This is a genomic window from Blastococcus sp. SYSU DS0552 (assembly GCF_054050815.1).
The window spans coordinates 337341-392207 of the sequence record NZ_JBJHAB010000001.1 but is presented as its reverse complement, the minus strand read 5'-3'; the positions used below and the strand labels follow the sequence as shown (position 1 = coordinate 392207).

Annotated in this window: 60 protein-coding genes, 1 tRNA gene and 2 pseudogenes (2 of these 63 running past the window's edge); 37 read left to right on the top strand and 26 right to left on the bottom strand. The window is 74.2% G+C overall.

Annotated elements, in window-relative coordinates; all coding sequences use genetic code 11:
- The 8 genes from ACI8AG_RS01925 to ACI8AG_RS01890 form a co-directional block, all read left to right on the top strand.
- A protein-coding gene (locus ACI8AG_RS01925) for an ABC transporter substrate-binding protein (RefSeq protein ID WP_456590773.1) crosses the window boundary here: on the top strand, nucleotides 1-236 show its final stretch. The gene continues 1075 nt to the left of window position 1, outside the view; 236 of the gene's 1311 nt are visible here — the last part of the coding sequence; its start codon lies beyond the left edge, outside the window; its stop codon occupies nucleotides 234-236.
- Nucleotides 237-303: 67 nt separating this feature from the next.
- On the top strand, nucleotides 304-1182 hold the full coding sequence (locus ACI8AG_RS01920; RefSeq protein ID WP_456590774.1) for a carbohydrate ABC transporter permease: 879 nt from the start codon (nucleotides 304-306) through the stop codon (nucleotides 1180-1182).
- Complete coding sequence (locus tag ACI8AG_RS01915) at nucleotides 1179-2150, top strand: carbohydrate ABC transporter permease (RefSeq protein ID WP_456595691.1); 972 nt, start codon at nucleotides 1179-1181, stop codon at nucleotides 2148-2150. Before ACI8AG_RS01920 ends, ACI8AG_RS01915 begins: the two co-directional genes overlap by 4 nt.
- A gap of 28 nt (nucleotides 2151-2178) precedes the next feature.
- Nucleotides 2179-3255 (top strand): ABC transporter ATP-binding protein, encoded by a 1077-nt coding sequence (locus ACI8AG_RS01910; protein ID WP_456590776.1) that lies wholly within the window; start codon nucleotides 2179-2181, stop codon nucleotides 3253-3255.
- A 131-nt stretch (nucleotides 3256-3386) separates the two neighbouring features.
- On the top strand, nucleotides 3387-3749 hold the full coding sequence (aroH, locus tag ACI8AG_RS01905) for a chorismate mutase (RefSeq protein WP_456595690.1): 363 nt from the start codon (nucleotides 3387-3389) through the stop codon (nucleotides 3747-3749).
- Between the two features lie 40 nt (nucleotides 3750-3789).
- The gene (gene cmk, locus ACI8AG_RS01900) at nucleotides 3790-4512 is read left to right on the top strand and encodes a (d)CMP kinase (RefSeq protein WP_456590778.1); all 723 of its coding nucleotides are present in this window, start codon (nucleotides 3790-3792) and stop codon (nucleotides 4510-4512) included.
- A complete protein-coding gene (gene der, locus ACI8AG_RS01895) occupies nucleotides 4509-5855 on the top strand; it encodes a ribosome biogenesis GTPase Der (RefSeq protein WP_456595689.1) in 1347 nt (448 codons plus the stop codon). The genes cmk and der overlap by 4 nt, the downstream gene beginning before the upstream one ends.
- Before the next feature lie 86 nt (nucleotides 5856-5941).
- Nucleotides 5942-6015, top strand: a tRNA-Pro gene (locus tag ACI8AG_RS01890).
- A 129-nt stretch (nucleotides 6016-6144) separates the two neighbouring features.
- On the opposite strand, the gene ACI8AG_RS01885 is transcribed toward ACI8AG_RS01890, so the two are convergent.
- On the bottom strand, nucleotides 6145-7227 hold the full coding sequence (locus tag ACI8AG_RS01885) for a flavin-containing monooxygenase (RefSeq protein ID WP_456595688.1): 1083 nt from the start codon (nucleotides 7225-7227) through the stop codon (nucleotides 6145-6147).
- Between the two features lie 66 nt (nucleotides 7228-7293).
- Between ACI8AG_RS01885 and ACI8AG_RS01880 the strand changes: the two genes are divergently transcribed.
- Nucleotides 7294-7923, top strand: coding sequence for a TetR/AcrR family transcriptional regulator (locus tag ACI8AG_RS01880; RefSeq protein WP_456595687.1), 630 nt, complete (start codon nucleotides 7294-7296; stop codon nucleotides 7921-7923).
- A gap of 49 nt (nucleotides 7924-7972) precedes the next feature.
- On the opposite strand, the gene ACI8AG_RS01875 is transcribed toward ACI8AG_RS01880, so the two are convergent.
- The 5 genes and pseudogenes from ACI8AG_RS01875 to ACI8AG_RS01855 all read right to left on the bottom strand — a co-directional run bounded on the left by ACI8AG_RS01875 (nucleotide 7973) and on the right by ACI8AG_RS01855 (nucleotide 12028).
- The gene (locus tag ACI8AG_RS01875; protein WP_456595686.1) at nucleotides 7973-8257 is read right to left on the bottom strand and encodes a DUF1905 domain-containing protein; all 285 of its coding nucleotides are present in this window, start codon (nucleotides 8255-8257) and stop codon (nucleotides 7973-7975) included.
- Between the two features lie 40 nt (nucleotides 8258-8297).
- Nucleotides 8298-8675: a VOC family protein gene (locus tag ACI8AG_RS01870; protein WP_456595730.1), complete on the bottom strand. Its 378-nt coding sequence runs from the start codon at nucleotides 8673-8675 to the stop codon at nucleotides 8298-8300.
- Between the two features lie 371 nt (nucleotides 8676-9046).
- Nucleotides 9047-10711, bottom strand: coding sequence for an HAD-IC family P-type ATPase (locus tag ACI8AG_RS01865; protein WP_456595729.1), 1665 nt, complete (start codon nucleotides 10709-10711; stop codon nucleotides 9047-9049).
- Nucleotides 10712-10786: 75 nt separating this feature from the next.
- Nucleotides 10787-11574 (bottom strand): annotated as a pseudogene (locus tag ACI8AG_RS01860) (P-type ATPase); the annotation flags it as partial.
- A gap of 253 nt (nucleotides 11575-11827) precedes the next feature.
- Nucleotides 11828-12028, bottom strand: a complete 201-nt coding sequence (locus ACI8AG_RS01855; protein WP_456590823.1) for a hypothetical protein — start codon at nucleotides 12026-12028, stop codon at nucleotides 11828-11830.
- A 56-nt stretch (nucleotides 12029-12084) separates the two neighbouring features.
- On the opposite strand from ACI8AG_RS01855, the gene ACI8AG_RS01850 reads away from it, so the two are divergent.
- From ACI8AG_RS01850 to gcvP, 12 genes are all read left to right on the top strand, one after another.
- On the top strand, nucleotides 12085-12606 hold the full coding sequence (locus tag ACI8AG_RS01850; RefSeq protein WP_456595685.1) for a DUF2243 domain-containing protein: 522 nt from the start codon (nucleotides 12085-12087) through the stop codon (nucleotides 12604-12606).
- A 148-nt stretch (nucleotides 12607-12754) separates the two neighbouring features.
- Nucleotides 12755-14836, top strand: a complete 2082-nt coding sequence (locus ACI8AG_RS01845; protein WP_456595684.1) for an elongation factor G-like protein EF-G2 — start codon at nucleotides 12755-12757, stop codon at nucleotides 14834-14836.
- 182 nt (nucleotides 14837-15018) lie between these two features.
- Nucleotides 15019-15687: a CDP-alcohol phosphatidyltransferase family protein gene (locus ACI8AG_RS01840; protein WP_456590826.1), complete on the top strand. Its 669-nt coding sequence runs from the start codon at nucleotides 15019-15021 to the stop codon at nucleotides 15685-15687.
- Complete coding sequence (locus tag ACI8AG_RS01835; protein ID WP_456590827.1) at nucleotides 15684-16583, top strand: DUF881 domain-containing protein; 900 nt, start codon at nucleotides 15684-15686, stop codon at nucleotides 16581-16583. The genes ACI8AG_RS01840 and ACI8AG_RS01835 overlap by 4 nt, the downstream gene beginning before the upstream one ends.
- A gap of 4 nt (nucleotides 16584-16587) precedes the next feature.
- Entirely contained in the window at nucleotides 16588-16920 is a 333-nt protein-coding gene (locus tag ACI8AG_RS01830) for a small basic family protein (RefSeq protein WP_041775731.1), read from the top strand.
- Nucleotides 16917-17693 carry a DUF881 domain-containing protein gene (locus ACI8AG_RS01825; protein ID WP_456590828.1) on the top strand — a complete coding sequence of 259 codons (777 nt, stop codon included), beginning with the start codon at nucleotides 16917-16919 and terminating at the stop codon, nucleotides 17691-17693. The genes ACI8AG_RS01830 and ACI8AG_RS01825 overlap by 4 nt, the downstream gene beginning before the upstream one ends.
- 89 nt (nucleotides 17694-17782) lie before the next feature.
- A complete protein-coding gene (gcvH, locus tag ACI8AG_RS01820) occupies nucleotides 17783-18187 on the top strand; it encodes a glycine cleavage system protein GcvH (protein WP_456590829.1) in 405 nt (134 codons plus the stop codon).
- 259 nt (nucleotides 18188-18446) lie between these two features.
- Nucleotides 18447-18962, top strand: coding sequence for an oxoglutarate dehydrogenase inhibitor Odhl (gene odhI, locus ACI8AG_RS01815; protein ID WP_456590830.1), 516 nt, complete (start codon nucleotides 18447-18449; stop codon nucleotides 18960-18962).
- A 76-nt stretch (nucleotides 18963-19038) separates the two neighbouring features.
- Entirely contained in the window at nucleotides 19039-19773 is a 735-nt protein-coding gene (gene ftsR, locus ACI8AG_RS01810) for a transcriptional regulator FtsR (RefSeq protein WP_456590831.1), read from the top strand.
- Between the two features lie 116 nt (nucleotides 19774-19889).
- Complete coding sequence (locus ACI8AG_RS01805; RefSeq protein ID WP_456590832.1) at nucleotides 19890-20381, top strand: bifunctional nuclease family protein; 492 nt, start codon at nucleotides 19890-19892, stop codon at nucleotides 20379-20381.
- 249 nt (nucleotides 20382-20630) lie between these two features.
- A complete protein-coding gene (locus ACI8AG_RS01800; protein ID WP_456590833.1) occupies nucleotides 20631-21206 on the top strand; it encodes a MerR family transcriptional regulator in 576 nt (191 codons plus the stop codon).
- 116 nt (nucleotides 21207-21322) lie between these two features.
- A complete protein-coding gene (gcvP, locus tag ACI8AG_RS01795) occupies nucleotides 21323-24343 on the top strand; it encodes an aminomethyl-transferring glycine dehydrogenase (RefSeq protein ID WP_456590834.1) in 3021 nt (1006 codons plus the stop codon).
- Between the two features lie 67 nt (nucleotides 24344-24410).
- On the opposite strand, the gene ACI8AG_RS01790 is transcribed toward gcvP, so the two are convergent.
- Nucleotides 24411-24614 carry a DUF5999 family protein gene (locus ACI8AG_RS01790; protein ID WP_456590835.1) on the bottom strand — a complete coding sequence of 68 codons (204 nt, stop codon included), beginning with the start codon at nucleotides 24612-24614 and terminating at the stop codon, nucleotides 24411-24413.
- Between the two features lie 203 nt (nucleotides 24615-24817).
- On the bottom strand, nucleotides 24818-25780 hold the full coding sequence (coaA, locus tag ACI8AG_RS01785; RefSeq protein WP_456590836.1) for a type I pantothenate kinase: 963 nt from the start codon (nucleotides 25778-25780) through the stop codon (nucleotides 24818-24820).
- 113 nt (nucleotides 25781-25893) lie between these two features.
- Here coaA and ACI8AG_RS01780 point away from each other — a divergent pair, with 113 nt between their 5' ends.
- On the top strand, nucleotides 25894-26703 hold the full coding sequence (locus ACI8AG_RS01780) for a GNAT family N-acetyltransferase (protein ID WP_456590837.1): 810 nt from the start codon (nucleotides 25894-25896) through the stop codon (nucleotides 26701-26703).
- Nucleotides 26704-26712: 9 nt separating this feature from the next.
- On the opposite strand, the gene ACI8AG_RS01775 is transcribed toward ACI8AG_RS01780, so the two are convergent.
- The gene (locus ACI8AG_RS01775) at nucleotides 26713-27642 is read right to left on the bottom strand and encodes a serine hydrolase (protein ID WP_456595683.1); all 930 of its coding nucleotides are present in this window, start codon (nucleotides 27640-27642) and stop codon (nucleotides 26713-26715) included.
- Between the two features lie 96 nt (nucleotides 27643-27738).
- Entirely contained in the window at nucleotides 27739-28284 is a 546-nt protein-coding gene (locus ACI8AG_RS01770) for a YbhB/YbcL family Raf kinase inhibitor-like protein (protein ID WP_456595682.1), read from the bottom strand.
- 167 nt (nucleotides 28285-28451) lie between these two features.
- Here ACI8AG_RS01770 and ACI8AG_RS01765 point away from each other — a divergent pair, with 167 nt between their 5' ends.
- Entirely contained in the window at nucleotides 28452-29195 is a 744-nt protein-coding gene (locus ACI8AG_RS01765) for a beta-phosphoglucomutase family hydrolase (RefSeq protein ID WP_456595681.1), read from the top strand.
- A complete protein-coding gene (locus tag ACI8AG_RS01760) occupies nucleotides 29192-31552 on the top strand; it encodes a glycoside hydrolase family 65 protein (protein WP_456595680.1) in 2361 nt (786 codons plus the stop codon). Before ACI8AG_RS01765 ends, ACI8AG_RS01760 begins: the two co-directional genes overlap by 4 nt.
- A 161-nt stretch (nucleotides 31553-31713) precedes the next feature.
- Here ACI8AG_RS01760 and ACI8AG_RS01755 read toward each other — a convergent pair whose 3' ends face one another.
- Nucleotides 31714-32418, bottom strand: coding sequence for a M50 family metallopeptidase (locus tag ACI8AG_RS01755; protein WP_456595679.1), 705 nt, complete (start codon nucleotides 32416-32418; stop codon nucleotides 31714-31716).
- A 120-nt stretch (nucleotides 32419-32538) separates the two neighbouring features.
- Here ACI8AG_RS01755 and ACI8AG_RS01750 point away from each other — a divergent pair, with 120 nt between their 5' ends.
- On the top strand, nucleotides 32539-33135 hold the full coding sequence (locus tag ACI8AG_RS01750) for an antibiotic biosynthesis monooxygenase (RefSeq protein ID WP_456590843.1): 597 nt from the start codon (nucleotides 32539-32541) through the stop codon (nucleotides 33133-33135).
- 39 nt (nucleotides 33136-33174) lie between these two features.
- Here the strand turns inward: ACI8AG_RS01750 and ACI8AG_RS01745 are convergent, their stop codons facing one another.
- Complete coding sequence (locus tag ACI8AG_RS01745; protein WP_456595678.1) at nucleotides 33175-33369, bottom strand: hypothetical protein; 195 nt, start codon at nucleotides 33367-33369, stop codon at nucleotides 33175-33177.
- 168 nt (nucleotides 33370-33537) lie between these two features.
- Between ACI8AG_RS01745 and ACI8AG_RS01740 the strand changes: the two genes are divergently transcribed.
- A complete protein-coding gene (locus ACI8AG_RS01740) occupies nucleotides 33538-33966 on the top strand; it encodes an iron chaperone (RefSeq protein ID WP_456595677.1) in 429 nt (142 codons plus the stop codon).
- Between the two features lie 19 nt (nucleotides 33967-33985).
- Here ACI8AG_RS01740 and ACI8AG_RS01735 read toward each other — a convergent pair whose 3' ends face one another.
- Nucleotides 33986-34663, bottom strand: a complete 678-nt coding sequence (locus tag ACI8AG_RS01735) for a response regulator transcription factor (RefSeq protein ID WP_456595676.1) — start codon at nucleotides 34661-34663, stop codon at nucleotides 33986-33988.
- Nucleotides 34664-34668: 5 nt separating this feature from the next.
- Nucleotides 34669-35961: a sensor histidine kinase gene (locus tag ACI8AG_RS01730; protein ID WP_456595675.1), complete on the bottom strand. Its 1293-nt coding sequence runs from the start codon at nucleotides 35959-35961 to the stop codon at nucleotides 34669-34671.
- Nucleotides 35962-36099: 138 nt separating this feature from the next.
- Between ACI8AG_RS01730 and ACI8AG_RS01725 the strand changes: the two genes are divergently transcribed.
- Together ACI8AG_RS01725 and ACI8AG_RS01720 are read left to right on the top strand one after the other, a co-directional pair.
- Nucleotides 36100-37029, top strand: coding sequence for an ABC transporter ATP-binding protein (locus ACI8AG_RS01725; protein ID WP_456595674.1), 930 nt, complete (start codon nucleotides 36100-36102; stop codon nucleotides 37027-37029).
- Nucleotides 37026-37793 (top strand): hypothetical protein, encoded by a 768-nt coding sequence (locus ACI8AG_RS01720; protein ID WP_456595673.1) that lies wholly within the window; start codon nucleotides 37026-37028, stop codon nucleotides 37791-37793. Before ACI8AG_RS01725 ends, ACI8AG_RS01720 begins: the two co-directional genes overlap by 4 nt.
- A gap of 66 nt (nucleotides 37794-37859) precedes the next feature.
- On the opposite strand, the pseudogene ACI8AG_RS01715 reads toward ACI8AG_RS01720, so the two are convergent.
- Nucleotides 37860-38192 (bottom strand): annotated as a pseudogene (locus tag ACI8AG_RS01715) (VOC family protein); the annotation flags it as partial.
- 67 nt (nucleotides 38193-38259) lie between these two features.
- Nucleotides 38260-38850 carry a hypothetical protein gene (locus tag ACI8AG_RS01710; protein WP_456595672.1) on the bottom strand — a complete coding sequence of 197 codons (591 nt, stop codon included), beginning with the start codon at nucleotides 38848-38850 and terminating at the stop codon, nucleotides 38260-38262.
- Nucleotides 38851-38900: 50 nt separating this feature from the next.
- On the opposite strand from ACI8AG_RS01710, the gene ACI8AG_RS01705 reads away from it, so the two are divergent.
- Nucleotides 38901-39989, top strand: a complete 1089-nt coding sequence (locus ACI8AG_RS01705) for a DNA glycosylase AlkZ-like family protein (protein WP_456595671.1) — start codon at nucleotides 38901-38903, stop codon at nucleotides 39987-39989.
- Nucleotides 39990-39991: 2 nt separating this feature from the next.
- Here the strand turns inward: ACI8AG_RS01705 and ACI8AG_RS01700 are convergent, their stop codons facing one another.
- The 3 genes from ACI8AG_RS01700 to ACI8AG_RS01690 form a co-directional block, all read right to left on the bottom strand.
- On the bottom strand, nucleotides 39992-40669 hold the full coding sequence (locus ACI8AG_RS01700) for an alpha/beta fold hydrolase (RefSeq protein ID WP_456595670.1): 678 nt from the start codon (nucleotides 40667-40669) through the stop codon (nucleotides 39992-39994).
- A 102-nt stretch (nucleotides 40670-40771) separates the two neighbouring features.
- The gene (locus tag ACI8AG_RS01695) at nucleotides 40772-41074 is read right to left on the bottom strand and encodes a transcriptional regulator (RefSeq protein WP_456595669.1); all 303 of its coding nucleotides are present in this window, start codon (nucleotides 41072-41074) and stop codon (nucleotides 40772-40774) included.
- Entirely contained in the window at nucleotides 41064-41507 is a 444-nt protein-coding gene (locus ACI8AG_RS01690) for a hypothetical protein (protein WP_456595668.1), read from the bottom strand. The genes ACI8AG_RS01695 and ACI8AG_RS01690 overlap by 11 nt, the downstream gene beginning before the upstream one ends.
- Here ACI8AG_RS01690 and ACI8AG_RS01685 point away from each other — a divergent pair, their 5' ends adjacent.
- Nucleotides 41508-41930, top strand: coding sequence for a type II toxin-antitoxin system Phd/YefM family antitoxin (locus ACI8AG_RS01685; RefSeq protein WP_456595667.1), 423 nt, complete (start codon nucleotides 41508-41510; stop codon nucleotides 41928-41930). It begins immediately after the preceding gene.
- Nucleotides 41931-42023: 93 nt separating this feature from the next.
- Here the strand turns inward: ACI8AG_RS01685 and ACI8AG_RS01680 are convergent, their stop codons facing one another.
- Nucleotides 42024-42935 carry a hypothetical protein gene (locus ACI8AG_RS01680; RefSeq protein WP_456595666.1) on the bottom strand — a complete coding sequence of 304 codons (912 nt, stop codon included), beginning with the start codon at nucleotides 42933-42935 and terminating at the stop codon, nucleotides 42024-42026.
- 596 nt (nucleotides 42936-43531) lie between these two features.
- On the opposite strand from ACI8AG_RS01680, the gene ACI8AG_RS01675 reads away from it, so the two are divergent.
- A complete protein-coding gene (locus ACI8AG_RS01675) occupies nucleotides 43532-43759 on the top strand; it encodes a hypothetical protein (protein ID WP_456587816.1) in 228 nt (75 codons plus the stop codon).
- Nucleotides 43760-43767: 8 nt separating this feature from the next.
- Here ACI8AG_RS01675 and ACI8AG_RS01670 read toward each other — a convergent pair whose 3' ends face one another.
- Nucleotides 43768-44175 carry a hypothetical protein gene (locus ACI8AG_RS01670; protein WP_456587817.1) on the bottom strand — a complete coding sequence of 136 codons (408 nt, stop codon included), beginning with the start codon at nucleotides 44173-44175 and terminating at the stop codon, nucleotides 43768-43770.
- A gap of 161 nt (nucleotides 44176-44336) precedes the next feature.
- Between ACI8AG_RS01670 and ACI8AG_RS01665 the strand changes: the two genes are divergently transcribed.
- The 5 genes from ACI8AG_RS01665 to ACI8AG_RS01645 all read left to right on the top strand — a co-directional run bounded on the left by ACI8AG_RS01665 (nucleotide 44337) and on the right by ACI8AG_RS01645 (nucleotide 48679).
- Nucleotides 44337-45116 (top strand): glycerophosphodiester phosphodiesterase, encoded by a 780-nt coding sequence (locus ACI8AG_RS01665; RefSeq protein WP_456595665.1) that lies wholly within the window; start codon nucleotides 44337-44339, stop codon nucleotides 45114-45116.
- Nucleotides 45098-45994: a lysophospholipid acyltransferase family protein gene (locus ACI8AG_RS01660; protein WP_456595664.1), complete on the top strand. Its 897-nt coding sequence runs from the start codon at nucleotides 45098-45100 to the stop codon at nucleotides 45992-45994. Before ACI8AG_RS01665 ends, ACI8AG_RS01660 begins: the two co-directional genes overlap by 19 nt.
- Before the next feature lie 52 nt (nucleotides 45995-46046).
- A complete protein-coding gene (locus ACI8AG_RS01655) occupies nucleotides 46047-47402 on the top strand; it encodes an MFS transporter (protein ID WP_456587820.1) in 1356 nt (451 codons plus the stop codon).
- A complete protein-coding gene (locus ACI8AG_RS01650; protein WP_456595663.1) occupies nucleotides 47399-48142 on the top strand; it encodes a thymidine kinase in 744 nt (247 codons plus the stop codon). Before ACI8AG_RS01655 ends, ACI8AG_RS01650 begins: the two co-directional genes overlap by 4 nt.
- Before the next feature lie 192 nt (nucleotides 48143-48334).
- Entirely contained in the window at nucleotides 48335-48679 is a 345-nt protein-coding gene (locus ACI8AG_RS01645; protein ID WP_456587822.1) for an RNA polymerase-binding protein RbpA, read from the top strand.
- Nucleotides 48680-48769: 90 nt separating this feature from the next.
- Here the strand turns inward: ACI8AG_RS01645 and ACI8AG_RS01640 are convergent, their stop codons facing one another.
- From ACI8AG_RS01640 to ACI8AG_RS01625, 4 genes are all read right to left on the bottom strand, one after another.
- On the bottom strand, nucleotides 48770-49276 hold the full coding sequence (locus ACI8AG_RS01640; RefSeq protein ID WP_456587823.1) for an FxsA family protein: 507 nt from the start codon (nucleotides 49274-49276) through the stop codon (nucleotides 48770-48772).
- Complete coding sequence (locus tag ACI8AG_RS01635) at nucleotides 49269-50066, bottom strand: polyprenol monophosphomannose synthase (protein ID WP_456587824.1); 798 nt, start codon at nucleotides 50064-50066, stop codon at nucleotides 49269-49271. The genes ACI8AG_RS01640 and ACI8AG_RS01635 overlap by 8 nt, the downstream gene beginning before the upstream one ends.
- Nucleotides 50063-51712, bottom strand: a complete 1650-nt coding sequence (lnt, locus tag ACI8AG_RS01630) for an apolipoprotein N-acyltransferase (RefSeq protein WP_456595662.1) — start codon at nucleotides 51710-51712, stop codon at nucleotides 50063-50065. Before lnt ends, ACI8AG_RS01635 begins: the two co-directional genes overlap by 4 nt.
- Before the next feature lie 519 nt (nucleotides 51713-52231).
- Nucleotides 52232-53746, bottom strand: a complete 1515-nt coding sequence (locus ACI8AG_RS01625; protein WP_456595661.1) for an amidohydrolase — start codon at nucleotides 53744-53746, stop codon at nucleotides 52232-52234.
- Nucleotides 53747-53877: 131 nt separating this feature from the next.
- On the opposite strand from ACI8AG_RS01625, the gene ACI8AG_RS01620 reads away from it, so the two are divergent.
- Nucleotides 53878-54405 (top strand): GNAT family N-acetyltransferase, encoded by a 528-nt coding sequence (locus ACI8AG_RS01620; RefSeq protein WP_456595660.1) that lies wholly within the window; start codon nucleotides 53878-53880, stop codon nucleotides 54403-54405.
- Between the two features lie 9 nt (nucleotides 54406-54414).
- On the opposite strand, the gene ACI8AG_RS01615 is transcribed toward ACI8AG_RS01620, so the two are convergent.
- On the bottom strand, nucleotides 54415-54867 hold the 3' portion of the coding sequence (locus ACI8AG_RS01615) for a lysophospholipid acyltransferase family protein (RefSeq protein ID WP_456587828.1). The gene runs 408 nt beyond the window's last position; the window shows 453 of its 861 coding nt (coding positions 409-861); its start codon lies beyond the right edge, outside the window — the gene reads right to left on this strand; it ends in the stop codon at nucleotides 54415-54417.

Here is a 54867-nt window from a genome sequence, read left to right as displayed (position 1 = left end):
TCGAGGCCGGTGACGTGCCGCCGGTGCAGGGCATCCGCGACCAGCTGGCGGAGACCGAGAACGGCGACTACGCGACGTTCATCTACGACGCGACGGCCGAGGCGGACAACTTCCAGCTGTCCTGGGACCAGGACCTGCCGGCCGACGAGGCCACCGAGATGCTGACCCAGCTGGAGCAGTTCTTCCTCGGCAACCAGACGCCGCAGGGCTTCGTCGACGCGATGTCGGGCGTCTGACCCGGCCTCGGCCCGGCACCGCACCATGCACGACACGGCACAGCGCACCAGGACAGGGGCACCACGGATGGCGATCACCCGGCAGGACCGGCCCTCGGGCTGGTACCTCGCACCGGCGGTCACGTTCTTCGGGGCGTTCGCCGTGCTGCCCATGGTCCTGGTCGTCTACCTCAGCTTCACCTCCTGGAACGGCTTCGGGTTCCCCGAGCTCTCCGGGACGCAGAACTGGACGCGCCTGGTCGAGGACGGCCGGGCGTGGGCCTCGCTGCGGCTGACGCTGCTGTTCATGGTGCTGACCTGGGTCGTCCAGACCCCGATCGCGATGCTGATCGGGGTCTGGGCGGCCGGGCGCCAGCGCAACCGGGCCGTCCTGAGCTCGATCTTCTTCCTGCCGCTGCTGCTGTCCACGGCGGCGATCGCCCTGCTGTGGGCCGCGGTCCTGGACCCGAACTTCGGCGTCACCCAGGGGCTGCCGCTGCTGGACCGGTTCAACTTCCTGGGCGACACCGACCTCGTCGTCTACACCGTGGTCTGGGTGATCAGCTGGCAGTACATCCCGTTCCACACGCTGCTGTACCAAGCCGCCGCCCGCCAGGTGCCGCAGAGCCTCTACGAGGCCGCCACCCTCGACGGCGCGGGTCGCTACCGGCAGTTCTTCACCATCACCCTGCCGCTGCTGAAGTACACGGTCGTCACCTCGACGGTGCTCATGCTCGTCGGCTCGGTGACCACGTTCGACACCATCCTGATCCTCACCGGCGGCGGGCCCGGGACGGCGACGCGCATCCTGCCGCTGCACATGTACATCACCGGGTTCAGCGGGTTCGAGTTCGGCTACGCCAGCGCCATCGCGGTGCTGCTGCTGGTCCTGGGCGCGGGCCTGTCGCTCGCCGTCACCACGGCGACCGGCTTCCGCAAGATGCAGAGCCAGCAGGAGGGCATGTGAGCGACCGGGCGCCGCTGGGCGGCGACGACATGACGGGCGGCCGCTCGGGTGCGGTGGGCGTGCGGACGGCGGAGGCGCCGCCCTCGCCGATCGCACCGGTGCCGGAGGTGCCCGAGCGCCAGCGGCGGCGGATCCGGAACCGGCGGCGGGCCCACGGCCGCCCCAACGTCCTCGCCGGGCTGCTCGCGACCGTCTGGCTGGCGCTCGTCGCCGTCCCGCTCTACTTCCTGGTCGCCGCCAGCTTCCGGACCCGGTCGGACTACCTGTCGGACAACCCGCTGGCCCTGCCACCGGCCCCGACGCTGGAGAACTACCAGACCGTCCTCTCCGGAGACTTCCCGACGTACCTGCTGAACACGGTGATCGTCACGGTGGCCACCATCGCCATCGTCGTCGGGCTGACGCTCCCGGCCGGCTACGCCGTGGCCCGCAACGCCGGGCGCGTGGTGCAGCGGGGCTTCTCGCTCATGCTCGTCGGGCTGGCGATCCCCGCGCAGGCCGCGATCATCCCCGTGTACCTGATGATCACCCAGCTGCGCCTGTACGACACCCTGCTCGCGGTCATCCTGCCGACGGCGGCCTTCGCGATGCCGGTGGCCCTGCTGGTGATGACCAACAGCCTGCGCGACATCCCCAAGGAGCTGTACGAGGCGCAGACCCTCGACGGCGCCGGGCCGTTCCAGGCGCTGCGCCACCTCGTCCTCCCGCTGGCCAAGCCGGCGATCACCACGGTGGCCGTGTTCACCTCGCTCACCGCGTGGAACGGCTTCCTCTTCCCCCTCGTCCTCACCCAGTCGGTGGGCACGCGGGTGCTGACCCTGGGCCTGTGGGACTACCAGGGCCAGTTCGGCACCAACGTCCCCGCTCTCCTGGCAGCGGTGACGCTGTCGGTCGTCCCCATCTTCGTCCTGTACCTGGTCGGCCGCCGCTACCTGCTGAGCGGCCTGACCGCCGGCGCGGGCAAGTAGCCCGGCCGCCGCTCGCGAGAGGAAACCCATGGCCTCGGTCACCTACGAGCACACCAGCTGCGTCTACGGCGGCGCCGAACGACCCGCGGTGGACGGCCTGGAGCTGCAGATCGAGGACGGCGAGTTCCTGGTCCTGGTCGGCCCGTCGGGCTGCGGCAAGTCGACGTCGCTGCGGATGCTCGCCGGTCTCGAGGACGTCACCGACGGCCGGATCCTCATCGGCGACCGCGACGTCACCGACGTGCCGCCCAAGGACCGCGACATCGCGATGGTGTTCCAGAACTACGCGCTGTACCCGCACATGACGGTCGCGGACAACATGGGCTTCGCGCTCAAGATGGCGGGCCAGGGGAAGGCCGAGATCGCCGAACGGGTGCGGGAGGCGGCGAAGCTGCTGGACCTGGAGCCGTACCTCGACCGCCGGCCCAAGGCGCTGTCGGGCGGGCAGCGGCAGCGGGTGGCGATGGGGCGGGCGATCGTCCGGCAGCCGCAGGTGTTCCTCATGGACGAGCCGCTGTCCAATCTCGACGCGAAGCTGCGCGTGCAGACCCGCACCCAGATCGCCGCTCTGCAGCGGCGGCTGGGCATCACCACCGTCTACGTCACCCACGACCAGACCGAGGCGATGACGATGGGCGACCGGGTGGCGGTGCTCAAGGACGGGCTGCTCATGCAGGTGGGCCGGCCGCGCGACCTCTACGACCGGCCGGCCAACGTCTTCGTGGCCGGGTTCATCGGCTCGCCCGCGATGAACCTGTTCACGCTGCCGGTGGTCGACGGTGGTGTGTCCTTCGGCGACGAGGTGCACCCGGTGGGCCGGGAGGTGCTCGGCGGGACGTCGGACGCGGTGGTGACCCTGGGGGTCCGGCCGGAGGACCTGGAGGTGGCCCGGTCCGGGCTCGCGGTCGAGGTCGACGTCGTCGAGGAGCTCGGCGCCGACGCCTACGTCTACGGCCGGACGACCGCCGGGGACGAGGAGCAGCTGCTCTGCGCCCGCGTCGACGGGCGCACCCCGCCGCGGAAGGGCGAGCTGCTGCACGTGCGCCCCCGCCCCGGCCACGTGCACCTGTTCGACAGGAGCACCGGCGCCCGGCTGGGCGGCTGAGACCCCCGGCCCGGCGGCCCGGACGCGGGTCGTCGGGCCGGGCCCGCCGCGCGCGGGGGAGAAGGGGTGGCGGGCGCTCCCTAGACTCGTGGGGTCCCCGGGAGGCGGGGGAACGCGAGTGAGGAGAGTGCATGGCCGTCCGAGCCATCCGGGGCGCGACCCAGGTCGAGGCCGACGACCGGGAGCAGGTGCTCGAGGCGACCCGCGAGCTGGTGGCCGCCGTCCTCGACCGCAACGAGCTCGAGCACGACGACGTGATCAGCATCCTGTTCACCGCCACCCCCGACCTCGTCTCGGAGTTCCCGGCGCTGGCTGCCCGCGAGCTCGGCATGGGGGGCGTGCCGCTCATGTGCGCCACCGAGATCGCCGTGCCCCACGCCCTGCCACGCGTGCTCCGTCTCATGGCGCACGTCGAGACGCCGAAGCCGCGGGCGGAGATCCAGCACGTCTACCTGCGCGGCGCCGTGGCGCTGCGGCGGGACATCGCGCAGTGACCGGGCCCGGCGACCGCGACCCCATGCACGAGCAGGCCCCATGACCGAGCAGGAGCACATGACCACCCCCCAGACCCCCTTCCGCGGGTCGGTGACCCTCGACGGCCCGTCGGGGACCGGCAAGTCCAGCGTCGCCCGTGGCGTCGCCGCCCGGCTGGGCGCTGCCTACCTCGACACCGGCGCCATGTACCGCGCGGCCACCGTCGCCGTGCTCGACGCCGGGATCGATCCCGACGACGCCGAGGCCGTGGCCCGCACCGTCGCCGAGGCGCGGATCGTCGTCGGCACCGAGGCCGGGACGGAGCGGGTCGAGGTCGGCGGTGCCGACGTCGCCGCGCGCATCCGCGGCGCCGAGGTGACCCGGACGGTGTCGGCGGTCTCCGCCGTGCCCGCCGTCCGCCGGCAGCTGGTCGACCAGCAGCGGGCCCTGGTGGCCGGGGCCGACGCCGTGGTGGTCGAGGGCCGCGACATCGGCACCGTCGTCCTGCCCGACGCCACGCTGAAGATCTACCTGACGGCCGCACCCGAGGTGCGCGCGCAGCGGCGCGCGGGGCAGCTGGGCGTCACCGACCCGGCGGAGATCGCGGCGCTCGCCGCCGACCTGCGCCGCCGCGACGAGTACGACAGCAGCCGGGCCGACAGCCCGCTGCGCCCGGCGGCCGACGCCGTCGTCGTCGACAGCAGCGAGCTCTCCCAGGCCCAGGTCGTCGACCGCATCGTGGCGCTGGCCGAGTCCGCTGTCGCCGTGGGGCAGCGGTCGTGACCGAGCAGCAGGGCGCGCCGCTCCCGGTGGTGGCCATCGTCGGCCGGCCCAACGTGGGCAAGTCGACGCTGGTCAACCGGGTCCTCGGCCGGCGCGCCGCCGTTGTGCAGGACACCCCGGGCGTGACCCGGGACCGCATCGCCTACGAGGCGCTGTGGAACGGCAAGCGGTTCACCGTGGTGGACACCGGAGGCTGGGACCCGAAGGCCGCCGGCCTGGGGGCCTCGATCACCCGGCAGGCCGAGTACGCCATGAGGACCGCCGACGTCATCGTCCTCGTGGTCGACAGCCAGGTGGGCGCCACCGAGACCGACCTGGCGGCCGCCCGTGTGCTCCGGCGCAGCGACCGCCCGGTGATCCTGGTGGCGAACAAGGTCGACGACGAGCGCAGCGAGGCCAACGCCGCCGAGCTGTGGAGCCTGGGCGTGGGGGAGCCGCAGGCGGTCAGCGCGCTGCACGGCCGGGCCAGCGGCGACCTGCTCGACCTGATCCTCGACGCGCTGCCCGAGGCGCCGCGCGAGCAGGAGGAGGAGGGCGGACCGCGCCGCGTGGCGCTGGTCGGCCGGCCCAACGTCGGCAAGTCCAGCCTGATCAACCGGCTGGCCAAGGAGGAGCGCTCGGTCGTCGACTCCGTCGCCGGGACCACGGTCGACCCGGTCGACTCGATCGTCACGCTCGGTGGCGAGGAGTGGCGGTTCGTCGACACCGCGGGGCTGCGCCGGAAGGTCAACACCGCCAGCGGCATGGAGTACTACGCCAGCCTCCGCACCGAGGCGGCGATCCAGGCGGCCGAGGTCGCCGTCGTGCTGCTCGCCGCCGACGAGGTGATCAGCGAGCAGGACCAGCGGGTGATCAGCCAGGTCGTCGAGGCCGGCCGGGCGCTGGTCATCGCGATCAACAAGTGGGACACCCTCGACGAGGACCGGCACTACCAGCTGGAGCGCGAGATCGAGCGCGAGCTCGCCCGGGTCAAGTGGGCCACGCGGGTCAACATCTCCGCCGCCACCGGCCGCGGCGTCAGCAAGCTCGCCGACCACCTGCGGGCCGCCCTGGCCTCCTGGGAGACCCGGGTGCCCACGGCCGAGCTCAACACCTTCGTGCGGGCGCTGGTGCAGGAGACCCCGCCGCCGGCGCGCGGCGGCAAGGCGCCCAAGATCAAGTACGTCACGCAGGCCGACATCCGGCCCCCGCGGTTCGTCGTCTTCTCCACGGGCTTCCTGGAGGCCGGCTACCGCCGGTTCCTGGAGCGGAAGCTGCGTGAGCAGTTCGGCTTCCACGGCACGCCCATCGAGATCTCGGTGAAGGTCCGCGAGGGCCGGGACAAGGACGGCAAGCGCGGCTGACCACCGTCACGGGCCTCGGTGGCCGTGCGGTAACCTTCTCGGGCGGTTGTTCGCGGCCCGGGAAGTCGCGGGAGGCGGGCGGCACGCGGGCTGTAGCGCAGCTTGGTAGCGCACTTGACTGGGGGTCAAGGGGTCGCAGGTTCAAATCCTGTCAGCCCGACAGTGTGACGTCGCAGGTCAGAGGCGGGCCGACCACGAGGTCGGCCCGCCTCCGCCGTGCTCCGGGTCGACCAGTACAGCAACGAGCTGCGTACCGCCTCCGGCGAAGCTCTCACCGTCCGACGATCGATCAGCGGGGCAGAGCGCGCTGGTCGGGCCTGTCTCGTGCGAGCAGATGGTCGGCGACGTGGCGGGCATCGGCACCGACACCCCCGAGTAGGTGGGAGGTGATCGAGCGCTGGTAGGGCAGCCCGACCGCGTACAGGCCGGGGCAGTCGTCGACGACCCCGCCGCGGTGACGCAGCCGGCCGTCCGAGTGGAGGACGTCGAGGTGCAGCCATCTGTAGTCGGGGCGCAAGCCGGTGGCCCAGACGACAGCGGTGACGGCGAGGGTGCGACCGTTGGCGAGCAGTGGCATCCCGTCACAGGTGCCGGTGACCCGAGGGTGTCGCTGCACGCCCGCGGTCGCCAGCTGCTCGGGGCGGACGCGGCCGAGGGGATCGCCGTGCCCACCCAGTCCGCGTCGGGCGAGGACGGCGCCGAGGCGGCCGAGACGCTGCAGCACCTGGAAGGTCCACGGCCCCAGGTGCGGGATGTGCCCGACGTCGCGTCCGGCCAGATGTACGGTGCGCTGCTCCGTGGGGTCGGTCGCCACATCAAGGGCAATCTCGGCCCCGGAATTGCCCGCTCCCACCACCAGGACCGCACCGGCCGGCAGCTGAGCGGGACGGCGGTAGTGCGCCGCGTGGACCTGGACCAACCCCGGGTCCAGGTGAGCGGCGAAGGTCGGGACGAACGGTCTGTGGTGTGCGCCGGTAGCGATGACGACGTCGCCGGCCCGCCAGCGCCCACGGTCGGTGGAGACCACGAACTCCGCACCTGCGCGATGCACGGCCTGCACTCGGGTGCCCAGCCGCACCGGTAGCTCGAAGTGCTCGGCGTAGCGGGCCAGGTAGTCAGCCACGGCATCCTTGGTCGGATGGTCCGAGCGCCGGCCGGGAAAGGGCAGGCCCGGCAGCGAGTCGAAGCCGACCGGGGTGAACAGGCGCAGCGAGTCCCACCGCTCCCGCCAACTGTCGCCCACGGCGTCGGCGGCGTCGAGGAGGACGACGTCGTGGCCACGGCGGGTCAGGTGGTAACCGACGGCCAGGCCGGCCTGGCCCGCGCCGACGACCACGGTCTGGACGACACGGTCGTCCGCCGTCGCAGCCATGCCCGCTCCCCCCGGTCAACCAGTTGTCGACGCCAGGGTATACATGCCTACGTCTACAGTGGTGGGGTGAACGCCGTGGCCAGCACGCCTCCGGGGCGCAGACTTCCGCGCGCCGAGCGGCGAGAGCAGATCCTCGCGGCGGCCACGAGCGCGTTCGGTGCCGCCGGTTTCGAGGACACCACCCTGGACGGCGTGGCCGCCGCGGCAGGAATCAGCCGGGCCATCCTCTACCGGCACTTCGAGTCCAAGGCCCACCTCTACCGGGCGGTGCTGGAACGCGCGCGGGCACGGCTGCATGCGGCCGTGGGCGACCCGCCCTACACCGAGCGGATCATCGACGACCTGCTCACCGCCGCGGCCGGCGATCCCGACGGGTTCCGGCTGCTGTTCCACCACGCGGCGCGGGAGCCGGCCTTCCGCGCCGAGGTCGACGTGTTCACCGCCGAGATGACCGCCACGGCACACGACCACCTCGCCCCCTCCATCCCCGATCCGGGGTGGGCCCGGTGGGCTGCACGGCTGGCCCCGACGGTCACGATCGCCGCCGTGTTGACCTGGCTGGACGCCGGCCAACCGGAGCCGGCCGGGGCCGCCGCTCGACTGCGCCAGGCGGTCCAGGGCATCAGCTCCGCCGCGGGTGCCCCTGGCCGATCGGGCGACGAGCTCCGCGGGCGGGTGGGGTCTGCACCACCATGACCACGATGATCGCCACCCGCAGGCTCGACACGCCTGAGGCATCGCTCGCCTACGACAGTCGCTCGGTCAGGTGGACCTCGACGTCGTCTCCGTCGTCCTTGCCGATGGCCGTGCGGATCGGCGCAGCCACGGGGAGCTTGTGGGTGCCGTCTCCCAGGGCCATGAAGGCTCCGGTGAACGGGTGCCCGTCGATGGTGCCGGCAACCTTCACCAGGCCACGGGTCCCGAAGATCCGTGCTGACTCCGGCAGCTGGACACAGGTCCAGGTGTCTGACGGTCGGACCTTGCCCAGCCGGGCCGTGAACGTGATGTCCAGGAAGCGGGGATCTGCCATGTGAGTACTCCTTCGCGCTGCTGTGCGGGGGCTGTCGGGCCTATCGGAGCTGGCTCTGGTCGGAGTCCTCCAGGTAGACCAGCCCGTTGCCGTCGGGGTCGGTGAAGGAGAACATCGCCGGAACCCCTTCCATCCGCACCAGCTCCTCGTTGTGCAGGGTCGCGCCGGCCTCGCGGACCCTGTCGTGGGCCCGTTGAGCATCGGAGGTGCCCAATCGGATCGCGACCGGGATCGTGCTGTCGGGGGGGAGGAGCACCAGGGCGACACTCGAGCCCGGCGGGGCGACCTCGATCATCCGCGCGCCCGGCCACACCTCCACGTCGGTGCGGAGTTCGCAGCCCAGCACTTCGGTGTAGAACCTCAGCGCGGCGTCCTGGTCAGCCACCGGAACGGAGACACTCAACACTTTCGTCGTCATCGTCATACCGCCTCAGACGGCGCCTCGACCGGAAACTCATCCCCCGGGCGGTCGTCCCGCAGGAAAGACCTCTGACGGGGAACGGTGCAGGGCAGGCAGTGCGCCGTGCGGCGGCCGTCCGGTATCTGCCGTCGGTGGCCGTTCTCGTCGGGGGGCGGACCGGGACGCCTCCCGCCGGATGGCCGTGCTCGTGGCGGTGACCGCAGCGGCGTCCGGCACGGCCCGGTGCGCGGTGGTCATGGGGAGCACCCAGGGCCTCGGTGATTCGGTCGATGCGCGCCGGCCGCCGGGCCCGAGGTGAGGTGCTGACCGCATCCCCGGCACCCTCCGCCCGCACCCCGATCCGGGCGGCCGCCCCGGGCGCCGTCGGATCAGAGCGCAGCCGCGCCGGGGCGTGTCAGCCCCAGGGCGCGCTCGAGCACCCGGAACCGGTAGGCCGCACTCAGCACGAGGAACCACAGCACCAGGGCCGGCAGCACGGTGAAGAACACCGGGTCGGCGGCGCCCGTGAGGCCGAAGTAGACGCTGACCGCGGGGACGAACAGACCGCCGGTGAACACCGCGGCGAGCCCGGCGACGAGGATCGCCGGGCGCTTGTCGCCGTCCGGCCGCGTCCAGGCGGCGAACCACCGGTTCGGTGGCTTGAGGAAGAGGATGAGCAGGAACGCGGCGAACGAGACGAAGGTGGAGAGCGCGGTCTGGGCCCCGATCGTGGCCGCCGCCTCGGCGAACCCCACGTCGTCGGAGGAGAGCCCGGTGTAGCGCTCGAACGCGGCGAGCACCTCCGCGGGTGTGCCGGTGCGGCCGAGCCCCTCGAACAGGAAGGTGTAGTGGTAGGCGTAGAGCGCGACGCCGCCGGCGGCCGTCACCACCGCTGCCGGGACGACGAACCGCCCGAGGTTCGGGAGCAGGTCCGGGTCCGGCGCCGTCGGTCGCGCCCATGCGGTGAGGAAGAGCGTCGGGACGCCGACGGTGAGCAGGGTCAGCCCGACGTTCGCCGGTGAGTAGGGGAACCCCAGGCCGAGCATCGTCACAGCGAGGATCACCAGGCCCTGCGTGGCGACCCGGGACAGGAAGACCTGCATCGAGGTCCCGATGCCGTCGATGATCCGCCGCCCCTCGTGCTGGGCGGGCAGCAGCGCCCCCAGGGAGTCCTCGGTCAGCACGATGTCGGCGACGTCCCGGGCGACGGCGCTGCCGCTCCCCATCGCCACGCCCACGTGCGCCCGCTTGAGAGCCCGGGCGTCGTTCACCCCGTCGCCGATCATGGCGACGTAGCGTCCCTGCCGGCGCAGTGCGTCGACCAGCCGCTCCTTCTGCTCGGGCGCGATGCGGCCGAACACCGTCGCCCGGACGGCCAGCTGGTCCAGCTCCGCGTCCGTCATCCCGTCGAGCTCGGCACCGGTCACCGGCACCCCGGCGTCCAGCCCGGCCTGCCGCGCCAGGGCCGCGACCGTCCGCGCGTCGTCGCCCGACACCACCTTGAGGTCGATCCCGCCGCCGGCGAACCGGGCGATCATCTCCGGGACGTCCGGGCGCAGCTCGTCGGCGAGGGACACGAGGGCGACCGGCTCGAGGGCGGGCAGGCGGGGGCGCCCCGCGTCGTCCCGGAGCGGCGCGTGCGCGGCGGCGCGGGCGACGACCAGGACCCGGAGCCCCTGGTCGGTCCGCGCGCCGACCGCCTCGGTGAGCGGCGGCCCGGAGAGGTGGGGGGCCAGGCGGTCCGGCGCGCCGAGGACGTGCACGCCGTCGTCGGCGCGCACGGCGCTCCACCGCAGCGACGACGAGAAGGGGATCTCCTCGTGTACCGTCCACGCCCGGCCGGGCAGGGAGTCGGCGAGCGCGGTGGTGGTCAGGTTGGGCGCCGCCGTGCTGCGTGCCAGGGAGCCGACCAGCTCGCCGGCCGCCGCGGTGTCGAGGATGCCGACCGGGTGCACCTCCGCGAGGGCCAGCCGGCCGGTCGTCAGGGTGCCGGTCTTGTCGGTGCAGACGACGTCGACGTGGCTGACCGACTCGACGGCGTTGGTCTGCTGCACGAGAGCGCCCCGCCCGCTGCTCCGGGCCGCGCCGACGGTGTAGGCGACGGCCACGAGGAAGAACAGCCCGTAGGGGACCAGGCCGGAGAGCACCGCGGTGGTCTGCACCACCCGGACCAGGGAGAGGCCTTCCAGCGCGGCCTGGAACAGGATGGTGGCGCTCATCAGGGCGACCAGCAGCATCACCAGCCGGACCACGAACTCGATGCGCAGCTGCAGGGGTGTCCGGTCGGTGGTGGACCGGCGGGCGTCGGCGGTCAGCCGGCCGGCGTAGCTGGCGGCGCCCACGTCACGCGCGAGCTGGTACCCCTCGCCGCGACGCAGAAGCTGCCCGACAGCAGGTCGTCCCCGGGCCCCTTCTGCAGCGGCTCGGACTCCCCGGTCAGCAGGGACTCGTCGACGTCCACCCGGCCACCGTCGAGGACCGGCCCGTCGACGACGAGCTGGTCGCCGGGGCGGACGTGGACGACGTCGCCGCGGACGACCTCCTCCGGCGGCGCCACGACGTGCGTGCCGTCGCGCACGACCGTCACCAGACTGCGGTGCAGCAGCTGGAGCCGGTCGAGCTTCCGCCTGGCCCGGATCTCCTGCACGGCGCTGATCGTCGCGTTGACCAGGCCGAGACCGACGCTGGTGAAGGCGTCGCTGTACCGGCCGAGGGCGAGCAGTGCCGCGCCGATGACGAACAGGATCACGTTGAAGAACGAGAAGACGTTCGTGCGGAGGATCTGCGCGTAGCCGCGGGACGACGCGCGGACGCTGACGTTGCCCTCGCCGCGCCGTCGCCGGGCCTCGGCCTCCCGCTGGCTCAGTCCCACCGCCGCGTTCCCGCCCACCGCGGAACCCGACTCCTGCACGTCCATCCGGTTTCCTCCGACCCGGGCCCGACCGGGTGAGCGGGGCCATCCCCGGAGTCTGCCGGGCGCGGCCGGCGGCCGCCCGCGCACACGCGGACCACCCAGCAGACGCACAGGCGGCGCCGCCCCGGCCGGCCGCGGGGTCCGGCGCCGCCGACGCGGCAGGCGTGCCGCACCGCGGGGCGACCGTTATGCCCAACAGAACCACGATCTGGACAGACGCCGACGAACCGCGCGGCAACGCCGGGGAGGAGCGGCGTCAGGTCCCCGTGATGCGGCGGCACTCGGGGCAGGGGTCGGCCGAGCCCAGGCCCCGGGGTCCGTCCCACTTCCCCTGGATGACGCCGACCGATGCGCCGCAGACCGCGGCCCAGGGCGCCGGCAGGTCGGCGGTGCTGCGGAGGACGGCGTGCGCCCGCCCGGTGTGCTGGTCGCGGCCGGCGGCGTGGTCGCTGCTCATGCCGACCAGCATGCGTCCCGCGCGTGCGCCCGTGGCCACGGGGTAGCGCAGCGGCCATGGCCACCGCACGCGACACCACCGGCCGGCGCTCCCGGCGGATGCCCGACCGGGCGACCGGGCTGCTGTACGGGCTGGGCTTCGGCGGCTTCGTCGACGGGATCGTGCTGCACCAGATCCTGCAGTGGCACCACATGGTGAGCGCCGTGGACGAGCCGACGACGCTCGCCGCCCTGGAGGTGAACACGCTGGCCGACGGCCTCTTCCACGCCGCGACCTGGGTGCTCGCCTTCGCCGGCACGATCACCGCCCTCGTCGCCTGGCGGCGCGACCGGCTGGCGCCGAGCTGGAGCTTCCACTTCGGCCTCGTGCTCGTCGGGTGGGGGATCTTCAACCTCGTCGAGGGGCTGATCAACCACCAGCTCCTCGGCATCCACCACGTCCGCGACGACCTCGGTGGCCCGTTGGGCTGGGACCTGGCGTTCCTGGCGTCGGGAGTGCTGCTGATCGGGGGCGGGTGGCTGCTGCACCGTCGCGGTGTGCGCCGCCTCGCCGCGCGCGCCGGCGTCCGGGAGACCTGAGGGGGCCGGCCCCCGGCCGGGGGTCTTGTCCGCCACCCACCTCCCAGGGCAGGCTGTGACGCACGACACACCAGCACCAGGAGGCACCGTGGCAGCCCGCGCAGCACATCCCGTTCCCGCACGCGGCTCCGACGGCTGAGGTCGGTCCATGGGCAAGGACATCCCCCCGGCTCCCGCTCCCCGCCCGCCCGCGCTGGTGCGCAACGTGGCCCTCGTCGGCCGGGCCGGCGCCGGCAAGACGACGCTGGCGGAGGCGCTGCTCGCGGCCACCGGGGCCGTCCCGCGCGCCGGGCGGGTGGAGGAGGGGACCACCTGCCTGGACACCGAGGAGGTGGAGATCCGCCAGCAGCGGTCGGTCTCCCTGGGCGTGGCCGCCGTCGAGCACGACGGCCACCGGATCACCCTCCTCGACACCCCGGGTTCCCCCGACTTCGTCGGCGAGCTGCGAGCGGGGCTGCGGGCGGCCGACTCGGCGCTCTTCGTGGTCTCGGCCGTGAGCGGGGTGGACGCCGGCACCGTCCAGCTGTGGGAGGAGTGCGCCGCGGTGGGCCTGCCACGCGCCGTGGTGCTCACCCAGATCGACCGGCCGCGTGCCGACGTCGCCGAGGCCGTGCGTCTCTGCCAGCTCATGCTGGGGGAGGGGGTGTACCCGGTGCACCTGGTCGACCGCGGGCCGGACGGCGCCGCGCGCGGCCTGGTCTCGCTCCTGGAGCCGCATCTCGACGCCGCCCGCACCGGCGACCAGGACGCCGACCGCCTCCGCGCCGAGCTGATCGAGGGGATCATCGGGGAGAGCGAGGACGAGACCCTCATGGAGCGCTACCTCGCCGGCGACGAGCTCGCCGTCCCCGACCTGCTGGCCGACCTGGAGACGGCCGTCGCCCGCGGGCACTTCCACCCCGTCCTCTGCGCCGCCCCGCTCACCGGGGTCGGCATCGACGAACTGCTCGAGCTCGTCGTGGCCGCCCTCCCCTCGCCGACCGAGCACGGGTGCCCGCCGGTCACCCGGCCCGACGGGTCACCCGCGCCGCCGCTGCAGTGCGACCCCGACGGCCCGCTCGTCGCCGAGGTGGTCCGCACGACCACCGACCCCTACGTCGGCCGGATCTCGCTGGTCCGCGTCTTCTCCGGCACCCTGCGACCGGACGTCGCCGTGCACGTCTCCGGCCACGGGCTCGCGGAGCGGGGGCATCCCGACCACGACGCCGACGAGCGGATCGGCGTCCTCTCCGCACCGCTGGGCTCCGCGTTGCGGCCGGTCGCGGCGTGCCCCGCCGGCGACGTCTGCGCGGTCGGCCGGCTGGCGACGGCCGAGACCGGCGACACGCTGAGCTCGCCGGAGGAACCCCGGCTGGTCCCCCCGTGGGAACTGCCGGTGCCGCAGCTGCCGGTGGCGGTGGAGGCTGCCTCCCGCGGTGACGAGGACCGGCTGGCCACGGCCCTGGCCCGGCTCGTCGCGGAGGACCCCACCGTCCGGCTGGAGCGGCGTCCCGACACCGGGCAGCTCCTGCTCTGGTGCGTGGGGGACGCGCACGCCGAGGTGCTGCTGGAGCGGCTGCGCAGCCGCCACGGCGTCGCCGTCACCCCGGTCCCGGTGCGGGTCCCCCTGGTGGAGACGCTCCGCGGCCCGGCGCGGGTGACCGGCCGGCACGTCAAGCAGTCCGGCGGGCACGGCCAGTACGCCGTCGTCGTCGTCGAGGGGGAGCCGGGGGAGCCGGGCTCCGGGATCGTCTTCGAGCAGCGCATCGTCGGTGGCACCGTGCCCGTCCAGTTCCACGCCAGCGTCGAGAAGGGCATCCGCGCGCAGGCCGCGCGCGGGGTGACCGGTGACCGGCCGCTCGTCGACGTCCGGGTGACCCTCGTCGACGGCAAGGCCCACTCGGTGGACTCCTCCGACGCCGCCTTCCAGGCCGCCGGCGCCCTGGCCCTGCGGGAGCTGGCGAACGCGGCCGGCACCCGGATCCTGGAGCCCTGGTGCGAGATCCGCGTCCGGGTTCCGGCCGAGTTCGTGGGCGCGGTGATGAGCGACCTGTCGTCCCGCCGGGCGCGGGTGACGGGTACCGAGGCCGACCCGGGCCGGGACCGGGCCACCGTGCACGCCGAGGTGCCGGAGGCCGAGCTGCTGGGCTACCCCGGCGTGCTGCGATCGGTCACGCACGGCACCGGCGCCTTCGACCGCCGCCCGCTCGGCTACGAGCCGGCTCCCGCGGCGGTCGCCGTGCCGGCCTGAGCCACGCCGTCCCGGCGAGTGGGCGGGCCCGCCGTGGCCCGTCCGGAGGCCCGCCGCGAGCCTGCGAGCGACGAGGGGGCCGGTGGCTCCCGGCAGGGACCCGCCGCGAGCAGGCGAGTGGTGGGGGGGCAAGGGGTCCTTCTACTAGCCTCGGGCACGGTCGTGCTGGCACTGGAGGGAACGTGACGTCGTCGAACGGGCCGTCGGCTGCCGTACCCGTACCCCCGTCCCGGACGACGCCGGCCGCGCTGCCCGACCGCCAGGCCCTTCCGGACCGCATCTGGACGCTCCCGAACGCGCTGTCGGTGCTGCGGCTGCTCGGCGTGCCGTTGTTCCTGTGGCTCCTGCTGGGCCCGGAGGAGGACGGCTGGGCCCTCGTGGTCCTCATGGTCTCCGGTTTCACCGACTGGCTCGACGGCAAGCTCGCCCGCTGGCTGGACCAGGGCAGCCGCCTGGGTGCCCTGCTGGACCCGGCCGCGGACCGGCTCTACATCGTCTCCACCCTGGTCGCGCTGGCGCTGCGCGAGGTCGTGCCCGTGTGGCTGGTGGCGCTGCTGCTGGGCCGGGAGCTCGTCCTCGGCCTCATGCTGCTGCTCCTGCGGGCGCACGGTTACCCGCCGCTGCAGGTGCACTACCTGGGCAAGGCGGCCACGCTCCTGCTGCTCTACGCCTTCCCGGTGCTGCTGCTCGCCGACGGGAACGGTCCGCTGGCCACCGTCGCCGCGCCGTTCGCCTGGGCGCTCACCATCTGGGGCACGGCGCTCTACCTGCTGGCCGGCATCTTCTACGTCGTCCAGGTCGTGGGATTGCTCGCCGCGGACCGGGCGGCGGCCTCCCGGAACTCGCCGTGACCGGCACGCGCCCGGCCGGTGGCGTCCGCTCGCTGGGGGCCTCCCTGCTCGACGACGTCCTCGCCGAGACCCTCGACCCTGCCTACGCCGACGCGGCCGCGCGCAAGGCCGGGGGAGAGGCACCCCGGCGAGGCCGGGGGCGGGTCCTGGTCGCGCTCACGATGGCCGCCGCGGGCCTGCTGGCCGCGGTCACCTACGACCAGGCCGCCGCCAAGGCGCAGGGACGGCAGGAGATCCGCGAGGCGCTGGTCAGCGACATCCAGGACGAGTCGGCCCTCAGCGACGACCTGACCGCGCGGCTCGAGGAGCTGCGCGCCGAGGTCAGCCGGACCAGCGACGAGCTGCTCGCCGCCACGGCGGTGGGGCAGCGCGCGCTGGACGCCCTCGCGCGGGCCGAGCAGGGCACCGCCGCCGTCGCCGTCGCCGGGCCGGGGCTGCTCGTCACGCTGGCCAACGCCGAGGCCGAGGCCGACGACGACCCGCTCGCCGGGAGCGCCGCGGATGCCCGGAACGTGCAGGTGGCCGACGGCGACCTGCAGCTCGTGGTGAACGCGCTCTGGGCCGCCGGCGCCGAGGCGATCAGCATCAACGGCCAGCGCCTCGGCCCCACCAGCGCCATCCGGTTCGCCGGCGAGGCGGTGCTCGTCGACTTCCGCCCGGTCACCAACCCCTACCGGGTCAGCGCCATCGGCGACCCCGACGCGCTGGCCAACGCCTTCCTCGCCAACCCCGAGGTGCGTGCGCTGGCCTCGTTCTCCGCGTCCGCGGGGTTGCGGTTCGAGTTCGCCAAGGAGGACGAGCTGTCCCTGCCGGCCGCCAACCCGCCGGAGCTGCGCTTCGCCGAGCCCGTCACCCCCCGCCGGGTCCCCGGCACCGAGCCCAGCCCCGGAGGCTGACGACGTGATCCCGATCCTCGGTCTCGCCGCAGGCGTCCTCCTCGGCCTCCTCTTCGACCCGACCGTCCCGCTGTGGCTGCAGCCCTACCTGCCGATCGCCGTCGTGGCCGCCCTCGACGCCGTGTTCGGCGGCTTCCGGGCCCGGCTCGACGGCATCTTCGACGCCAAGGTGTTCGTGATCTCGTTCGTCTCCAACGTGGTGGTGGCCGCGCTCATCGTCTTCCTGGGCGACCAGCTGGGGGTGGGCGCGCAGCTGTCCACGGCGGTCGTCGTGGTGCTCGGCATCCGCATCTTCGGCAATGCGGCCGCCATCCGGCGGCACGTCTTCCGCGCGTGACGGCGGACCGGCCACCCGCCCCACCGGGAGCTGCCGCGGGACCGGACGGGCCCGACGCCGCCGGCGCGCCTCCCGACCCGGCCGCGCGGCGGCGCCCCGATCGCCTGGCGGCGGCGCTCATCGGCGTGCTGACCCTCCTGCTCGGGTTCGCGCTCGCGGTCCAGGTGCGCAACGCCGACGAGGCGCAGATGCTGGCCGGCGCGCGCGAGGAGGACCTCGTGCGCATCCTCGACGAGCTCAACAGCCGGGAGGAGCGGTTGCGGGCCCAGCTGACGGAGCAGCGGGCGGCGCTGCGCGAGCTCAACGGCTCGGGCAGCCAGACCGGGGCCGCGTTGCAGGAGGCCCGCCGCCGCGCCGAGGCCCTCGGCATCCTGGGCGGCACGCTGCCGGCGCAGGGGCCCGGCATCGCCCTCTCCGTCAGCGACCCCGCTGGGGCCGTCCGGGTGTCCGACCTCCTCGACGTGATCCAGGAACTGCGCGGGGCCGGCGCGGAGACGATGCAGGTCGACGACGTCCGCATCGGGCTGTCCAGCGCCGTCACCGGGACGACCGGCGACCTCCGTGTCGACGGGACGTCGTTGCGCTCGCCGTACGAGTTCGTGGTCCTGGGGGATCCCCAGAGCATGGCGACGGCCATGAACATCCCCGGCGGGGTGGTGCAGCGGATCGAGCGGCGTGGCGGCTGGGTGGAGATCGCCCAGTCGCCCGAGCTCGTCGTGGACGCGTTGCGGCCGTTGGACCGCCCTCAATACGCTTCGCCCGAGACCGACTAAGGACCTCGGTGCCCCCACCTCTCGCTCCGCTCGACGTGGGCCCCTGCACCGAGGCCGTTCCATCACCTCACCGGGAGACGATCGCCCGCATGGCCACGCCTGACGACCGCCGCTACACCGACCAGCACGAGTGGGCGCTGGTGCAGGGGACCGACGGCACGTCCACCGTCGTCCGGGTCGGCATCACCGACCACGCCCAGGACGCCCTGGGGGACATCGTCTTCGTGCAGCTGCCCGAGGTGGGGGCCGAGGTGGCCCCCGGCGCCCCGATCGGCGAGGTGGAGTCCACCAAGTCGGTCTCCGACGTCTACGCGCCGGTGGCGGGCGTCGTGGCGGCGGTCAACGACCGCCTCACCGATGCCCCGGAGACCATCAACGCGGACCCGTACGGCGCGGGCTGGCTGGTCGACATCGCCGTGCCGGGGGAGGGCGGCGACCCGATCGGGCAGCTGCTCGACGCCGACGCCTACCAGGCCGTGGTCGACGGCTCGTGACCGGCCCGCCGGGAGGCTGACTCCCGGCATCGATCACTATGATCGCGTGGGGCTGGGAACAGCGGGGCACCTGCGGTGAACCCGCCCCCCGGCCCTGCACCTCCGGTTGACCCTCGGGCCGACCGGCTGGTTCCATGACCCACGGTCCGCCGCCCCCGCGGCGGCCGACCCACGGCGGGCCGCCCGGCCCACCGTCCGCCGGCCGCCCGCGGCCAGTTCCAGGTCCGCGGCGGGCCCCTCGCACCGGAGGAGACGCAACGTGCACTGCACTCGATGTGGCCACGAGAACCCCGAGGGCAGTCGCTTCTGCGCGCAGTGCGGTGCGGCGCTGGCCCCCGAGCGCGTCGGCGAGGCCACCAGCGTGATCCCGAAGGTCGGCGGTGAGGAGTCCGGCGAGCAGCCCGAGGTCACCGAGGCTGCGGACGCGCACGCGGGCGCCGTGGAGTCGCTGCCGGCCGGTTCGGCCCTGCTGGTGGTCAAGCGCGGCCCCAACGCCGGGAGCCGGTTCCTGCTCGACCAGGACGTCACCACGGCCGGTCGGCACCCCGACAGCGACATCTTCCTCGACGACGTCACCGTCAGCCGCCGGCACGTCGAGTTCCACCGCGAGGGCGGGGGCTTCTCGGTGCACGACGTCGGCAGCCTCAACGGCACCTACGTCAACCGCGAGCCCGTCGACGTCGCCACCCTGGCCGGTGGCGACGAGGTGCAGATCGGCAAGTTCCGCCTGGTGTACCTGACCGGCCCGCGCACGGGCGAGCCGGCCGCTCGCTAGTGCGCCGACCGGCGATCTTCCGCATGTGGGGACCGCGGACCGGGACACCGACAGGGCGTCCCGGGGAGAGAGGGGCGTGACCGCCGTGCCCGAGCGCGAACGTGCGCTCGGGGACGCCGGCGACCAGCACGCGCCGCGCCTGACCATCGGCGAGGTGCTGGCAGTGCTGCGCGACGACTTCCCCGACGTGACGATCAGCAAGATCCGCTACCTGGAGTCCGAGGACCTGGTCCACCCGCAGCGCACGCCGTCGGGGTACCGCAAGTTCTCCCGGGCGGACGTGAGCCGGCTGCGGTACGTGCTCACCGCGCAGCGCGACCACTACCTGCCGCTGCGGGTGATCAAGGACCACCTGGACGCGCTGGACCGCGGTGAGCCGCTGCCCGGCACCGGTGGCGCGTCGGCGCCGCTGCCCCCCGCCTCCACCGAGGAGGGGGCCGCGGCCCCGTTGACCGCCGAGCAGTTCGCCCGGGCCGCGGGGCTGGAGCCCGAGCAGCTCGCCGACTGCGTGCAGTTCGGGTTGCTCAGCACCGACGCCGACGGCCGGCACCCTGCCGCGGACCTCCCCATCGCCCGGGCGGCGGCGGGGCTGGCCCGGCACGGCATCGAGCCGCGGCACCTGCGGGTCTACCGCAGCGCCGTGGAGCGCGAGGCCGGCCTCGTCGAGCAGCTCGTCGCCCCCGTCCTGCGGGCGCGGTCGGAGGAGGCCCGGACACGGGCCACCGAGAAGCTGCAGGAGCTGGCCGCGCTCTCCGCGCAGTTGCACACGGCCCTGCTCGAGACGCGGCTGCGCGACCTCCTGCGCCCCTGAGGGCGGCGTACCGTGGACACCGTCGCCGTCCGCGCCCGACCGATGTCCCGGCAGTCGCCGGCCGCCTGTCCGATCCGCCCGCCCGACCGCGGGCCGCAGCCGAGGGAGCAGCCACCGTGCAGGAGCTTCGAGTCGTCGGTGTCCGCGTCGAACTGCCCGGCAACCAGCCGATCCTGCTGCTGAAGGAGACGCAGGGCGAGCGCTACCTGCCGATCTGGATCGGCGCCGTCGAGGCGGCGGCGATCGCGTTCGAGCAGCAGGGCGTGCGTCCCGCCCGGCCCATGACGCACGACCTGCTCCGGGAGGTGGTGCGCACCCTCGGCGCGGAGCTGGAGGCGGTCAACATCACCGAGATGCGCGACGGCATCTACATCGCCGAGCTGGTCTTCGGTGACGACCGGGTGGTCAGCGCCCGCCCCTCGGACGCCGTGGCGCTCGCCGTCCGCACCGGGGCGCCGATCTTCGGGGCCGAGGACCTGCTGGACGAGGTGGGCATCGAGATCCCCGACGAGCAGGAGGACGAGGTCGAGAAGTTCCGCGAGTTCCTCGACCAGATCTCGCCGGAGGACTTCGGTGCCGGCTCGGGCTCCGGCGGCGGGTCGGCCTAGCCGGTCGACGCCGGCCCGGAGCGCATGCGCCCGGGCGGGCGTCAGGTGGGCCTCCAGGTCCTATCGGCAGGCCCGTGCCCGACCATCACCCGAAATGGTGCTGGTGTGACGACACGCCGCCCCGCTCAGTTGACCGGCCTCCGGGCCCGGCTTACCGTCAGCGAACAACAACGGTGTGACACCTGAGGTCCGGGGGTGTGAAGCCGTCGACCTGCCGCTCCGGTGGCGGGACAGAGGAGGACGCTGGACGTGAGCGACCAGGGCAACGGCTCGCAGGGTCAGCTGTTCAGCGACGCCGCCGTCGGGGCGCCGCAGTACGACCAGGTCGACACCGACCTGGTCGGTTACCGCGGTCCGACCGCCTGCGCCGCTGCCGGCATCACCTACCGCCAGCTGGACTACTGGGCGCGTACCGGCCTGGTGTCCCCGTCGGTCCGCAGCGCCACCGGGTCGGGTACCCAGCGGCTGTACTCCTTCCGCGACATCCTGGTGCTCAAGGTCGTCAAGCGGCTGCTGGACACCGGCGTCTCGCTGCAGAACATCCGCAAGGCCGTCGACCACCTGCGCCAGCGCGGGGTGAAGGAGCTGGCGAACGTCACGCTCTTCTCCGACGGGGCGACGGTGTACGAGTGCACCTCCGCGGAGGAGGTCGTCGACCTGCTGGCCGGCGGTCAGGGCGTCTTCGGGATCGCGGTCTCCGGCGCGCTGCGGGAGCTCTCCGGTGAGCTGGCGGAGCTGCCGGCCGAGCGGATCGACGGTGGCCAGGTCGTCCCGTCCGACGACGAGCTCTCCATGCGCCGCCGGCGCCGCGCCGCGACGGCGTAGTTCAACGCGACGAGCCCCGTCCGCGGTCGTGGGCGGGGCTCTCTGCTGCCCGGGTCGCCCGCTCGGGTCCGGCGCGCACCCGATCGCGGGGACGGCCCGCTGGTACCGTCCGAGCAGTGACCGACCGCGCCGCCGCGTCCACCGGGAAGACCTCCGCACCGTTCGCCGGGCCGCTGCCCTCGCTGAACGCCCTCGACCCCGCCGGCTCCTTCACCGGCCGCCACATCGGGCCACGCCCCGGCGACACCGCGGCGATGCTCGAGGTCGTCGGGCACCCGTCGCTGGAGTCGCTGGTCGACGCCTGCATCCCCGAGGGCGTGCGCGACCGGGCGCCGCTCGACCTGCCGCCCGCGGAGAGTGAGGCCGCCGTCCTCGGGCTGCTGCGCGAGCGCGCCGCGGCCAACGAGGTCTTCACCTCGATGATCGGCCTCGGTTACTCCGGCACCGTCACCCCGCCGGTGATCCAGCGGACGGTGCTGGAGAACCCGGCCTGGTACACCGCCTACACGCCGTACCAGCCCGAGATCAGCCAGGGGCGGCTCGAGGCCCTGATCAACTTCCAGACCACCGTCGCCGACCTGACCGGCCTGCCGGTCGCCGGTGCCTCGATGCTGGACGAGGCGACGGCCGCCGCCGAGGCGATGACGCTGGTGCGGCGCGCCGGCCGCGCCACGGCGGACGCGGTCTTCGTCGTCGACGCCGACACGCTGCCGCAGACCCTCGGCGTGCTGCAGACCCGCGCCGAGCCGCTCGGCATCCGCCTGCACGTCGCCGACCTGTCGGACGGCTGGCCCACGGACCTCCCCGAGGCGGGGGCGTTCGGCGTGCTGCTGTCCTACCCGGGTGCCAGCGGCGCGGTCCGCGACCACCGGGCGCTCGCCGCGGCCGCGCACGAGGCGGGGGCCTCGGTCGTCGTCGCCGCGGACCTGCTCGCGCTCACGCTGCTGGAGGCGCCGGGGGAGTGGGGCGCCGACGTCGCCTGCGGCACGACCCAGCGCTTCGGCGTCCCCATGGGCTTCGGCGGGCCGCACGCCGGCTACCTCTCCGTACGCGAAGGCCTGGCGCGGCAGCTGCCCGGCCGACTGGTGGGCGTCTCCGTGGACGCCGACGGCGACGTCGCCTACCGCCTGGCCCTGCAGACCCGCGAGCAGCACATCCGCCGGGAGAAGGCCACCAGCAACATCTGCACCGCCCAGGTGCTGCTGGCCGTGATGGCCGGCGCGTACGCCGTCTACCACGGCCCCGAGGGCCTGACGGCGATCGCGGCGCGGGTGCACCGCAGTGCGACCGCGCTGGCCGGCTGGCTGACCGCCGGCGGCCTGCGGCTGGTGCACGAGCGCTTCTTCGACACCGTCTGCGTCTCCGTGCCCGGACGGGCGGCGGAGGTGGTCGCCGCCGCCGCGCAGCGCCGGATCAACCTGCGCCAGGTCGACGCCGACACCGTCGCCGTCGCCTGTGACGAGACGACGACGCCGGCGGTCCTCCGGGACGTCGCCGCGGCGTTCGGCGTGGCCGCGGACGACGCGGCCCTGGCCGACGACGGGGCCGATGCGCTGCCGCCGGAGCTGCGTCGCCGGACGCCCTTCCTCACCCACCCGGTCTTCGCCGCGCACCGCTCGGAGACCGCGATGCTGCGCTACCTGCGCTCGCTGAGCGACAAGGACCTGGCGCTGGACCGCACGATGATCCCGCTGGGCTCGTGCACGATGAAGCTCAACGCGGCCACCGAGATGGCCGCGATCACCTGGCCGGAGTTCGCGAACCTGCACCCGTTCGCGCCCGCCGACCAGGCCCGCGGCTACGCCCGGCTGATCGAGGAGCTGTGCGCCGGCCTGGCCGAGGTCACCGGCTACGCCGCGGTGAGCGTGCAGCCCAACGCCGGGTCGCAGGGGGAGTTCGCCGGGCTGCTGGCCATCCGCGGCTACCACCGCAGCCGGGGCGAGGAGCTGCGCGACGTCTGCCTGATCCCCAGCTCGGCGCACGGCACGAACGCCGCGAGCGCGGTGATGGCGGGCATGCGGGTGGTCGTGGTGGCCTGCGACGAGGCGGGCAACGTCGACCTCGCCGACCTGCGCGCCAAGGTCGACCAGCACGCCGACAGGCTGGCCGCGATCATGATCACCTACCCGTCGACCCACGGCGTCTTCGAGACCGACATCCAGGAGATCTGCGCCGCCGTGCACGACGCCGGCGGGCAGGTCTACGTCGACGGGGCCAACCTCAACGCCATGGTGGGGCTCGCGCGGCCCGGCCGGTTCGGCTCCGACGTCAGCCACCTGAACCTGCACAAGACCTTCTGCATCCCGCACGGCGGCGGCGGCCCCGGCGTCGGCCCGGTCGCCGTGCGCGAGCACCTGGTGCCGTTCCTGCCTGGGCATCCGGTCGTGGACACCGGCACCTCCGGTCCGGTCGTCTCCGCCGCCCCCTGGGGCTCGGCGGACATCCTGCCGATCTCCTGGGCCTACATGCGGTTGATGGGACCCGACGGCCTGACCCGGGCCACCCAGCACGCGATCCTCGCGGCCAACTACGTGGCCACCCGGCTGCGCGAGCACTACCCGGTGCTCTACACCGGGACGAACGGGCTCGTGGCCCACGAGTGCATCCTCGACATCCGCCCGCTGACGAAGGCCTCCGGCGTCACCAACGACGACATCGCCAAGCGGCTCATCGACTTCGGCTTCCACGCCCCGACGATGAGCTTCCCGGTCGCCGGGACGCTCATGGTGGAGCCGACCGAGAGCGAGGACAAGGCCGAGCTGGACCGGTTCGTCGACGCGATGGTGCACATCCGCGGGGAGATCGAGAAGGTGGCCACCGGCGAGTACGACCGGGAGGACAACCCGCTGCGCAACGCCCCGCACACCTTGTCGATGGTGGCGGGGGAGTGGGGCCGGCCCTACCCGCGCAGCGAGGCGGTGTTCCCCGTGCCGGCGCTGCGGGGTCGCGGCTACCTCAGCCCCGTGCGCCGCATCGACCAGGCCTACGGTGACCGGAACCTGGTCTGCTCCTGCCCGCCGCCGGAGGCGTTCGCCGAGCCGGAGCCGCAGGAGGTGCCCGGCGCAGTGCCCGACCGGGCCCAGGGGGCGCCCGACGACCTGGGAACCACCGCCGACGTCGTGGGCGCCGCCCGCTGAGGCCCCGAGCCCCCCGCCGGATCGGCGGGGGGCTCGGGCGACGCGCGGGGCGCGAGGCGGGCGGCGGCTACGCGCCGACGGGCTCCGGCGCCAGCCAGACGTGGTGGTCGGGAACGGCCTGGCCGTCGGGCAGCAGCTCACCGTCGTCGTCGAACAGGACGACGCCGTTGCAGAGCAGCCGCCACCCCTGCTCGGGGCGGCTGCGCACCACGGCGGCGAGGTCGCGGGCCTCGCTGGCGGGCTCGGGGCACGGGGTGCGGTGGGTGCACATGGGAGCTCACATCCGTTTCGCCGGGGAACACCGGCAGTCACTGGCTGTACTTGTCCGATCACCGGACATCAACAGTGTCGGCACGTCGGTGCCCCCAGGTCACGTGAGGCGGGTCACAGTCTCACTCGTCGGGGTCGTCAGGTCCTGCCCTGGCGGTTGCCGGGCTCGGGTGGGTGCGCCGGTGCCGGCGGCGTGTCGCGAGGTCAGAGCTTGCGCAGCAGGACCCTGCGGACCGAGTGGTCGGCGGACTTCTGCAGCACCAGGCGGGCGCGGGACCGGGTGGGTGCGATGTTGTCCCGCAGGTTCGGCCCGTTCACCGCCGACCAGATGCCCAGCGCCGTCTCCCGCGCCTGGTCGTCGGTCAGCGCCGCGAAGCGGTGGAAGTAGGCCGTGGCGTCCTGGAACGCCGTCCGGCGCAACGCCAGGAACCGCTCGACGTACCAGCGCTGGATGTCGGCCTCGGCGGCGTCGACGTAGACGGAGAAGTCGAAGAAGTCCGAGAGGAAGATGTCGGGCGCGGAACCGTCCGTGCGGCGTCCGGCCTGCAGCACGTTGAGCCCCTCGAGCACGAGGATGTCCGGTCGGTCGACCGCCTGCACCCGTCCGGGCACGATGTCGTAGGACTGGTGGTCGTACACCGGCGCGAACACCTCCTCGCGGCCGGACTTCACGTCGGCCAGGAAACGCAGCAGTGCCCGGCGGTCGTAGCTCTCCGGGAACCCCTTCCGGCCGAGCAGGCCGCGCTCCTCCAGGACGGCGTTGGGGAGGAGGAATCCGTCGGTCGTCACCAGGTCGACCCGGGGGGCGCCCGGCGTGGCCGCGAGCAGCGTCTGCAGCAGCCGGGCCGTGGTGCTCTTGCCGACGGCGACGCTGCCGGCGACGGCGATGACGAACGGCACCTTGGCGGTGGTGTCGCCCAGGAACTCGCTCTGCGCGGCCCACAGCCGACGGCTGGCCGTCACGTGCAGGCTCAGCAGCCGGGCCAGCGGCAGGTAGACGGTGGCCACCTCGTCCAGGTCGATGCGGTCACCCAGCGAGGCCAGGTCCTCCAGCTCCGCCGCGTCCAACGGCAGGCTCGTGCCCGCCGCGAGCGCTCGCCACGAGTCGCGGTCGAACGCCGCATAGGGCGAGATGGAGCCTCGAGTGCCAGCCGTCACGCGCCCCATCGTGCCGTCCACCCCGGCGGCGGCGTGCGCGCGGGGTCACCCGGGCGGGTGGCCGGCAGCGGCCGGCGGGTGGGCGGGGGCCCGCCGGGCCGGGGCGGGTCTAGTGTTCTGGCGTGCCGACCCGTCCGGGAACGCTCGAGTGCATCGAGCGCTACTTCGCCGCCGCGCCCCAGCCGGACGCGCGGATCGAGGCCGCCGGGGCGCTGGACGTCCCGCTCGCCGATCCCGCCTGGCCCTATCCGGCCCGCCCGCGCCGCGGCGGCGACGAGGTGACCGCCGAGGACGTGCGCGCCGCGATCGCGCTGCAGCAGGCCGCGGGGGTGCCGGCGGCGCTGGAGTGGATCCTGGAGTGCTCGCCAGAGGTGGGGGTCGCCGTCCGAGCCGTCGGGATGACCGTCGAGGAGCTTCCGCTGCTCGTGGCCGCCGACCCCGTCGACGTCGTCCTCCCGGCCGGGGTCCGGCTCTTCCTGGTCGGCGCCGACGACCCGGAGCTGCCGCACTACCAGCACGTCGCCGCGCTGGCGTTCGCCCACCCCGGCGGCGCCGCCGACGTGCACGAGGTCCCACTGGAGTCGTCGGCGGAGGCGCAGCGGCGGACCGCCGTCCTGCGCGAGCGGATCGCCGACGGCCGGACGGTGATGATGGTCGCCATCGAGCACGGCCAGCCGGTCGCGGTCGGCTCCCACCAGCCCGTCGACGTCGACGGCACCGAGGTCAGCGAGATCGTCGGGGTCGCGACGCTGCCGCGGCTGCGCGGCCGCGGGCTGGGCGCCGGCGTCGCCTCGGCGCTGGCCGCGCACGCCCGGGAGACCGCCGACCTGGTCTTCCTGGCTGCCGGTGACGACGACGTGGCGCGGGTGTACGAGCGCATCGGGTTCGCCCGCGTCGCGACCACGGCCGTGGCCGAGCTCCCGCAGGACTGAGCCCGGAGGTCAGGAGTCCCGGGCCGAGGGCAGCTCGGCCGCCGCGGCGTCCAGGGCGGCGCGGGCCTCGTCGTAGCCCACCGACGCCGAGACCTCGCTGAGCAGGACCACCACCCTGCGCCCGATCACCCCGACCGAGTGCAGGTGGCGGTTGCCGTCGACGCAGCACATCCAGCCCTGCTTGACCGCGGGGCGCCCGGGAACGGCCCCAAAGACGCCGAACTCCTGGTCGAAGCCGTCGGCCGCCGTGGGTGTCGCCAGCCGCATCCACGCCAACAGCGCCGACGCGTCCGCGGGGTGTGCGAGCGCGGGCAGCAGCGACAGGAACCGGGCCAGGTCCCGGGCGCTGGTCAGCGTCCGGCCCCACTGCCCGGCCTCGGCCGGCGGACGGGTGCTCGAGAGCCCGTACCGCTCGGCGACGTCGACCACCATCCGTGGCCCGCCGTACCGCACCCACAGCTGCGAGGCGGCGGGATCGTCGGACCGCCGGATCATGGCCTGCAGCAGGGCGAAGTCCTCGCGGTCCAGCGCGAGGCGACCCGCCCGTGCGCGGTGCAGGATGTCCGCGGCCATGAAGAGCTTCACCATCGACGCCCCGGGGATCGGGCGCTGCGCCGCCTCCCCGTTGTCCGCGCGGTAGGCGGCCATCCGCGCCGCGGCCGCCTCGGCCGACCGGGGGGAGTGGTCGCCCGGTAGCTCCGGTTGCCGGGCCACCGCCACGGCGAGCGTCCCGGCCACCTCGTAGGCGTCCACCACGGCGGAGACGACCTCCTCCGGTGACGGACCCCGAGCCCCGGCGGGGGCCGGGGCGAGCACGGCGGCCACGAGCACGGCGACCAGCAGCGCCGGGAGCGAGGTGACCAGCCGCCCGGCGCGGTGCCGGTGGGGCTCGCGCGCCGGGCCGGTCGCGCCCGGGGGGCCGCAGGACGTCGTCGCCATGCCCGCGCGGTACCCACCGTGCGCGGATCGGTTCAACGTTGGATCACATCTGGTCGGTGGGTCGTCGCAGCGCGGAGGTGCCCGGCTGCGGACCGGTCAGTCCTGCTCGTAGGTGACGACCAGGGTGGCCCGCGCCAGCGTGTGGAAGAAGAGGTTGAACCCGAGTACCGCCGGCGTGGTGCTCGCGTCGACGTCGAGCCGGTCGGTGTCGACGGCGTGCACCACCACGAAGTAGCGGTGCGGCCCGTGCCCGGCCGGGGGAGCCGCACCCACGTAGCCGGCGAAGCCGCCGTCGTTGCGCAGCTGCACCGCGCCGTCGGGGAGCTGCGGGGCGTCCTTGTCACCGGCGCCCGAGGGCAGCTCGGTCACCGACGCCGGGATGTTCGCCACCGCCCAGTGCCAGAAGCCGCTGGCCGTCGGGGCGTCGGGGTCGAAGACCGTGACGGCGAAGCTGCGGGTGCCGTCGGGAAAGCCCGACCACGACAGCTGCGGGGAGCGGTCCTCGCCGCCGGCACCCATGACTCCGCTGACGTGGGGCATCGGCATCGTCTGCCCGTCGGACACGTCGCTGCTGGTCACGGTGAAGCCCGGTACCCGCGGCAGGAAGTCGTAGGGGTTGGGCGGGGTGGGCCGGTCGGCCATGGTGGTCCTCTCCCTCGGTAGCGGTACGACGGCTGGCGGGTCCGCCGGAGCGTCCCCCGTCGGACCCTAGGCAGCGACGCCTCACGGCGCCCGTCGGACCGGTCCCGGCACGCAGCCGTCGCCGTCCCGACACGTGCGCGTCCCCGGTCGCCGGTAGCGTCGCCGGCGTGTTCACCTCCCGATCGGTCGGCCTCCCGAACGGCGTCCGGGCCTGCCTGTTCGACCTCGACGGGGTCCTCACCCGGACCGCGACGGTGCACATGGCGGCCTGGAAGCGGACCTTCGACGACTTCCTGCGGTCGCGCGACCCCGCGGCCCCGGAGTTCACGCAGGACGAGTACAACCGGTACGTCGACGGAAAGCCCCGGGCCGACGGGGTCCGCGACTTCCTCGCCAGCCGCGGCATCGTGCTGCCGGAGGGCGAGCGGGGAGACCCCCTGGACGCGGCGACCGTGCAGGGGGTGGCCGGGCGCAAGAACGAGCTGGTCCTGGCGGAGCTGGCCGAGCACGGTGTCGAGGTCTACGAGGGATCGGTGCGGTACCTGCGCGCGGTGAAGGAGGCGGGCCTGGCCACCGCGGTGGTCACCGCCTCGGCCAACGGCGAGCAGGTGGTGGCCGCCGGCGGGTTCGCCGACCTGATCGACGCCCGCATCGACGGCGTCGTCGCTCGGGAGCGGGGGCTGGCGGGCAAGCCCGCCCCGGACACCTTCCTCGCCGGCGCCCACGCCCTGGGCGTGCCGCCGCAGGAGGCCGTCGTCTTCGAGGACGCCCTGGCGGGGGTGGCCGCCGGCCGGGCGGGCGGGTTCGCCTACGTCGTCGGTGTCGACCGGGTCGGGCACGCCGACGGTCTCCGGGACGCCGGCGCCGACGTGGTCGTGGCCGACCTCGTCGAGCTGCTGGAGAAGCCGTGACCGAGGGGCGGGCGGTCTTCCCGGTCGAACCCTGGGCGCTCACCGAGGTCGGGCTGGACCGCGACAGCCTGGGCGTGCACGAGTCGGTGTTCGCCCTGGCGAACGGTCACCTCGGGATGCGCGGTTCGCTGGAGGAGGGGGAGCCGGTCGTCGTCCCGGGCACCTACCTCAACGGCTTCTTCGAGGAGCGGCCGCTGCCCTACGCCGAGGCCGGCTACGGCTTCCCGGAGATGGGGCAGACCGTGGTTAACGTGACCGACGGCAAGCTGATCCGGCTCCTGGTGAGGGACTCGCCACTGGACCTGACCTACGGCGAGGTCATCGACCACCGACGCACCCTCGACCTGCGCGCCGGGGTGCTCCGGCGGTCGACCGAGTGGCGTTCGCCCAGCGGCCGGACCGTGCGCGTCACCAGCACCCGCCTGGTCTCCCTGGCCCGGCGCTCGATCGCCGCGATCGAGTACCAGGTGGAGGTCACCGACGACCTCGGGGACCTCTACGTCGCCCTGCAGTCCGACCTGCTGGCCAACGATGACGGCGCCCCCGACGGCGACGGCGATCCGCGCGCCGCCGCCGCCCTCGCCCACCCGCTGGAATGCGAGCTCGCCGCCGGTCGCGGCCGCCGCGCCGTGCTCGTGCACCGCACCCGCCGCAGCCGGCTGCGCATGGCCGCCGGCATGGACCACGTCATCGAGGTCCCCGACAGCTGCACCGAGGACATCGAGGCCGCCGGGGACCTCGCCCGCTACACCCTGGCCGCCCGCATCCCGCCCAGCGGGTCGCTGAAGCTGGTCAAGTTCCTCGCCTACGGCTGGTCGTCGCGCCGCTCCAGCGCAGCGCTGCGCGACCAGGTGGAGGCCGCGCTCGCGACGGCGAAGCTGGCCGGCTTCGAGCGCCTGCTGCGGGAACAGCGCGAACTGCTGGCCCAGCACTGGGACGAGGCCGATGTCGAGATCGAGGGGGACGACGAGCTGCAGCAGGCCGTGCGGGTGGGCATGTTCCACGTCCTGCAGGCCGGGCTGCGCGGCGAGCGGCAGGCCATCCCGGCCAAGGGGCTGACCGGTCCGGGCTACGACGGGCACACGTTCTGGGACACCGAGACCTACGTCCTGCCGGTGCTCACCTACACCGCGCCGCACGCGGCCCGGGACGCGCTCATCTGGCGGCACACCACGCTGGGCCTCGCCCGGGAGCGGGCCCGGGTGCTCGGTCTGCGCGGTGCCGCGTTCCCGTGGCGGACGATCAGGGGCGAGGAGACGTCGGGCTACTGGCCGGCCGGCACCGCCGCCTTCCACATCAACGCCGACATCGCCGACGCCGTCGTCCGCTACTACGACGCCACCCTCGACGACGCCTTCGACCGGGACTACGGCACGGAGCTGCTCGTCGAGACCGCCCGGCTCTGGGCGTCGCTGGGGCACTTCGACCCCGAGCACGGTTTCCGGATCGACGGGGTGACCGGGCCCGACGAGTACACCGCCGTCGTGGACAACAACGTCTACACGAACCTCATGGCGCAGCGGAACCTGCGTGAGGCCGCCGCCGCGGTGCGCCGTCAGTCGGCGGTGGCCGGCCGGCTCTCGGTGACGGAGGACGAGGTGGCGGAGTGGCTGCGGGCGGCGTCGTTGATGGCGGTGCCCTACGACACCCAGCGCGGCGTCCACATGCAGTCCGACGGGTTCACCCACCACGAGGAGTGGAACTTCGAGGCGACGCCGCGGGAGCACTACCCGCTGCTGCTGCACTACCCCTACTTCGAGCTGTACCGGAAGCAGGTGGTCAAGCAGGCCGACCTGGTGATGGCCCTGCACCTGCGGGGGGACGCGTTCACCCTCGAGGAGAAGATCGCCGACTTCGCCTACTACGAAGCGCGCACCACCCGCGACTCGTCGTTGTCGGCCACCCAGCAGGCCGTCGTCGCCGCCGAGACCGGCCACCTCGACCTCGCCCACCAGTACTGGGCCGAGGCGGCGCTCACCGACATCCAGAACCTGCACCACAACTCCGGCCACGGGCTGCACATCGCCTCGCTGGCCGGAGGGTGGACCGTCGCCGTCGCCGGGTTCGGCGGACTGCGTGATCACGGCGGTCAGCTGTCCTTCGCGCCACGGCTGCCGGAGCGGATCAGCCGGCTGCGGTTCCGCGTGGTCTACCGCGGACGCAAGCTCACCGTCACGGTGGAACGCGAGCGGGCCACCTACCGGCTGGTCGACGGGGACCCGCTGGACATCAGGCACCACGGGCGGCAGGTCCGCGTCGACCACGACGACGTCGTGCTCGAGGTTCCGCCCGCCCCTGCGGTCGCCCCGGTGCACCAGCCGCCGGGCTGCGAGCCACGCCGCCGCGCCCGCGGCTGAGCCCCTCCCGCCGGCCGCGGGTCGGTGCTCGCGAGCTCTGTCACCGCAGCCGCAGCCGAGTGCGGTCCGGGGCGCCCCCCAGGGCCCCGGGTGGCGTCGCGCTCGGCGCGACGGCGACGCACTTCCGTTATCCCCAACAACAGATCAACTGTCGCCGTGGTTCAGACGAGCAACCACCTCGCGCCTAGAACGAGCGCTCCAACATCGACGAGCAGGAAGACGCCCACCCAGACGATCGCGGGGAACGGGGTCAGCCGGGCCAGCTGGTCGGCGTCGGAGTCCCGTGCACCTCGACGGCGCCGGGCGCGCTGGAGTTCGAGCACGGCGCGGGGCGCGGCTAGCAGGAGGAACCACGTGGCGACCGCCGCGAACCCCGCCTGACCCGCCGGCGGCAGCCACCAGGTCGCGCCGAAGACCACCGCACCGGTGGCGAGCACGGACCACAGCCCGAACCAGTTGCGGATCTGCACCAGCAGGAGCGCGAGCAGCACGAGGAGCGCCCAGAGCAGTCCGATGGCGTGCCCGGCGGAGAGCAGCGCCGCGGCGCCGAGCCCGAACAGCGCCGGCCCGGTGTAGCCGGCCGCGCAGGTGAGCACCATGCCCAGGCCCGTCGGCCGACCCGCGGAGACGGTCAGGCCCGAGGTGTCCGAGTGCAGCCGGATGCCGGCCAGCCGCCGCCCGGCCGCGAGCGCCACGAGCCCGTGGGCCCCCTCGTGGGCGATCGTCACCACGTTGCGGGCGGGCCGCCACAGCGCGGGGGAGAGGACGAGCAGCGCAGCGATCGCGGCCGTGGCGAGCAGCACCGTCGTCGATTGGTCCGGCACCGTCGCCGTCACACGGCTCCAGAAGCGGGCGAGGACCTCCACGGACGGCAGTCAACCCCACCGACCTGGCCGTGACGGGGGAGTGGCCGGGGTGTCGGCCGAGGCCGGGCTCACACCGCTGCGGGGCTCCCGCCGGCCCGCGTCGCGAGCGATGCTGGTGGCATGACGACGACCAGCACCGTCACGCGGGACGACCTCCCGGTCACGGTGTCCTTCACGCGGCGCGCCGACCCGGCGCACGCGCGCGAGATGACGGCGTGGATCCGTGCCGGTCTCAGCATGGCGGAGGGCTTCTCCGGCTTCCTCGGTGGCGGCTGGGTCCGCTCCCGGCGGGACGCCGACGAGTGGCACATGCTCGTGAGGTTCGCCGACCAGGCCACGTTGGCCGCCTGGGAGGCTTCCTCGGAACGCCAGTGGTGGTTGCGGTCCGCGCAGGGGCTGGCCGAGGTCACCCGCACCGAACGGCGCACCGGCATCGAGGGCTGGTTCGACTCACCGGTCGCGGAGGAGGTGCGCCCTGCACCCGCGCCGGCTGCTCCACCGCGGTGGAAGCAGGCGGTGACCATCTGGCTGGTCTTCTTCCCGGTGAACCTGCTGGCCACCGTGACGCTGGGAGCGGCGCTGGCGGAGGTCCACGTGGTGCTGCGCGTGCTCGCCGTGACCCTCGCGCTGACGCCGGTCATGACCTACCTGCTGCTGCCCTGGATCACCGCCCGGCTGCAGTGGTGGCTGCAGGGCCGTCGCTGGCGGGAGCGCTAGGAGCCGGCACCGCATGCGCCGGCGCCGGGACCGCCGAGGTCAATTGCCCGGCTTGACCGCCTTGCCGCGTTCCTGCTCCGCCTCGTCGGCCTCGTAGGCGCCGGGGATCGCCTGCGCTCCGCCCCCGTCACCCGTCCCGGGCGTGAGCGGCCGCCGGGTCAGGTCGTGCGGGCCGGAGGAAGGCGTGCCACCCGGCTCGCGCCTCTCGTCGGTGTCGGGTCGTCCCTCGGTCACGGCATCCTCCAGGGGTCGGGTGCACGGTCCACGGACGCCTACCCCGGTGGGGCCCCGGAGAACCCGGCCCCTGACCGTCAGGAATCGAGAAGCCCGGGCCGCGGTGTCGTCACCAGCGTCATCGGGGCGGGCAGGTCGCCCGCCCCGATGATGGGGAGGGAGCCGGCCATGGCCTGGCTGTCCACGGAGGAGCGCGAGGCGATCAAGGAGCGCGCGGCAGAGATGGAGACCGCCGGACGGCGCGGTCGCGGTGCAGGGAAGGCGGCCGCCGATGCGCAGGACGTGCTGGACAAGATCGCCGAGATGCCGGCGCCCGACCGCGCGCCCGCCGAGCGGGTGCACGCCGTCGTCACCGCGGCCGCGCCGGAGCTGGCGCCCGAGCTCTGGTACGGCATGCCCGCGTACGCCCGGGGCGGGAAGGTGGTGGGCTTCTTCCGCAGCGGGCAGATGGACCGCACCCGGTACTCGGTGTTCGGCTTCAACGACACCGCGACGCTCGACGACGGCGGCATGTGGGCGACCTCCTGGGCGCTGACGGAGCTGGACGAGGCCGCCGAGGCGGAGATCACCGCGCTCGTCGAGCGGGCAGTGGGCTGATCGTCGCCGGTGACGGCGCTCAGAGCATCCCGGCGTCATGCACCACGAGCGCGACCTGGACCCGGTTGGCCACCTCCAGCTTGGTCAGCAGCCGGGAGACGTGCGCCTTGACCGTCGCCACGCTCATGTAGAGCTCCGCAGCGATGTCGGCGTTGGAGAGCCCTCGCCCGACCGCGAGGGCGACCTCGTGCTCGCGCTCGCTCAGCGCGGTCAGCAGCGCACGGGCGCGCTCGCCGGCCACGTCGGGGGGCGCCACCGCCGCGGCGACGTGCGCCATCAGCTGCCGCGTGACGGTGGGGGAGAGCATCGGCTCACCGTCGGCGACCCGGCGGACGGCGTCGACGATCGCCGCCGGGGGTGTGTCCTTGAGCAGGAAGCCGCTGGCCCCGGCCCGCAGCGCACGCAGCACGTGGTCGTCGGCGTCGAAGGTGGTCAGCACGATCACCTGCGGCCGGTCGGTGCGCAGCTGCAATTGCTCCGTGGCGGCCAGCCCGTCGACGCGTGGCATCCGGATGTCCATGAGCACCACGTCGGGCGCCCCCGACGTCACCGCTGCCGGCACCTCGTCGCCGTCGGCCGCCTCACCGACCAGCGTCAGGCCCGGTGCGCCGCCGAGGACCATCGCCAGCGCGGCGCGCACCAGCGGGTCGTCGTCGACGACCAGGACCCGGGCGTCGGCCCCCGCGGCTCCGGCCACCCCCGTCACGCGGACCCGGCCGGCGGGGCCCAGGGCAGCCAGGCGCGCAGGCGGAACTGCCCGTCGGCGCTCCAGCCGTGCTCGAGCGTGCCCCCGGCCAGGCTGACCCGCTCGAGCAGGCCCACCAGGCCGGTCCCGCTGCCCGGCAGCGGTGCGGGCGCGTCGCCGCCGATCGACGGCGGGTTGCGCACCTCGACGGCGAGCCCTGAGCCCTCGGCTCCCTCGACCAGCACGTCGGCGATGGTGCCGGGCGAGTGCTTGCGGACGTTGGTCAGCGCCTCCTGCACGACGCGGTAGGCCGCGCGCCCCGCCGACGACGGAACGCGCGCCGGGTCCGGGAGGCGGTAGCGGGCCCGCACCCGCAGACCCGCCTGCCGACACTCCTCGAGCAGGGCCGGCAGGTCCCCCAGCGTCGGCTGAGGCCGCTCCACGGCGCCCGGTTCGGCCGACTCGCGCAGCACCCCGATCACCTCCCGCAGGTCCTCCAGGGCCTGGCGGGCGCTGGCCCGGACGACCCCGGCCGCCGCGGCGACGTCAGCCGGTGGCGCATCGGGCCGGAACTCCAGAGCGCCGGCGTGCATGCTCAGCAGCGAGAGCCGGTGGGCCAGGACGTCGTGCATCTCGCGGGCGATGCGGGTGCGCTCCAGCTGCTGCGCCTGCTCGACGCGCAGCCGCTGCTCGGTCTCGGCGCGGACGGCACGGTCGCGCAGCGACACCACGAGCTGGCGCCGCGCCCGCACGAACATGCCCCAGGCCACCACCGCGGCGGTGGCCACGACGACGAGACCGGCGAGCACCAGCGGGGAGAGGTCGGGATCCGGGCGGAGCCGTACGTAGACGGCGAGCGACGCGAGGTTCACCGCCGCGACCCCGAGCACGCTCGGCCAGGCACGGTGCACGGCCACCGTGAACAAGGAGATGAGGATCGCGACCCCGGCCATGTCGGAGAACGTCCCGAGGAGCGCCAGCACCAGTGCGACCGCCACGGGCCACCGGCGACGGCCCCAGAGGAGGGCGCAGCCGAGCGATCCGGCTACCAGGTCGGCGAGCAGCAGCCGGTCCGGCGGTGGTGACGGGCGGCTCAGGGCCTCGCCGACGAAGACCAACCCCAGGCCCACCGACAGCACGAAGAGCGAGAGGTCGACGACCCAGTCCCGCAGCGAGCGGCGCACCCGGCCACGCGGACGCTCCGGACCCGCGTCGGGGGAGAGGGAGTCGGCGAGCAGCCGAGCCGGGACGAACGACGGGTGGTCCACGCCCGCGGGTCCGCTCCGTGCCTGCCCGATCGCCGTGCTCACCGGGTCAGGCTACGGGCGGGGAGCGCCTCGTGGCACCGACGAAGGTCGGTGCCACCCCCGCCGAGGGGCGACGGAAGTCGGCCGGTTCCCGACCCGTGGCCGATGTGGCCGCAGGGCCCGGCGCGCGAGGGTGAGCGCGTGATCGAGATCGAGAACCTGACCCGGAGGTACGGCACGCAGCTGGCCGTCTCCGACGTGTCCTTCAGCTGCCCGCCCGGAACCGTGACCGGCTTCCTCGGGCCGAACGGGGCCGGCAAGAGCACCACGCTGCGGGCGCTGTGCGGGTTGGCCGAGCCGACCGCCGGTTCGGCCACGATCGCCGGCCGTCGCTACCGCGACCTGCCCAACGCCGGACGGCAGGTCGGTGTGCTGCTCGACGCCGGGGCACAGCACTCCGGGCGGACGGGCCACGAGGTGCTCACCCTCTCGGCCATGGTCCTCGGCGTCCCACGCACCCGGGTCGCCGAGGTGCTGGAGCTGGTGGGGCTGGCGGGCCCGGCGGCAGGCAAGCGGGTGAGCAAGTACTCCCTCGGCATGCGGCAGCGTCTGGGGATAGCCGCAGCCCTGCTGGGTGACCCGCGGGTGCTCGTGCTCGACGAGCCGGCCAACGGGCTGGACCCGGAGGGCATCTTCTGGATGCGCGGCCTGCTGCGCGGGTTCGCCGACCGCGGCGGCACGGTGCTGCTGTCCTCGCACCTGCTGCGCGAGGTGGAGGCCGTCGCCGACCGGTTGGTCGTCATCGCCGGCGGCCGGCTCGTCGCTGCGGGCGCGAAGGAGCAGCTGCTGGCCGGCGCGGGCACCGTCGTCCGGGCCCGTGAGCGCGAGGCGCTGCAGCGAGCGCTGACCACGGCCGGGGTCCGGGTCGAGACGGATGATGACGGCGCCCTGCTGGCCGGCGCCGACGCGGAGGCAGTGGGGATCGCGGCAGCCCGGGCCGGCATTCCCCTCCTGGAGCTGCGGGCCGCCTCGGGCGCGGGGTTGGAGGAGCTCTTCCGCTCGCTCACCCACACGGGCGACGGCGGAGCCGCCGTCCCGACCGATGCTCCGGTGCAGGAGGCCGGCTCGTGACCGCGACCCTCCCCGTCGTCGAGGTGCCGCCCCCCTCGCTGCCCACGCTCGTCGCCGTCGAGCTGCGCAAGGCCCGCGACACCCGCGCCGGCGCGTGGCTGCTCCTGGTCGTGGCGCTGCTCGCCCTCGTCGTCCCCGGCCTCATCCTGTTCTTCGGGAAGGCACCGGAGAAGACGTTCGCCGAGTACCTGGGTGCCGCCCAGCTGCCGGTGGCGCTGCTGCTGCCGGTGGTCGGCATCCTGCTGGTCACCAGTGAGTGGTCGCAGCGCACGGCCCTGACCACCTTCGCCCTCGTGCCGCAGCGCTCCCGCGTGATCGTCGCCAAGCTCGGGGCGGCGGTGCTCCTGGGCGTGCTCGGCGTCCTGGCCAGCGCGGCGGCCGCGGCCCTCGCGGCAGCCCTCACCCCGGTCCTGACCGACGACCCGACCTCGTGGTCGGTCGACGTCGACCAGGTCGTCCAGGTGCTGCTCGTGCAGGTGCTCAACGTCCTCGTCGGCGTCGCCTTCGGCCTGCTGCTGCTGAGCTCGCCGCTGGCGATCGTCCTGTACTTCGCCCTCCCGACCGCGTTCACCGTGCTGGTGAGCACTGTCGCGGCGCTGGACTGGGTGCGCGACTGGCTGGACCTGACGACCACCACCGGCCCGATGTACCTCGGCGAGCTCGACGGTCAGGGGTGGTTGCAGGTCGGCACGTCGACGGCGCTGTGGTTGCTCGCGCCCCTGGTGGCCGGCTGGGTCCGAGTGCAGCGCAGCGAGATCGCCTGACGCGGCGGGCGCTCCACCGGCCGGTGGATCGCCCGCCTCAAGTTGTTGCGTCAGGTTGACGGCGTTGTCGTCCAGGTCGGTGACGTGCGCGACGCGCTGCCCCCACGGCATGTCGTTCGACCCGTGCGGCGCCGCGCCGCCGAGCTCCGCGACCCGGGGGAGGACGCCGTCGACGTCGGGGACCTCGATGCTCAGCAGCACCCGCCCGGGGGTGCCGGCCGCGACGCCGGAGTCGGCGGTGAGGCCCAGCTCCGAGCTCCCCACCCGCAGACCCAGGTAGGACAGCGGTCCCTCCTCCGGGGAACGGTCGATCTCCTCCGCGTCGAGGAGACCGACGTAGAAGGACCGCAGCCGTTCGAGGTCGGGCGTGACGACGATCGGGCGGACGGTGGGGGACATGCGGGCTCCCGGGTGCGTGGTCGGCGGTGGTGCTGGGTGGACCACCGCCGGCGCGAGAACTGAGCGATCAGCCCTCCCGGATGAGCAGCCAGCGGGCGAACGCCGCGTCCGCGTGCAGCTCCGTCCGCCAACGCACCGACAGCCGGAAGGCTCCCGGCGGCACGACCAGCAGGGGGCTCGCGTCGGTGGCGGCGCCTGCGGCCAGCTCGCCGGAGTCCGGCGTCGGGCCGGGGGACTCGGGCAGCAGGAAGGCGCCGTCCTCGCCCGTGCCGTCCAGCGCCGCGCTGATGAAGGCGAGCCGGCCGCTCGGGACGGACACCACGTCGCCGACCTGGTCGTCGGCCTCGGGGAAGGCCAGCGCGGCGTCCAGGGCCTCCCGGTAGTCGCCCGCGGTCGCCTGGACGACGGCGATGCTGCCGTCGTCGGCGCGGAACACCTCCAGCCAGCCCTCGTCGCCGACCTCGGGGTCTGTCAGCACCAGCGCCGCGGTGCTCCCACCCAGCCGGATGCCGGTGAGCTGGTAGTCCAGCTGTGGCACCAGCGCCTCGTACCCCTGCTCGCTGAGGCCGCGCCAGTACGGCAGCAGGTCGCTGTCGAGGGCGAGGAAGGGTTCGCCGTCGGTCCAGCAGCGGCCGACGTGGGTCCAGGTGCGCGGCATGGTCCGATCATCGTCCCCGTCCGCGGGCGGCCGCCGCTACGGTTCGGCAGATGTCGGCGCACAGGCTGGACCGGGACGAGGCGCGCGCGATCGCCGTGCGCGCCCAGCTGCTGGACGGCCACCGACCCGAGAGCCTGCTGGCGACGGTCCGGCACCTGACGCTGCTCCAGGTCGACCCCACAGCGGCGATCGCTCCCAGCGCCGACCTGGTCGCCTGGAGCCGGCTCGGGAGCAGCTACCTCCCGGCCCAGCTGACCCGGGCCCTCGAGGACCGCAGCCTCGTGGAGCACAACGCACTGGTCCGGCCGATGGAGGACATCGCGCTGCTGCTGGCGGGCATGGCCCGCTGGCCGAGCAGGGAGGCGCCGCGTGCGTGGCTCCAGGCCAACGAGTCGTTCCGGCGCGACGTCGTCGGGCGACTGCGCTCGTCCGGGCCGCTGCTCTCCCGGGACATCCCCGACACGAGCTCGGTGCCGTGGGCGTCCACGGGCTGGACCCACGACCGCAACGTCACCCAGATGCTCGAGTTCCTGATGATGCGCGGCGAGGTCGCGATCGCGGGGCGGCGCGGCCGGCAGCGCCTGTGGGACGTCGCCGAGCGGGTCTACCCGGCCGGTCTCACCGCTGTGCCGCTGGAGGAGGCCCGCCGCATCCGCGACGAGCGGCGGCTGCGCGCCCTGGGCCTCGCCCGGGAGAAGGGGGCGTCGGTACCGGGCGAGCCGGTCGACGTCCGCGACGCAGGGGAGTCCGCGACCATCGAGGGGGTGCCCGGGAGGTGGCGGGTCGACCCCGCCGCGGTCGGGCAGCCGTTCGCGGGGCGGACCGCGCTGCTGTCACCGTTCGACCGCCTGGTGCACGACCGTCGGCGCGTGCTGGAGCTCTTCGGCTTCGAGTACCAGCTGGAGATGTACAAGCCGCGGGCCAAGCGCCGGTGGGGCTACTTCGCGCTCCCCGTCCTGCACCACGACCGGCTGGTCGGGAAGCTCGACGCCACTGCCGATCGCGCCGGTGGCCGGCTGGTGGTGCACGCCGTCCACGAGGACGTGCCGTTCACCGCGGCCGTGCGCGACGCGGTGCGGGCCGAGATCGGGGAGCTCGCGGGGTGGCTCGGCCTGGTGGTGGATGCGCCGACCCGGTGAGGTCAGCCGGCGCCGGCCAGCACGTCGGCGAGCGGGCCTGGCCGGCTCAACGCCACGCAGTGGCCGGCGTCGATCTCCACGGGGCGCACCCCGAGGCGCACGGCCGCCAGGCGACGCAGGAAGCCGGCCGGGAAGAGCCGGTCCTGCGTGCAGACGACGACGGTGGTCGGCACGTCCGGCCACGCCTCGAGCGGCCACGGCTGCGCGCACGCGGCGGTGGAGGGGTGGGCGCGTTCCCTGCGCATCGCCTCGTCGGCCAGCGACCGGGGGACGTCGTGGTAGTAGGCGACGTACGGGTCGTCGCTGCCGGTGCGGCCCCCGTCGAGGGCCGCCTGGGCCCGTGCCGCCTCGGCGTAGCCGCTGCTGGTCCACCACTCGTCGGGTGCCTCACCCGGTGCCGGGACCATGCCGGCTACCAGGACCAGCGCCCTGGCCCGGAGGCGGGCGGCCACCAGGGGAGCGGTGAACGCGCCGAACGACTGACCCACGACCACGAGGTCGGGGGCGGCGCCGACCGCCTCGACGACCGCATCGGCGTAGTCGTCGAGCGACAGGGAGTCGTCGCCGGCTGCGAGGTCCGGTGCGACCACGTGGTGGCCGCGCGCGCGGAGGTCGGACTCGACCAGGTGCCAGTACCACCCGTCGTCACCGGCTCCGTGCACCAGTGCGAACGTGCTCACCGGCGCCTCCCATCGTCTGTCACCGGGGTGCTCAGGGAAGACCCGTGTGGTCCACCGAACTCATCGGCGATCCGGCGCCGCGACGGGCGACGGGGCGCCGGCTCAGCCGGGGTCGGCGGCGACGATCTCCTTCAACGCACGGACGTGGCCCCGGTAGGCGCGGCTGCCCTCACTGGTCAGTGCCAGCCAGAGCCGGCTGCGGGCATCGCGAACACCTTTTTCCTGTGTGACGTAACCAGCGTCGGCAAGCTGGGTCAGGTGCTTGCTGAGCGCCGACTTCGAGATGCCGAGCTTCTCCTGCAACACGGTGAACTCGACCTTCTGGGCGGCGCTGAGCATCGCGCAGATGCGCAGCCGGTGCGGCGCGTGGATGACCTCGTCGAAGGCCGGGGCGTCAGCGCTCATGCCCGTACTCGCGGCCGTAGCGGTACCCGGTGACGAGGACGGCGCCGGCGACGACCGCGGCGCCCGGGAACCAGATCCACCAGGCGTCGGTGAAGGCCTCCACCAGCCAGCAGGCCACGAACGTGCCCAGGACGACGGCCAGGTACCCGACCATGTCGGCCGGCTGCACCGAGGCGCCGGACACCCCCTCCGGGTTGAACCAGTACCGGTGGGCGAGCAGGCCGCTGATGACCACGAGGGGGAGGACCGCGAAGGCGGCGGTCTTCGGGGGCAGCAGCTGGGCGAGGGCGACCCCGGCGACGACCGCCGCCATCACCACGAAGAACCAACGGGGGATCGGCGGATACCGCACCGCGTCCTGGTCGCGCGCCAGCTGGGCGAGCGTCTCGCGGGCTTCCTCGGGGGACGGTGATCGGCCGCTAGGAGTTTCCATATGGGAAACAGTAGGGCAACGTTTCCTCGACGGCAACACTGGCCACCCTGGTGGCGAGGCGGATCTGTGCCCGCGCGGCGGGGGGCCGTCGTTGATCGGGCCCTGACACTGGATCCGTGGCGAGAACCGTGCGCGTCCACGAGGCGACGACACACCTGTCGGCTGCTGGAAGCGGTCGGGGCAGGGGAGGACGTCGTCATCACTCGCGCTGGCAAACCGGTTGCCCGCCTGGTCGCGGCCGGAACCCGGGCGGTTCGGCGCGTACCGGGCTCGCTGCGGGGCCGGATGAGGATCGCGGACGACTTCGACGAGATGCCCGAGGGGGGCGCTCGCGGCATTCCGAGGCGTCGGCCCGTGACCTTGCCGGCGGAGCTCGGTCGGCGTTGGTGGTCCACGGAGCCGAGTGCGGCGACAGGATGGTGATGGTGGCATTGCCGCCCGCCCATGTCCGGTGGGTGGTCCCCGTCATGCAGGGAGCGGCTCGCGCACCTGACCTGGCCGTTGCCGGCGCTCAGGTCAGGTGAGTTGCTCGTGCCGGAACGTCTCGCCGTGGGGGTAGATGAGCTCGACCTCGAAGCAGTCTGCGGCGACATGCTCGAGGAAGCTGCGGGCGGTCCCGGTGGGTGCGGCCGGGAGGAGGACCGCGATGGACTCGACGGTGGTCCGGTCATCGAGGGCGGAGGTGTTCGCTGCGTACCGGTAGGCGGCTGCCTGAGCCCATGCGTGAGCGACGGTGACGACATCGGCGGCGGCTTTCGCCTCCACGACGCGCCGGACCGTTGGCTCGTACACGTCGGCTCGCAGTTCACCGATGGGGTGCTCTCGGAGGTAGCGGTGAGGGAGTGTCGCGACATACGCGGCGACGAGGTCCGCTTCGAGCTGCTGGCGGGCGGGTGAAGCCGGTGGTTGCACGGCGATGGCTTCAGCCCGTTGAGCGAAGCGGCCAGCCGTGTCGAAGCGTGACGGCAGGTCGGTGCGCTGCCAGTACACGCGGCTGCTCTTGAGTTCGTGACCTTTCAGCAGGGTGTGCATGGCCTCGTAGACGTCGCAGTGCCGGTAGCGGCCGTCGAGCTCCTCGAAGGTCTCCCAGATGGACCGGCTGCCGCCCGGGCGGTCGTTGCGGGTGCAGGGCCACTGCAGAGACAGGACGGCGGCGGCGACCTCATGGAGGGGTGCGGGTGCGGCGTCGCCGGGGCGGGGGTGGCGCATGCGCTCGGGGGCGTGGGCGAAGCACATCACACCGGTGCGTTCGAGGTCCAGGACGGCGCGGAGGACTGCCGGGGTGGCCTCGGCCGTGTAGCCGCGCGCCTTGAGGTGGTCGATGACCTCGCTCCACTGCAGCAGATCGTCTCCGAGGTGCTGCTCGATATAGCGGGTCGCGACGGCAGTGACGTGGTCGAGGTTCTGCGAGGCGGAGGCGGTGCTCATGACGGTGAACGCTACGACGGTCACGGGCTCGTCGGTGCTGGGACGCTGTACGGCGTCGCGCCCACCACCTGGCGGAGCTGGTCCTGCATCCGTTGCAACAGTCCCTCGGCTAGTTGACATAACGTCGATTATCGGCGCGATAGAACGGGGCGCGAGAAGGGGCTGACACCTGTCGGGATCGCCCAGGTCGGCCGGCGTGATGACCGTCCACCGCAGGCGTCGCCGCCGCGGCCTTCTTCTGACGTCCGAAGCCGACGCCGGAGGCCGATGTCGGAGGCCGACGCCGGGACGCCGCTCGGGTGCCCGTGTCGACGTCCCGCCTCGCGACCCGCGGCTGGGTCGGCAGCCGGCTGCCTGTGCGCACATGCGGGCACCTCCGACCTCCGGCTCGTCCGACTCCCCCGAAGTTGATCTTGACTCGGGACGTGCGCCGCCCGTCGAGCGTTCGGGCGGCCCGTCCAAGGCCCCGACATCCGCTCCTCCCCGCCACTCTCCCCGTCCGCTGACACCCGCATCGTTACGTCACAGTGACGTATTCACTGTGGTGTCGGTCGTTCGACAGGCGGCCCACCGTCGGGCTTCGTAGGGTCGGGCACATGAGAATCCGACGACCGTTCGCCGCACTGCTGACTTCGCTGGCGCTCTTCGGCGGAGCTGCGACGCTGACCGCGTGCGGGGATCCGGCCGGGCTGGATCGCAATGACGGCAGCACCGACGAGGTCGTGGAGACGGTCGACCCCGAGGACGCCGACCGGGAGAACCTGCCGGACGTCAGCAACCCGGAGACCGACCAGAACACCGACGACGACACGCAGGGCGACTGAGGTGCCGGTCAGCTGGAGCGTTCGGTGACCCAGAGCCGGTCCAGCCGGCCCGTCGAGTGGACGAGGTCGGCCAGGGAACGCTCCAGCTCGGCCTTGGTCGGCCGCTCCTGCAGCAGCGTCTGCACGTCTTCCAGGGCGCAGCGCAGCTGGAACAGCCGGTCCTGCAGCCCGTCCAGCTCCGCCCGTGACACCAGTACGACGTCGCCGGGCAATCCTGCCTTCGCCGTCGCCGAGCGCTGCTCGTAGGCGCGCTGGCGGCAGGCCTGGCCGCAGTACAGCCGCGGCCGCCCGACCGACCCCTGCTGGGGGAGAACCCGGCGGCACCAGCCGCACCGGCGTTCCTCACCGCTCCCCCGGCTGGGGAGTGGTGCGACGGGAAGGGATGCGGTGCTGCCGGACGCGTGCTGCTGTGCCACGCCTGCGCACGCTAGACGCCGCTGCCGACAGTCCTGCATGACACGCCAGAACAGGCGTGGAAGGGCTGCCGACCTGTGGCCGGAGGCTGGTCGACCACCGCCTCCGACCGTGTCGACGGGGCTTCGCAGGTGCCCCGACCGGTGCCACTAGCGTGGACGGCGTGCCTGCCGCGCGCTTCGCCTTCCTCGACGCGCCGACGCCGTTGGCCATGGCGCACCGCGGTGGAGCGATCGAGCACCTGGAGAACAGCATGCCGGCCTTCCAGGCCTGCGTGGACCTGGGCTACCGGTATCTCGAGACGGACGTGCAGGTGACGGCCGACGGCGTCCTCGTCGCCTTCCACGATCCCACGCTGGAGCGGGTCACCGACCGCAGCGGCCGCCTCGACGGCCTGACCTGGGCACAAGTTTCCGAGGCCCGCATCGGCGGCCGGGAGCCGATCGTGCGCCTCGAGGACCTGCTGGGCGCGTGGCCCGACGTCCGGTTCAACCTCGACATCAAGGCCGCCGGCGTGCTGGCCCCGCTCGTGCGCCTGGTGCGGCGCATGAAGGTGCTCGACCGCATCTGCCTGGGCTCGTTCTCCGACGCCCGCGTCGCCGCGGCCCGGCGGCTCTTCGGACCGAAGCTCTGCACCTCGCTGGGGCCCCGGGGGGTCGCGGCGCTGCGGTTGTCCTCCTACTCCCCCCGCGCCGCCGGGCTGGTGCGCATCCCGGCCGGCTGCGCGCAGGTGCCCCTGCATCTCGGCGGCCGCGCCCTGGTGGACGAGCGCTTCCTCGCCGCCGCCCACGCGCGCGGTCTGCAGGTGCACGTGTGGATCGTCGACGACCCCGATGAGGCCGCGGCCCTGCTGGACCTCGGGGTCGACGGCATCATGACCGATCGGCCGGCGATGCTGCGCGAGGTGCTGGAGAAGCGCGGCCAGTGGGCGCCACCGTCGTGACGTGGCTCCGGGACTGGCGTCCGCGCACGCCCCCGCTGCCGGAGGATCTCGCGGCCCTCGTCCGGCCCGACGACCCCGAGTGGTTCGCCCGGGAGCTGGCCATCGCCGTCGCCCCGCCGTGGTGGTTCTGGCGGTTCGTGCTGCGTCGCTTCTCGTGGCTGGTGAGCGTCTTCGGCCGCGTGGAGGTCACCGGCGAGATCCCCGAGGAGCTGCGGCGGGGGCCCTTGCTGCTGGCCGCCAACCACATCGGCGACTTCGATCCCTTCGTCATCGCCGTCGCCCTGCACCGGCTGGGCGTCTCCCCCCGGATCATGGCCACCGGGGGCATCGTCTCCGCGCCGGTCGCCGGCCCGCTGCTGGAACGGACCGGCGCCATCCGGGTGGAGCGGGGCACCGAGCTGGCCCGCCACGCCGTCCGCGTCACCGAGGTGGCCCTGGTGCACGGAGGCCACGTCGTCGCCTATCCCGAAGGCCGGGTGGGCCTGGCGCCGGACCTCTGGCCCGAACGGGGCCGCACCGGCATGGCGCGGCTCGCACTAGGCCTGCGGGTGCCCGTGCTCCCGGTGAGCCAGTGGGGTGCGCACGAGGTGCTCCAGTACGGCAACGACCTCGGCAAGCTGCGCACCCTGCTGCGGGCCGTGCTGCACCGTCCCGCGTTGCGGGTGCACGTCGGCCCGCCGGTCGTCTTCGACGACCTGGAGATGGGCCGCGTGGGAGACGCCAACCGGGCGCGCACCCGCATCGCCGCTGCGCTCACCCGGGGCCTGCGCCCACTGCGGTCCGACGAGCTCGACGGCCCCGCGTTCGTCGATGCGACACGGCCCACGACCGCCGTCGCCGCTTTTCCCGGCGGTGTCGTGCCGGAGGACATCCCGTGACCGGCGCGGGCCGGTGCTGGACCGGCCGCCACCTGCCTGGCACCCTGCCGCGGTGACCACCGCCGTCCCCGCCGCCGACCCGTCGGTGCCGTCGACCGATCCCGCCCTCCGGCGCGAGCGGTTCGGTTGGTACTCCTACGACTGGGCGATGTCGGTCTTCAACACCTCGGTGACGACCGTCTTCCTCGGCCCGTACCTGACCGCGATCGCGCGGGACGCCGCGGGCCCGGACGAGCGGCTCTCCTTCCTCGGGCTGTCGCTCGCGGCCGGCAGCTGGTTCTCCTACGTGCTGTCGGCGTCGGTCGTCCTGCAGGTGCTCGTGCTGCCCCTCGCCGGCGCCGTCGCCGACCGCACCGGCCGCAAGCGGGAGATGCTCACCGGGCTGGCGATCCTCGGGGCGCTCGCGACGACCGGCCTGTTCTTCGCCGGCGACGGCCGGTGGCTGCTGGGCGCGGGTCTGTTCGTCCTCGCCAACATCGCGTTCGGCGCGGCCACGGTCGTCTACTACTCGTGGCTGCCGGAGCTGGCCGGACCCGACGAGCGCGACGCCGTCTCCAGCAAGGGCTGGGCGTTCGGCTACGTCGGCGGGGCGCTGCTGCTGGCGGTCCACCTGGGCCTGGTCGTCGCGGCCGAGGACCTGGGGCTGACGACCGGTGAGGCCGTGCGCATCTGCCTGGCGACGGCGGGGCTGTGGTGGGGCGCCTTCACGCTGTTCTCGGTGTCCCGCCTGCGCAACCGCCCGGTCGCGCCCTCCGCAGGCCGGTCCAGCAGCAGCTTCCGCCAGCTGGCCACCACCTTCCGCGAGATGCGGGCCTTCCCGCTGACGCTGTGGTTCCTCGGTGCCTACCTGCTGTTCAACGACGGCGTGCAGACGGTCATCTCCCTGTCGGCCACCTACGCCACCGAGGAGCTGGACCTGGCGCAGGACGTGCTCACCGGCGCGATCCTGATGGTCCAGGTGGTGGCGATCTTCGGCGCGCTGGGCCTCGGCCGCCTGGCCGGTCGCTACGGCGCCAAGCGGGTCGTCCTCGGCGCCCTGGTGGCCTGGATCGGTGTGCTGTTCGCCGCGTTCTCCCTGCAGACCGGCGCGGTCGCCCAGTTCTACGCCCTCGCCGCCGTCATCGGGCTCGTGCAGGGCGGCACCCAGGCCCTCTCCCGCTCCTTGTTCAGCCAGCTCATCCCGGCGGGCAAGGAGGCGGAGTACTTCGGCTTCTACGAGATCAGCGACCGCGGCACCAGCTGGCTCGGGCCGCTCGCGTTCGGCCTCACCTACCAGCTGACCGGCTCCTACCGGCTGGCCATCGTCAGCCTGGTGATCTTCTTCGTGGCCGGGTTCGTCGCGCTGGCCGCGCTGCCGATGCGCCGCGCCGTCGTCGCCGCCGGCAACACGCCGCCGGAGAAGCTGTGACCGCGCCCGACGGCGAGCGGCCCGCTCCCCCGCCGCCGCTGCCGGTGGTGCCCGCCTCCGGCGACCGGCGACGCCACCCCGCACCGGCCCACCTGCGGTTCTTCCACGGCCCCATGGACTGCGGGAAGTCCACGCTGGCGCTGCAGGTCGACCACAACCACAGCCGGCAGGGCCGGCACGGGCTGCTGGTCACCCAGGGCGATCGGTCCGCGGCTCCGCGGATCAGCTCCCGCGTCGGGCTCTGCCGGGCGGCGATGGAAGTGCACGCGGGCACCGACCTGCGGCTGCTCGTCCGCACGCGCTGGGCCGACGGCCACCGGGTCGACTACCTGATCGTCGACGAGGCGCAGTTCCTCCTCCCCGCCCAGGTGGACCAGCTGGCCGAGCTGGTCGACGAGTCGCACGTCGACGTCTACGCCTTCGGGCTCACCACCGACTTCCGCGCGCAGCTGTTCCCCGGCACCCGACGCCTGCTGGAGCTGGCCGACGAGGTGCAGCGCATCCAGGTGGAGGTGCTCTGCTGGTGCGGTCTCCCGGGGCTGCTCAACGCCCGGGTCATCGACGGCGTCATGGTCCGCTCCGGCGCGACCGTCGTCGTCGCCGACACCGCTCCCCCCGAGCTGCCCGGGGAGGGCGCCGGCGCCCCCGCCGTCCGGTACCAGGTGCTCTGCCGACGGCACTACGTGCGCGGCGAGCTGGGCCCCACCGCCGCCGGGCCGGGCCAGCTCGCCCTGCCCTGAACGGCGGCTCCTCACCCCTGCGGGGGGCGCCCGCGCCCCGGATCCCACCCCATGCGATGATGAGCAGCCGATTCGGCGGAATCTCTCCGCCTTTTCGGTCGTTCATCTCTCTGACTCCCCGGTCGCCTGGGTACTGCCCTGGCCACCGGACGTCGAGTCCCGACCGACACGAGCACGAGAGGACGGTGTGCCATGGGTGAGCGTTCCCTGCGCGGCAGCCGACTGGGCAGCGTCAGCTATGAGACCGAGCGCAACACCGCGCCCATCGAGCGGCAGTACGCCGAGTACCGGTGCGCCTCGGGCCACCTGTTCACGGTGCCCTTCGCCGACGACGCGGAGCTCCCCGACACCTGGGAGTGCAAGTTCGACGGTTCCGCGGCGAAGCTGGTCGGTGGGACCGAGCCGGCGCCCAAGAAGGTGAAGCCCCCGCGGACGCACTGGGACATGCTCCTGGAGCGGCGCAGCGTGGAGGACCTCGAGGAGGTCCTCGCCGAGCGCCTCGAGGTGCTCCGGGGCCGGCGGACACGCGCCAGCTGACCCCAGCCCTACCGCAGTGACCGGACGGCCCCGGTGGAGAGATCCACCGGGGCCGTTCCGCGTCCGGGGCCGGGTGCCCCCGGGAGCGGGTCAGGCCTTCTGGTCGGGGTCCCGCAGGACCTCCCCCTCGATCACGAGCGGCTCCCCACGGCCGTAGGACTCGGTGGTGTCCACCGGGGCGGTACGGGTGCTCCCCACGCGCACCGGTCCACGCAGGTGCTCGGGCAGCCGGGCGAGCACCACCCGCCGGAGCGCGCCACGCACCAGCCCCCGGGTGCCCGGCAGCAGGCACAGCAGCCCGATCAGGTCACCGAGGAAGCCCGGCAGCACCATCAGCAGACCGCCGACGGCGACCAGCCCGGCGTCACCGAGCTCGCGGCCCGCGGCCTCGCGTGACCGCGCCCGCTGCCGCAGGTCGGCGAGGGCCCGCCGGCCCTGGCTGGCCAGCAGCACCCATCCGAGCGCACTGGTGACGAGGGTGGCGAGGATCGTCCACCCGAGGCCGATCCAGGCGGCGACCAGCACGAAGACCACCAGCTCCGCCAGCGCGGTCAGCCCCACCACCGTGCGCAGTCTCCGACGCACCACGTCAGCCACGTCGCCTCCCCTCTCCAGGTCGTGCCGTTCCCGCTCCCCCGCCGGTCACGGGTGGCCGCACGCGTCCGGGCAGCCAGTCGGCCAGCCGGTCCTGCACGCCCCACACGGTCACGCGCGCCCACGCCTCTCCAACGATCGAGCCGCTCATCTTGCTCCGGCCGAACGCACGTTCGGTGAAGGTGATCGGCACCTCGGTGACGCGGGCCCCTGACCGCAGGGCTCGCCAGGCCCAGTCGACCTGGAAGCAGTAGCCCTCGCTCGCCACCTCGTCGAACGGGAGCCGGTCGATCAGCTCGGCGCGGGCCGCCCGGAAGCCCCCGGTGGCGTCGCGCAGCGGCAGCCGCAGCGCCCACCGGGTGTACCGGTTCCCGAGGCGGGACAGCACCAGCCGGTGCAGCGGCCAGTCCTCGACCCGGCCACCGTCGACGTAGCGGGACCCCAGCACGAGGTCGGCGTCGGCCAGGGCGGCGAGCAGGGCGGGCAGCTGCTCGGGCGGGTGCGAGCCGTCGGCGTCCATCTCGACCAGGACGTCGTAACCGCGCTCCTGGGCCCAGCGGAACCCGGCGACGTAGGCACGTCCCAGGCCGGCCTTCGCGGCGCGGTGCAGGACGTGGACGCGGGGATCGGCCGCCGCCAGGGAGTCGGCGATCCGCCCGGTGCCGTCGGGCGAGCCGTCGTCGACGACCAGGGCGTGCGCCTCCGGGACGCTGGCGTGCAGCCTGCCGAGCACCCGCTCGAGGTTCTCCGCCTCGTTGTAGGTCGGGACGACCACCAGGACGCGCTCGCTCACGCCCGGCTCCCCGCCCGCCGCCGGAGGGCGGCGCACAGCGCCGCGCCGAGCCCCAGGGCGGTGAGGAGCACCTCCGGCGCGGCACCGAGCCGCTGGGCGACCGTCCGGCCGTCCCGCTGGGCCACCTCCGCCACGAACACCGCGGGCTCGAACAGCTCGGAGGAGCGCACCACGGTGCCGTCCGGCGCCACGATCGCGGAGATACCGCTGGTCGCGGCCACCGCGACGGTGCGGCCGAACTCGACCGCGCGCACCCGGCTCATCGCCAGCTGCTGGGCGCTCTCGTCGGTGTAGCCGAACGTGGCGTTGTTGGTCTGAACCACGAGCATGCCCGCACCACCGTCGACGACGTCGCGCACGAGGCCGTCGTACACCACCTCGAAGCAGATGAGGTCGCCGAGCCGCACGCCACCGATGTCGAGGACGCCCACCTCGCCCCCCGCGGCGAAGTCGCGCCGGACGAGGTCGACCTTGTCGCTGAAGAACCGGAAGAAGTCGCGGGCCGGGACGTACTCGGCGAACGGAACGGGATGCCGCTTGACGTACGTGTCGCCGGGACCGCCCTCGGGGGTCCAGACGATCGCGGTGTTGCTGATGAACTCCCCCGGGCCGTTCACGACCGCGCCGACCAGCACCGGCGCACCCACCGCATCGGCCGCGCGCTGGATCTGCGCCGCGGCGTCGGCGTTGCGGTAGGGGTCGATGTCCGAGCTGTTCTCCGGCCAGAGGACGACGTCGGGAGGTGGCTGCCGGCCGGCGGCCACCTCCCCGGCCAGGCGCAGCGTCTGCTGGACGTGGTTGTCGAGCACCGCCCGCCGCTGGGCGTTGAAGTCCAGGCCGGCGCGCGGTACGTCGCCCTGGATCACCGCGACGGTGGCGGTGGGGCCGCCCGCGGTGAGGGAGCCCCCGGCCAGCGGCAACCAGGCCAACCCGCCCACCAGCGGGATCGTCAGCGCGCCGGCCAGCGCGGCCGCCGCCCCGCGACGGTGCCGGGCCGTGGTCCCTGCCGTGCTCCGTCCCTGCGCGAGCGCGAGGGCCGCCGCCGCCAGCAGGGTGCCGGTGAGCGCGACGGCGAAGCCGACCAGTGGGACACCGCCGTACGCGGCGAACGCCAGGAAGGGGCCCTCGGTCTGGGAGAGGCCCAGCCGGCCCCAGGGGAACCCCCCGAAGGGAAAGCGGCCGCGGCCCGCCTCGACGGCCACCCACAGGGCGGCGGCCCACAGCGGCCAGGCGGGGAGCCGGGACGTGAGCGCGGTCAGGCCCCCGAGCGCGGCGACGAACAGCGCCTGGCTGACCGCGAGGGCCAGCCACGGGACGGCCCCGACGTAGATGCCGGTCCAGGAGAGCAGGGGGACGAAGAAGGTGAGCCCGGTGACCAGCCCGAGCCAGAGACCGGCGCGGACGCTGCGCCCGTGGACGGCGACGGCGAGCGCAGCCGGGCCCAGCACCGCCAGGGCGGCGAGGTCGTATCCCGGGAACGCCAGGAACATCGCCAGCCCGCCGCAGGCGGCCAGGACGGTGCGCCAGGGGGCGCGCGACCAGCGGGAGGCCGGAGCTTCCGCCGGCGGCACGGGCCGCCCGGCAGCGTCGGGGCCGGCCGGGCGCGCGAGCGTCCAGGTTCCCGGCCCGCCATCGCCTGCGGGCACGCAGCGCCTCCCCGGTGCAGCCGCCCACCCGGGGCGGGACGTCCCCGCGCCGTTCGGGCGGGGTCCGGGCCGCGGTGTCCGCGGCCCCGACCCAGCATCCCATCCCGGCGGAGTGGGCGAGCGCGTGTGCGCCGGGACCTTCCGTCCGAACCACCGGCCCCCTGCTCCCGGGGGCGCCGGCGGTCGCCCTCCGCGATCGGCGCGCCTTCGGGCCGGACGGCCGGTCGCTGGCGGCGATCGGCGCGACCGTTGTCTGATGGCGCGGCTCCACGGGGGCTCCGCCGGGGTGCCCGCACACGCCGCGACCGGCGGCCCGCCGGCCCCCCGCGACCCGGGAGCGCACCCGAGATCGGGAGCGCCGGCCGGAGGGACTGACGCGCCTGCCGGGGAACGTGCGTGCGGTGCTCCCGGTCAGGAACTGCAGGGACTGTAAGAACTGCCCCGCGCCGGATCGAGACCCTGGCGAGCTGTGCGTCGCAGTGTGATCGAATCGTTACTGATCGTTGACAGCGACGGCGCTCACCCCGCGCCCGTCACCACCCGGCCGTCGACGAGCAGACCGGCGCAGCCGGGTCGGATCCGGTTGCCGAGGACGCCGGAGAGCCCCTGGTCGGTGGCCCACAGCGCGAGGTCCGCGGGCGCTCCCACGGCCAGCGGCCCGGCCGGGTGCTCGGCGCGGACGGCGAACCAGCCGCCGTGCGTGGCGGCGTCGAAGGCGTCGAAGGGACGCAACCCGGAATCCGGCGTCCGGTGGTCGACGGCCGCGTGCACCGCCCCCCAGGGGTCCAGCGGAGTCACCGGCGCATCGCTGCCGAGAGCCAGGGCGACCCCCGCGTCCGCGAGCTCGGCCAGCGGATTGGTGGCCAGGGCCCGCTCGACGCCGAGCCGCTCGGCGTACATGCCCGCATCGCCTCCCCAGGTGGCGTCGAAGGCCGGCTGCACGCTGGCCACCATCTGCCAGTCCCGCATCCGGTCGATGGCCGCGGCGGAGGGCATCTCCAGGTGCTCGAGGCGGTGACGGCAGGCGCGGACGGCCGCGACGCCCAGCTCCACGACGACGGCGCCGACGGCGTCCAGGACCTGCTCGACGGCGGCGTCCCCGATGACGTGGAAGCCGGCCTGGATCCCCGCCGCCGTGCAGGCGCGCACGTGCTCCACCAGCGCGGCGGACTCGAACCGCAGGGTGCCCGACGTCTCGGGTCGGTCACTGTAAGGAGCGCTCAGGGCGGCCGTGTGCGAGCCGAGGGCGCCGTCGCAGAACAGGTCTCCCCCGGCGCCGGCGAGACCGAGTTCCCGGACCAGCTCCAGGCCGCCGCGCTCGGACAGCTCGCCCCAGTACCCCACGACGCGCGGGCCGGGCACCTCGGCGGCCAGGGCCAGCAGCTCCCTCAGGTCGTCGGCGGAGGAGACCTCCGGCCCGGCCATCTCGTGCAGGCTGCCGATCCCCAGGGCGGCCGCCGCGGACCGGGCGGCGCGCTGTGCGGCGCGGCGCTGCGCGGTCCCCACCGCACCGTAGGCGGCCTGGCGGGCGGCGTGGTGGGCGTCCAGGCGCAGCCGTCCGTCCGGCGAGAACCCCGGGAGCCCGGTGATGCCCGGGACGAGGTCGAGCAGCGCGGTCGAGACCGTCGCCGAGTGGACGTCGACACGGGCCAGGTAGACCGGCCGCCCGGCGGCCACGGCGTCGACGTCGGCGCGTGTCAGGCCCCGTCGCTCGGGCCAGTCGGTCTCGTCCCAGCCGGTGCCCAGGACGATCCCGCCTGGCGCCGTCGCGACGTGGGCCCGGATGGACTCCAGCGCATGGGCGAGGCTGGGGCTCGAGTGCAGGTCGAGACCGGTCAGCGCCAGACCGGTCGCCGTGGCGTGCACGTGCGCGTCGACGAAGGCAGGCGTCAGCAGCGCCCCCTCCCCCGCGACCGCGTGATCGGCACGCGGGGCCTCTGCGGCAGCACCGGTCCAGGCGATCCGGCCGTCGACGACGTGCACGGCGCGCCCGGGGCGGTCGCCGATCCGCACGTCGGTGAGCAGCAGGCTCATGTGGCGTCCACCTCTCGTCCCCGCGCTCGCGTCCGACCGCGAGGCGACGAGTAGGAGATCACGCCGACTCGGCCGCTCCGGCGGGAGACCCTCCGGTGGCCGGGCGCCCCGCCCGACGGTAGGCAGGACCGATGGGCGGCAAGGGGAAGGAGCTGCGCACCGAGCGGCTGCGGCTGCGCCCCTGGACCACCGGCCCGGCGGACCTGGCCCGGCTTCGCGACGTCTACCGCCGGGAGGAGGTGACCCGCTGGCTGGGCGGGACGCCGTCGGTGCCCCCGGCCGAGCTGGTCGAGCGCTGGGCCGAGGTGCACCGCCAGGACGAGACGTTCCTGTGCTGGGCGATCGAGCGACCCGACGGCGTTCCGGCGGGCACGGTGCTGCTCAAGCCGCTGCCGAACGGGGTGGGCGAGGTGGAGGTCGGGTGGCACCTGCACCCCGACTCGTGGGGTCACGGCTACGCCACCGAGGCCGCGCGGGCGGTGATCGACCGGGCGTTCGCTCGCGGCCTCCCCGAGGTGTACGCCGTCGTCCGACCCGGCAACGAGCCGTCGATGGCGGTGTGTCGGCGGCTGGGCATGACCCCGCTGGGCCGGATGCGGCGCTGGTACGACGTCGAGCTGGAGGCCTTCCGTCTCATGGCGCCGGTCGTCGTCGAGTGAGCTGTCCGCTCAGCGGCGGCGGAGCAGCCCGGTGAGCCGGCGGGCCGGGGACTTCTTCGCGCGCGTCGTCCCCCGCCCCGCCGCGCGCACCGCGTCGGCGGCCGCCGCCTCCGACGGCGTGGGGGCGGTGCCCCCGAGGTGGGCCGGGAGCCACCAGCGGTCGTCGTCGCCGGCGGGCCGGTCGGGGTAGCTGCGCTGCGCCTCGTCGAGCAGCGCCACCATGGCGGTGCGCGTGCGGTCCAGCAGCGCGGCGATCTGCTCCCCCGGCTCGGGGGTGATCGGGTCGCCCAGGAAGACCATGACCGGGACGCCCCGGCGCAGCTCCACCTTGTGGTTCTTGGTCGCCACCCGGTGCCCGCCCCACACCGCCGCCGGGATGATCGGCACACCGGCGTCGATGGCCATGCGGGCGGCGCCTGCCTTGAGGTCCTTGACCGTGAAGCTCGTGCTGATGGTCGCCTC

Coding starts and splice junctions, on each gene's coding strand:
- ACI8AG_RS01920 (WP_456590774.1), top strand. CDS start 304: ATGGCGATCACCCGGCAGGACCGGCCCTCGGGCTGGTACCTCGCACCG.
- ACI8AG_RS01910 (WP_456590776.1), top strand. CDS start 2,179: ATGGCCTCGGTCACCTACGAGCACACCAGCTGCGTCTACGGCGGCGCC.
- aroH (WP_456595690.1), top strand. CDS start 3,387: ATGGCCGTCCGAGCCATCCGGGGCGCGACCCAGGTCGAGGCCGACGAC.
- cmk (WP_456590778.1), top strand. CDS start 3,790: ATGACCGAGCAGGAGCACATGACCACCCCCCAGACCCCCTTCCGCGGG.
- ACI8AG_RS01885 (WP_456595688.1), bottom strand. CDS start 7,227: ATGGCTGCGACGGCGGACGACCGTGTCGTCCAGACCGTGGTCGTCGGC.
- ACI8AG_RS01875 (WP_456595686.1), bottom strand. CDS start 8,257: ATGGCAGATCCCCGCTTCCTGGACATCACGTTCACGGCCCGGCTGGGC.
- ACI8AG_RS01870 (WP_456595730.1), bottom strand. CDS start 8,675: ATGACGACGAAAGTGTTGAGTGTCTCCGTTCCGGTGGCTGACCAGGAC.
- ACI8AG_RS01855 (WP_456590823.1), bottom strand. CDS start 12,028: ATGAGCAGCGACCACGCCGCCGGCCGCGACCAGCACACCGGGCGGGCG.
- ACI8AG_RS01850 (WP_456595685.1), top strand. CDS start 12,085: ATGGCCACCGCACGCGACACCACCGGCCGGCGCTCCCGGCGGATGCCC.
- ACI8AG_RS01845 (WP_456595684.1), top strand. CDS start 12,755: ATGGGCAAGGACATCCCCCCGGCTCCCGCTCCCCGCCCGCCCGCGCTG.
- gcvH (WP_456590829.1), top strand. CDS start 17,783: ATGGCCACGCCTGACGACCGCCGCTACACCGACCAGCACGAGTGGGCG.
- ACI8AG_RS01790 (WP_456590835.1), bottom strand. CDS start 24,614: ATGTGCACCCACCGCACCCCGTGCCCCGAGCCCGCCAGCGAGGCCCGC.
- coaA (WP_456590836.1), bottom strand. CDS start 25,780: ATGGGGCGCGTGACGGCTGGCACTCGAGGCTCCATCTCGCCCTATGCG.
- ACI8AG_RS01775 (WP_456595683.1), bottom strand. CDS start 27,642: ATGGCGACGACGTCCTGCGGCCCCCCGGGCGCGACCGGCCCGGCGCGC.
- ACI8AG_RS01770 (WP_456595682.1), bottom strand. CDS start 28,284: ATGGCCGACCGGCCCACCCCGCCCAACCCCTACGACTTCCTGCCGCGG.
- ACI8AG_RS01750 (WP_456590843.1), top strand. CDS start 32,539: ATGACGACGACCAGCACCGTCACGCGGGACGACCTCCCGGTCACGGTG.
- ACI8AG_RS01740 (WP_456595677.1), top strand. CDS start 33,538: ATGGCCTGGCTGTCCACGGAGGAGCGCGAGGCGATCAAGGAGCGCGCG.
- ACI8AG_RS01710 (WP_456595672.1), bottom strand. CDS start 38,850: ATGCCGCGCACCTGGACCCACGTCGGCCGCTGCTGGACCGACGGCGAA.
- ACI8AG_RS01705 (WP_456595671.1), top strand. CDS start 38,901: ATGTCGGCGCACAGGCTGGACCGGGACGAGGCGCGCGCGATCGCCGTG.
- ACI8AG_RS01695 (WP_456595669.1), bottom strand. CDS start 41,074: ATGAGCGCTGACGCCCCGGCCTTCGACGAGGTCATCCACGCGCCGCAC.
- ACI8AG_RS01690 (WP_456595668.1), bottom strand. CDS start 41,507: ATGGAAACTCCTAGCGGCCGATCACCGTCCCCCGAGGAAGCCCGCGAG.
- ACI8AG_RS01685 (WP_456595667.1), top strand. CDS start 41,508: ATGGGAAACAGTAGGGCAACGTTTCCTCGACGGCAACACTGGCCACCC.
- ACI8AG_RS01680 (WP_456595666.1), bottom strand. CDS start 42,935: ATGAGCACCGCCTCCGCCTCGCAGAACCTCGACCACGTCACTGCCGTC.
- ACI8AG_RS01675 (WP_456587816.1), top strand. CDS start 43,532: ATGAGAATCCGACGACCGTTCGCCGCACTGCTGACTTCGCTGGCGCTC.
- ACI8AG_RS01645 (WP_456587822.1), top strand. CDS start 48,335: ATGGGTGAGCGTTCCCTGCGCGGCAGCCGACTGGGCAGCGTCAGCTAT.
- ACI8AG_RS01625 (WP_456595661.1), bottom strand. CDS start 53,746: ATGAGCCTGCTGCTCACCGACGTGCGGATCGGCGACCGCCCCGGGCGC.
- ACI8AG_RS01620 (WP_456595660.1), top strand. CDS start 53,878: ATGGGCGGCAAGGGGAAGGAGCTGCGCACCGAGCGGCTGCGGCTGCGC.